The organism is Sphingomonas sp. SP5 (genome assembly GCF_058313455.1).
In genome coordinates this window covers 279,262-335,758 of sequence record NZ_JBZFLF010000002.1, presented here as the reverse complement: position 1 = coordinate 335,758, position 56,497 = coordinate 279,262, and the positions used below count along the sequence as shown (strand labels likewise).

Genomic DNA, 56,497 nt, shown 5'->3' with positions numbered 1-56,497 from the left:
GGCCGCCACCACCTCGCCGCCCGTGTCGCCGGCACCGGCGTCCTCGGTCTCGATCACCACCAGGGCCGATCCGATCGCGATCTGGTCGCCGACTTCGCCGGCCAGTTCGACCACGGTGCCGGAGACAGGAGATTCCATTTCGACGGTCGCCTTGTCGGTCATCATGTCGGCGATGTTCTGGTCTTCCTCGACGCGGTCGCCGAGCTTGACGTGCCAGGCGACGATCTCGGCCTCGGCGATGCCTTCGCCGATGTCGGGCAGGCGGAAGGTGAAGCGGCTCATCTTACGCGTCCTTCATGATCTTCTTGAGGGCCTGGCCGATGCGGACCGGACCCGGGAAATATGCCCATTCGAGGCTGTGCGGATAGGGCGTGTCGAAGCCGGTGACGCGCTCGATCGGCGCTTCGAGGTGGTAGAAGCAGCGTTCCTGCACCAGTGCCGACAGTTCGGCGCCGAAGCCGCCGGTGCGCGTCGCCTCGTGCACGATCATGCAGCGGCCGGTCTTCCTCACCGATGCCTCGATCGTCTCGATATCGAGGGGGACGAGCGTGCGCAGGTCGATGATTTCCGCATCGACGCCCTCGTCCTGGGCGACGCGGGTGCAGACGTGGACCATCGTGCCGTAGGCGAGGATCGTCAGCGCCTCGCCCTCGCGCACCACCGCCGCCTTGCCGAGCGGGACCTTGTAATAGCCGGTCGGCACCTCGCCGCCGGGATGCTTGGACCAATTCTCGGCGGGCTTGTCCCAATGGCCGTTGAAGGGGCCGTTGTAGATGCGCTTGGGTTCGAAGAAGAGGACGGGATCATTGTCCTCGATCGCGGCGATCAGCAGTCCCTTGGCGTCATAGGGCGTCGCGGGGATCACCGTCTTGATGCCGGAGACGTGGGTGAAGATGCCTTCGGGCGACTGGCTATGCGTCTGCCCGCCGAAGATGCCGCCGCCGAACGGCGAGCGCACGGTGATCGGCGAGATGAACTCGCCCGCCGACCGGTAGCGCAGCCGCGCCGCCTCGCTGACCAATTGGTCGAGCGCGGGGTAGATATAATCGGCGAACTGGATCTCGGGGACGGGCCGGAGGCCATAGGCGCCCATGCCGATCGCGACGCCGATGATGCCGGTTTCGGTGATCGGCGTGTCGAAGACACGGGTCTTGCCGTATTTGCTCTGCAGGCCAGCGGTGGCGCGGAAGACGCCGCCGAAATAGCCGACGTCCTCGCCCATCACCAGCACGTCCGGATCGCGGGCCATGCAGATGTCGAGCGCGGAATTGATCGCCTGGATCATGTTCATGCGGGTGGTGGGTTCAGTCATCGGTATGTCTTCCAAATCCTCCCCGCTCGCGGGGAGGGGGACCGGCCGCAGGCTGGTGGAGGGGGCTCTCCACCAGTCGAGACACGCGTGGAGAGCCCCCTCCACCACCGGATGCGCCGGCGGCCCCCCCCCCCGTGCCGGGGAGGATCTGCATCACTTCCTCGCCCACGGCCGTCCGCTCGCTTCTTCCTCGGCGATCATCTGCGCCTGTTGCTCCTTGAGGTGCCAGGGCATTTCCTCGAACACGCCGTCGAACAGCGAATCGAGTGGCTGGTGCAGGCCGTGGCCGAGGATGCCGTTCTTTTCGGCCTCCTTCTGCTGGCCGCGCACATATTCGGCGAGTTCCTTGTCCTGCGCGGCGTGGCGCTCCTCGTCCCATTCGCCCAAGCCGATGAGGTGCTGCTTCAGCCGGGCGACGGGATCGCCGAGCGGCCAGGCGGTCGGTTCGCCGGCGCTGCGGTATTGCGAGGGATCGTCCGAGGTGGAGTGGCCTTCGGCGCGGTAGGTGAAATGTTCGATCAGCGTCGGGCCGGCGTTGGTTCGGGCGCGTTCGGCGGCCCAGAGCGTCGCGGCATAGACGGCGAGCGCGTCATTGCCGTCGACGCGCAGGCCGGCGATGCCATAGCCGATCGCGCGGGCGGCGAAGGTGGTCGCCTCCGCACCGGCGAACCCCGAGAAGCTGCTGATCGCCCATTGGTTGTTGACGACGTTGAAGATCACCGGCGCGCGATAGACGCTGGCGAAGGTGCAGGCGGAGTGGAAGTCGCCCTCCGCGGTCGATCCCTCGCCGCACCAGACCGCGGCGATGCGCGTGTCGCCCTTCGCCGCCGAGGCCATCGCCCAGCCCACGGCCTGGGGATATTGCGTGGTGAGATTGCCCGAGATCGAGAAGAAGCCGTGGTCGCGCGCCGAATACATGATCGGCAGCTGCTTGCCCTGGAGCTTGTCGCCGCTGTTCGAGTAGATCTGGTTCATCATCTCGACCAACGGATAGCCGCGCGCGATGAGCAGCCCCTGCTGGCGATAGGAGGGGAAGCACATGTCCTCGAAGTCGAGCGCCTGTGCAGCGGCGACCGACACCGCCTCCTCGCCCGTCGCCTTCATGTAGAAGCTGGTCTTGCCCTGCCGCTGGGCGCGGAACATGCGTTCGTCGAAGGCCCGCAGCAGCGCCATGTTGCGCAGCATGCGGCGCAGCATGTCGGGCGACAGCTTCGGATCCCAGGGGCCGACGGCGCGCCCCTCCTCGTCGAGGACGCGGACCATGGTATAGGCGAGGTCGGTGAAATCATGCGCGGACTGCGCGGTGTCCGGGCGCCGTGCGGAGCCGGCCGGCGGCACGTCGACACCGACGAAATCGACCGCATCGCCGGGCCGGAACTTGGGTTCCGGCACGTGCAGTTGCAGCGGTGGCAGGTTGGCGTGCGGGTGCTCGCTGGCCACATGTCTCTCCTTGGGCGGGCCGCGTCGAGTCGCGGCGGGCGTTGATCGATCCTGTTGCGCTGTTGTAATTAAATTTCAAGCGGGATTTCGGTGATCTGAAGTCCTCCCCCGCCAGGGGGAGGTGGCAGCGAAGCTGACGGAGGGGGAGGTGAGCCATGAACGCAGTGCTTGCGGAAACGCCCCCTCCACCACTCGCCTGCGGCGAGCGGTCCCCCTCCCCCGGCTGCGCCGGGGGAGGACTTCGGGTCACTCCACCGTCTGTTCGATGACGCCGAAGATCGGGTGGTGGCGGTCGTCTTCCGCCCAGATGCGGACGGTGTCGCCGCTCTTGAGGAACGGCGTGGTCGGCTTGCCGTCGGCGATGGTTTCCACCGTGCGCAGTTCGGCGAGGCAGGAATAGCCGACGCCGCCGGCCGCGATCGTCCGGCCCGGCCCGCCATCGGCGCCGCGGTTGGAGACGGTGCCGGAGCCGACGATCGTCCCCGCCCCCAGCTTGCGCGTCCTGGCGGCGTGCGCGACGAGCGTGCCGAAGTCGAAGGTCATGTCCTCGCCCGCGTCGGCACGGCCGAAGGGCTGGCCGTTGAGGTCGACGTGGAGCTTGCGGTGGAGCTTGCCGTCCCGCCACCAGTCGCCGAGCGCGTCGGGGGTGACGAACACCGGCGAGAAGGCGCTTGCCGGCTTCGACTGGAAGAAGCCGAAGCCCTTGCCGAGTTCGCCGGGGATGAGGTTGCGCAAGCTGACGTCGTTGGTGAGGCCGACGAGGCGGATCGCGGCAAGCGCCTCGTCGCGGCTGGCGCCCAAGGCCACGTCGCCGGTGACGACCACCACCTCCGCCTCGAGATCGCAGCCCCAGCTGTCATCGGCGAGCGGGATCGGATCGCGGGGGGCGAGGAAGCCGTCGGAGCCGCCCTGGTACATCAAGGGATCGTGCCAGAAGCTGTCGGGCATCTCCGCGCCGCGCGCCTGGCGGACCAGTGCGACGTGGTTCACATAGGCCGAACCATCCGCCCATTGATAGGCGCGCGGCAGTGGCGAGGCGGCGTCGTGTTCGTGGAAACGCTCGCGCGGGATCACCGCATGATCGAGGTCGGTGGCGAGATTGGCGAGGTCGGGCAGCAGCCGGTCCCAATCGTCGAGCGCCGCCTGGAGGGTCGGCACGATATGGCCGGCATCGGCATACCAGGCGAGGTCGGTGGAGACGACGACGAGCTTGCCGTCGCGCCCGTGCTTCAGACTGGCCAGTTTCATCGCGCGCATCCTCCTATCGTTGGAGGCACTGTGTATCGGCTGGCGCGCGGCCATGCACCCCTCAAAGTATCCACCGATACCATCGGTACCGTAACTTTTGTTACTCTCAAGCTTGACGTGTCCGGAGCGTCGCCGCAGCCTGCCGAAAAAGGAGAGGGTCATGACGCTGGACGATGTGGCGGGCCGAACCGCCTATGATGCGGATCATGAGGCGTTCCGGCAGACGGTGCGGCAATTCCTGCGCAAGGAGGGCGTGCCGCACGTCGCCGCATGGGAGGCGGACCGGCTGGTGCCGCCGGCGTTCTGGCAGGCGGCGGGGGCGGTGGGGCTGCTGTGCCCGACCGTGCCCGAGGCCTATGGCGGGCTGGGCCTCGACTTCGGCTATAATGCGATCGTCAACGAGGAATTGACCTATAACGGCGTGCCGGCGGGCTTCACGCTGCAATCGGACATCGTCGCCGGCTATCTGGAGCATTACGGATCGGAGGAGCAGAAGCGCCACTGGCTGCCGCGCATGGTGTCGGGCGAGACGATCAGCGCGATCGCGATGACCGAGCCGGGCACGGGCAGCGACTTGCAGTCGATCCGCACCACGGCGCGCCGCGACGGCAACCATTATGTGCTGAACGGGTCCAAGACCTATATCACCAACGGCCAGAACGCCGATCTGGTGCTGGTGGTCGCCAAGACCGATCCCGCCGCGCAGCCGGCGTGGCGCGGCATGTCGATCATCCTGGTCGAGGCAGACCGCGAAGGCTTCCGCCGCGGCCGCAAGCTCGACAAGATCGGCCAGGAGGCGGCGGACACGTCGGAGCTGTTCTTCGACGACGTGCGCGTGCCGATCACCAATTGCCTGGGCGAGGAGGGCAAGGGCTTCGGCTATCTGATGAGCCAGCTGCCGCAGGAGCGCCTGTCGATCGCGATCGGCGCGCAGGCCTCGGCGCAGAAGGCGTTCGACGAAACGGTCGCCTTCACCAAGGATCGCAAGGCGTTCGCCGGCGTGGTGTTCGATTTCCAGAACACCCGCTTCGTGCTGGCGGGGCTGAAGACCAAGTTGCAGGTCGGCTGGGCGCATCTCGACTGGGCGATCCGGCGGCATCTGGCGGGCGCGTTGACCAACGAGGAAGGCGCGGCGGCGAAGCTGTGGCACACCGAGGTGCAATGGGAGGTGCTGGACGCCTGCCTGCAGCTGCATGGCGGTGCGGGCTATATGAACGAATATCCGATCGCCCGCGCGTGGCGATCGGCGCGGGTGACGCGGATCTACGGCGGGACGAGCGAGATCATGAAGGAGGTCATCGGGCGGCGGCTTTAGTCCCCTTTCCCCCCTTACGTCATCCCGGCGAAGGCCGGGATCCATGGATTGCGATGCATTCAGCGTTTTTGTGCCAGCCTCACCACCTGCGCGTCCATGGGTCCCGGCGTTCGCCGGGATGACGAAGATGCGGGGACGGGCGGCGGCAGTATCCGGTGTCGCCCACGCCCATCTTGACTTTTGCCGCAGTGCAGCGCACATGGCGGGGCATCGAGGCGTCATGCAGCGTGAACGGGTTTGCTTGCAGCGAACCCCGGCTCCGCCCCGGTCGTTAGCGCAAGGCTTCCCTATTCACGCGGGGTGTCGGTTTTCCCCCGCCCCTCGCATGTCGGCCGTTAGCCGACGTGCGGGTCAGGCCTGTTCGAAGGTTCTATTCCCATGTCATTCGCTCATCTCGGCCTCGCCGATCCGCTCGTCCGTGCGCTCGAGGCCAAGGGCTATGCCACCCCGACGCCGATCCAGGCGCAGTCGATCCCCATCCTGCTGGAAGGCGGCGACCTGCTCGGCATCGCGCAGACCGGCACCGGCAAGACCGCTGCATTCGTGCTGCCGTCGATCCAGCGCCTGGCCGCGGCGCAGAAGCGCGTCTTGCCGACGCACGTGCGCATGCTGGTGCTCGCCCCGACGCGCGAGCTGGCCAGCCAGATCGCCGACAATGCGCGCGGCTATGGCCAGTTCAGCAAGCTGTCGGTCGCGACCGTGTTCGGCGGCACCAGCATCAACAAGAACCGGCAGGACCTGAGCCGTGGCGTCGACATCCTGGTGGCGACGCCGGGCCGCCTGATCGACCTGGTCGAGCAGGGCATGTGCAACCTGTCGATGATCGAGATCCTGGTGCTCGACGAAGCCGACCAGATGATGGACCTGGGCTTCATCCACGCGCTCAAGAAGATCGTGCGGATGATCCCGTGCAAGCGCCAGACGCTGTTCTTCTCGGCGACGATGCCGACCGCGATCCGCGAGCTGGCCAACCAGTTCCTGCACGAACCCAAGACGGTGTCGGTCGTGCCAGCCTCGACCACCGCGGAGCGCGTCGACCAGTATGTCACCTTCGTCAACCAGACGGAGAAGCAGGCGCTGCTGACGCTGGTGCTGCGCGATCCGACGATCGACCGGGCGCTGGTCTTCACCCGCACCAAACATGGTGCCGACCGCGTCGTGAAGCTGCTCGCCGGCAACGGCATCGCGGCGAATGCGATCCACGGCAACAAGAGCCAGGGCCAGCGCGAGCGCGCCTTGGGCGAGTTCAAGGACGGCCGCACCAAGGTGCTGGTCGCGACCGACATCGCCGCGCGCGGCATCGACGTGTCGGGCGTCAGCCATGTCGTCAATTTCGAGCTGCCCAACGTCGCCGAGCAATATGTCCACCGCATCGGCCGGACGGCGCGCGCGGGCAACAGCGGCATCGCCATCGCCTTCTGCGCCGACGACGAGCGGCCGTACCTGAAGGATATCGAGAAGCTGACCCGCCAGAAGGTGACGGTCCGCCCGCTGCCCGACAACTTCACCGCGCAGTCGAACGAGATCAAGGCGGCCCGCGTCAAGGCGATCGGCGCCGATCCCGCTCCGCGCGCCGACCTGCCCCGCCAGCGCCAGCAGCCGCGCCCGCGCGCGACGCATGCGCCGACCGCGACGCGCAACTACGCCAACGCCAGCCGCCGCGGCGGCGGGGGTGGCCGCGGCCGTTCCGGCGGTGGTGGCCGTGGCCAGGGCGCCGGCGCCGCGCGCTGAGCCCTTTCCGATCGGGTTCTGAACGGCCCCGCAGGATCATCCTGCGGGGCCGTTTCTTTTGGGTCGCAACCCCGCGCTCCCTTCGCGCATTTCCGTTGGCGAAGGAGAGCAGCCATGGACGTATCGACCACCCCCGTCGCCGAACGGATCGCCCGCGTGCTGGCCGGGCAGCGGATCAGCGCCAATGCGGGCGGCGATGCCGAAAGCGCGGGCGACCGGGTCGATAGCGCCTGGCGCGACTATCTGCCCGATGCGCTGGCCGTGCTGCGCACGCTGCGCGAGCCGGACCGCGCCATGGCCGCCGCCGGCGATCCGGCGGTGTGGGAGCGGATGGTGCTGGCCGCGATCGAGGAATCCAAGCCCGAGCGCGTCGTGCTTTAGGCGCTTGCGCTCCGCCGGACTTTGCGCGACACCGCTCGCATAACAAGAGTTATGGAGAGGCGCGGAATGGCGGAATCCTATATCGTCGCGGCGGTGCGGACCGCCGGGGGCCGGCGCGGCGGGCGGCTGGCGGGGTGGCACCCTGCCGACATGGCGGCGGCGGTGCTCGACGCGATCGTGGAGCGCAGCGGCATCGATCCCGCCGCGGTCGAGGACGTCATCATGGGCTGCGTCAGCCAGGGCGGCGAGCAGAGCTTCCAGGTCGGGCGTGGCGCGGTGCTCGCTTCGCGCCTGCCGACCAGCGTGCCCGCCGTCACCATCGACCGCCAGTGCGGATCGTCGCAACAGGCGATCCAGTTCGCCGCCCAGGCGGTGATGAGCGGCACGCAGGACGTGGTGATCGCCGCCGGCGTGGAGAGCATGACGCGCGTGCCGATGGGATCGACGGGTGCGCTGTTCGCCAAGGCCGGGCTCGGCACGGCGAAGAGCCCGCGGCAGGAGGCGCGCTTTCCTGATATCCAGTTCAGCCAGTTCACCGGCGCCGAGATGCTGTCGCGCAAGTACGGCTTCGATCGCGGCGACCTGGATGCCTATGCGCTGGAGAGTCACCGGCGCGCGGCGGCGGCGACCGAGGCGGGGGCGTTCGCCGACGAGATCGTGCCGCTGGCCGTGGAGACACCCGACGGCCCCGCGTTGCACGTGGCCGACGAGGGCATCCGCTATGACGCGAGCGCGGAGACGATCGGCGCGGTGAAGCTGTTGCAGGAGGGCGGCACGATCACCGCCGCCAATGCCAGCCAGATCTGCGACGGGGCGAGTGCCGTGCTGGTGGTGAGCGAGGCGGCGCTGAAGGCGCACGGGCTGACGCCGCTGGCGCGGGTGCATGCGCTGGCGGTGACCGCGGGCGACCCGGTCATCATGCTGGAGGAGCCATTGTTCGCCACCGACCGGGCGCTGGCGCGCACGGGGATGCGGATCGCGGATATCGACCTGTACGAGGTGAACGAGGCGTTCGCGCCGGTGCCGCTCGCCTGGCTGCGGCATACCGGCGGCGACCCGGCGCGGCTGAATGTCAACGGCGGCGCGATCGCGCTGGGCCATCCGCTGGGCGCGAGCGGGACGAAGCTGATGGCGACGCTGGTCCATGCGCTGCATGCGCGCGGCGGGCGCTACGGGTTGCAGACGATGTGCGAGGGCGGCGGCATCGCCAACGTGACGATCGTCGAACGCCTGTAAGGTCTTCCCCCCGCCGGGGGGAGGTAGCCGCCAAAGGCGGTCGGAGGGGGAGGCAAGCTCAGGACGTCGTGCTTGCGGCACCGCCCCCTCCACCACTCGCTTCGCGAGCGGTCCCCTCCCCCGCTGAAGCGAGGGAGGAACGATAGATCAGACGTTTAAGGAGGGATCATGCACATCACCGACACCATGGCTGCCGTTGTCACCGGTGGCGCCTCCGGGCTGGGCGCGGCGACGGCGCGGGCGCTGGCCGCCAAGGGCGCGCGGGTCGCGATCTTCGACTTGCAGCGGGACAGGGGCGAAGCGCTCGCCGCAGAGATCGGCGGCCTGTTCTGCGAGGTGGACGTGACGGGCGATGCGAGCGTCGATGCGGGCTTCGCGCGCGCCCGCGCCGCGCACGGGCAGGAGGCGGTGCTGGTCTGCTGCGCGGGCACCGGCAATGCGGTAAAGACGGCGAGCCGCTCGAAGGAAGACGGCAGCATCAAGCATTTCCCGCTCCCCGCGTTCGACCGGCTGGTGCAGATCAACCTCGTCGGCACCTTTCGCTGCGTCGCCAAGTCCGCCGCGGGCATGCTGACGCTGGACCCCCGTGCGGACGGCGAGCGCGGTGCGATCGTGATGACCGCGAGCGTCGCCGCGGAGGACGGGCAGATCGGCCAGGCGGCCTATTCCGCCTCCAAGGGCGGCGTCGTCGGCATGACGCTGCCGATCGCGCGCGACCTGATGGGCGAGGGCATCAGGGTCAACACGATCCTGCCCGGCATCTTCGACACGCCGCTGCTTCAGGGCGCGCCGCAGCCGGTGAAGGATGCGCTCGCGGCGAGCGTGCCGTTCCCCAAGCGGCTGGGCGACCCGGCGGAATATGCGCAGCTGGCGCTGACGCTGATCGAGAATGGCTATTTCAACGGCGAGGACATCCGGCTGGACGGCGGCATCCGGATGGCGCCACGCTGATCGCAGGCGCGCGGCGGCGCCTGGCTCAATCCGCGAACACCGGCGGCCGCCTGGCCATGTTCGCCGCCACCGCCTCCATCATGTTGGGGCTGCCGATCACCTTCAGCTGCTCCTCCGTCTCGGCGGCCAGCATGGTGCGCGGATCGGCGTCGTGTGCCATGTTGAGCAGCCGCTTGGCGCCCCGGATCGCGTGCGGGTTGCGGGCCGCGATCGTAGCGGCGAGCGCCAGCGCCTCGCCGAGCGGATCGTCGGCGAGGCGCGTGACGAAGCCGTGGTGCAGCGCCTCCGCCGCGTCGAATTCGCGCGCGGTGTAGACGAGCTCGCGCAGCACGTCGTCGCGCACCAGCCCGCGCCAGATCGGAAAGCCCGCCATGTCGGGAACGATCCCCCAATGCATTTCGCGGATGGCGAAGCGGGTGTCGGGCGCGGCGATGCGGATGTCCGCGCCCGACATGATCTGGAGGCCGCCGCCGAAGGCGACGCCGTGCACCGCGGCGATCACCGGCATCGGCAGCTGCCGCCAGCCCCAGGTGACATGCTGGGGCAGGATGCTGCCCTGGTCGTTGCGCTCGGTCGACATGCCCGATCCGCCCTGCGCCATGCTCGCCATGTCGAGGCCGGCGCAAAAGCCCCTGCCCTCGCCCGACAGCACGACGCAGCGCACGTCGGTGCGGGCCGCCAGCGCGTCGATGGCGCCGCCGATCCCTGCGAACATTGCCGGGTCGATCGCGTTCATCTTGTCCGCGCGGGCGAGGCGGACGTCGGCAACGCCGTTCGTGACGGTGAGGGTGACGCGATCCATGGCTCTCTCCTTTGGTGCGCCCACGCTAACCGTACCGCCCGCGTTGCGCCACCGGCGATGGCGTGTAGAGACGCGCGGCATGAGCGGTTTCAACATCGACGCATTCATGGCGCATCGGTTCGGCGGCCATGGCGGCACGCTGGGCATCGTCTTCCACGACAAGGGAGACGGCTGGGTGGAACTCGGCCTGCCTTATTCCGAGGCGCTGGTCGGCGACCCCGCCAGCGGCGTCATCGCCTCCGGCCCGATCATCGCGCTGATGGACATGGCGACCAGCGTCGCGGTGTGGATGAAGCGCGACAGGTTCGCGCCACAGGCGACGCTGGACCTGCGCGTCGACTATCTGCGGCCCGCCGTGCCGGGGCGCACCGTGATCGGGCGCGGCGAATGCCTGAAGCTGACCCGCTCGATCGCCTTCGTCCGCGGCATCGCCTATGATGCGACGCCGGACGATCCGCTGGCGCATGTCGCCGGCACCTTCATGCTGATGGACCAGATGGCATGAGCCCGATGTGTACCCTGCCGCCCTATGCCGAGGTGCTGGGCGTGACGCTGGAACCACGCGAGGGCGAGGCGCCGCTGCTGGTGATGCCGTTCCGCGACGACGTGCTGGGGCGTCCCGGCTTCCTGCACGGTGGCGCGATCTCCGGGCTGCTGGAGGTGGCGGCGATCGTCTCGCTGCAACACGCGCTGGCCGAGGACGGCGGCGGGCGGATCAAGCCGGTCAACGTCACGGTCGACTTCATGCGCGGCGGCCGTGACAAGCCGACGCGGGCGGAGGGGATCGTGACGCGGCTGGGCAACCGCGTCGCCAATGTCGAGGCGATCGCCTGGCAGGACGACCGGGACAAGCCGATCGCGCATGCGCGGATGAACTATCTGGTGGCGCGGGATTAGGTTCTCGCGGCGGGTGGGTGGCTTTCCGCGGGCGCTTGGCCTGCGGAGAGCCCCCTCCACCACCGCTACGCGGCGGTCCCCCTCCCCGTGCCGGGGAGGATTTTACCGCGGCGTCAGGCGGATGAGGCGGCCTTGGGACTTGCCGCCGTCCTCGATGACCCAGATCGCGCCGTCCGGTCCCTGCGCGACGTCGCGGATGCGGGCGCCCATCGGCCATTGGTCGCCCTTGCGCGCAGTCTGACCGTCAAGGCCGACCCGAACCAGCGACTGCGACGACAGGCCGCCGATGAAGGCATCGCCCTTCCACTGCGGGAACAGGTTGCCCGAATAGATCATCAGGCCGCCGGGCGAGATCACCGGGTTCCACCATACCTTGGGCGGTTCATAGCCGTCACCCGGCGCATGATCGGGGATGTCGCGGCCGTCGTAATGGCTGCCGTTCGACACATTCGGCCAGCCGTAGTTGCGGCCGGGCATGATGAGGTTGAGCTCGTCGCCGCCCTTCGGCCCCATCTCCTGTTCCCACAGGCGCCCCTGCGCGTCGAAGGCGATCCCCAGCAGGTTGCGGTGGCCGTAGCTCCAAATCTCTGGTGCGAAGCCCTTGGCGACCAGCGGATTGCCCGGCGCGGGCTTGCCGTCGAGGGTCAGGCGCAGCACCTTGCCGAGCGTCGCCTGCGGATCCTGCGCGGGCGTGAACTTCTGCCGTTCGCCATTGGTGAAGAACAGCGACTGGCCATCGGGCGCGAAGGCGATGCGGCCCGAATAATGGCCATCGCCCGAGACGAAGGGACGCGCGGTGAACAGCGTCTCGATCTCGCCGAGCCGTTCGCCCGCGCCCTCGCCACGCAGCCGCCCGCGCGCGAGCACGACGCCCTTGCCGCCCTGCCCGGCGGTGGAATAGCTGAAGTAGATGCGCTTGCTGGCCGCGAAGTCGGGTGCGGGCACGACGTCCATCAGCCCGCCCTGCCCCGCCGAATCGACGGTGATATTGGCGATGGTCTGCCGCCGCTTGCCGTCGGCGGACAGCAGGATCATCTGCCCCGCCTTTTCCGTCACCACGATGCGATCGTCGGGCAGGAAGGCGAACGCCCAGGGCGACACGAAGTCGGCGACCACCGTCTCGCGGAACGGCTTGGCCGACGGCGGCGTCTCGCCCGCCTGCGGCGCGCCCTCCCCGGTGGCGGGGGCATTGCCCGAACAGGCGATCAGGGCCACGGGCAAGGCGGCCAACAAACTGAAGCGCATCGATATCTCCCTGTGGTTTTGCGGCGAACGCATGAGCCGGCGCGATGGATGCTTGTTTCCAGTCATGGGCACGCGTATATGACGCCTGCCTTCTCTTACATCGTCAGGTGAAAGAGGCTGCGGGGGACCCCCTTCGCGGCGGCGAACACGCATATCTGTTCTGGAGCCCCGATGGCGGACATCGCCCTTCTCACTGCCCTGATCGAACCCGAAGCCCGCGCGCTGGGTTTCGACCTGGTGCGCGTGAAGATGTTCGGCGGCAAGTCCGACCCCACGCTCCAGGTGATGGCCGAGCGGCCCGACACGGGGCAGCTGACGATCGACGATTGCGCCGACCTGTCGCGCCGCATTTCGGACGCGCTCGATGCGCTGGAGGCCGAGGGGCGCGATCCGATTCCGGATGCGTACCGGCTGGAAGTCTCGTCGCCGGGCATCGACCGCCCACTCACCCGGCCGCAGGATTATGCGAACTGGGCCGGGCACGAGGCGAAGATCACGCTCGCCGAAAAGGTCGACAACCGCAAGATCCTGACCGGCGACCTCGTCGGCATCGAAGGCGAGGACGTGACGATCGACGTGCGCGGCCACACCCGCATGACGGTGTCGCTGGCGCAGATCCACGATGCCAAGCTGACGATCACCGACCGGCTGCTCGCCGCCACCGCGCCGCTGTCTTCGGAAGGCGCGGACGAATTCGAAGACGACCCAGATACCGATACCGACAACGACGCACCTAGCGAAGGACAGAAGTAAGATGGCCACCGTCGCCACCGCCAACCGCGCGGAACTGATCGCGATCGCCAATTCGGTCGCGTCCGAGAAGATGATCGACAAGAGCATCGTCATCGAGGCTCTGGAAGAGGCGATCCAGCGCGCGGCCAAGACCCGCTACGGCATCGAGAACGACATTCGTGCAAAGCTCGACCCGCAGACCGGCGACCTGCGCCTGTGGCGCGTCGTCGAGGTGGTCGAGGCGGTCGACGATTATTTCAAGCAGGTCGACGTCAATCAGGCGCAGAAGCTGCAAAAGGGTGCGGTCGTCGGCGACTATATCGTCGATCCCCTGCCCCCGATCGAATTCGGCCGCATCCAGGCGCAGGCATCGAAGCAGATCATCTTCCAGAAGGTGCGCGATGCCGAGCGCGAGCGGCAGTATGAAGAGTTCAAGGACCGCCAGGGCGAGATCATCACCGGCGTCGTCAAGCGCGTCGAGTTCGGCCATATCGTCGTCGACCTGGGCCGCGCCGAGGGCGTCATCCGCCGCGACGCGCAGATCCCGCGCGAGGTGGTGCGCGTCAACGACCGCATCCGCTCGCTGATCCTCAACGTCCGCCGCGAGAACCGGGGGCCGCAGATCTTCCTCAGCCGCGCGCATCCCGATTTCATGAAGAAGCTGTTCGCGCAGGAAGTGCCGGAGATCTACGACGGCATCATCACCATCCAGGCCGCCGCGCGCGATCCGGGCAGCCGCGCCAAGATCGGCGTCATCAGCCGCGATTCGTCGATCGACCCGGTCGGCGCCTGCGTCGGCATGAAGGGCAGCCGCGTGCAGGCCGTCGTGCAGGAGATGCAGGGCGAGAAGATCGACATCATCCCCTGGTCGCCCGACACCGCGACCTTCGTCGTCAACGCATTGCAGCCCGCCAGCGTCAGCCGCGTCGTGATCGACGAGGAAGAGGACCGGATCGAGGTGGTGGTGCCCGACGACCAGCTCAGCCTCGCGATCGGCCGCCGCGGCCAGAACGTGCGGCTCGCCAGCCAGCTGACCGGCAAGGCGATCGACATCCTGACCGAGGCCGACGCCTCCGAAAAGCGCCAGAAGGAATTCGTGCAGAATTCCGAGATGTTCCAGAACGAGCTGGACGTCGACGAGACGCTCGCGCAACTGCTGGTCGCCGAAGGCTTCGGCGCGCTGGAAGAGGTCGCCTATGTCGAGATCGACGAGCTTGCCAGCATCGAGGGCTTCGACGAGGACCTGGCGCAGGAGCTGCAGAGCCGTGCGCAGGAAGCGCTCGATCGTCGCGAGGCCGCGGCACGCGACGAGCGACGCGCGCTGGGCGTCGAGGATGCGCTGGCTGATATTCCGTACCTGACCGAAGCGATGCTGGTCACGCTGGGCAAGGCGGGGATCAAGACGCTGGACGATCTCGCCGACCTCGCCACCGACGAGCTGGTCGAGAAGAAGCGCGCCGAGCCGCGCCGCCGCAACGAGGACGCACCCAAGCGCCCCGAGCCGAAGGGCGGCATCCTGAGCGAGTACGGCCTGTCCGACGAGCAGGGCAACGAGATCATCATGGCTGCGCGCCAGCATTGGTTCGCCGATGAAGAGCCGGCGGCGGACGCCGATACGGCGGGGTCCGAGGCGGAGGGCGAGGACGCCTGATGCCGTTCGTCTCGATCCGATTGGCCGGCTCCGCAAGCCGGGAGCAGAAGGCGGGGGTCGTCGCGGACGTGACGGCCTCGCTGGTCGCGCGCCTCGGCAAGAACCCCGCAGCGGTGCAGATCGTGATCGAGGAAGTGCCTACGGAGAATTATGCGGCCGGCGGGCAGTTGCTCGCCGACCGCGATGCGCCCCAAATGAGGGAGGACGCTGATGCGGTTCCCTCGCAATGAGACGCTGAGGTTTCAGCACCGTAGCGACAGGCATAGCGACTCGCGGGCGACCGCGGGGGTGTCGCCATGCGTCTCGCCTAACTTCCCCCGTCACCCCGGACTTGTTCCGGGGTCCACAGTGCCGCGACGAAAACAGCGAGCGAGCTTGGCAGAGCGCTTGCACCTATCGCAAGTGCATCCTTCCCCTGCCCCGTGGACCCCGGAACGGGTCCGGGGTGACGGTGTACGTGTGGCGGAGGTCGCCGCATGAGCGATCCCATCCGCAAATGCATCCTGAGCCAGGAGCGCGACGGGCGCGACCGGCTGGTGCGACTCGCGCTAGCGCCGGACGGCCAGGTGCTGCCCGACGTGCGCGCCAAGGCGCCGGGGCGCGGCGCGTGGATCGGCGTGACGCGGGACGAGCTGGAGCAGGCGATCGCCAAGAAGCGGCTGCGCGGGGCGCTGGCGCGGGCGTTCAAGGGCGCGGAATTCATCATCCCCGACGATCTGCCCGCCCGCATCGCCGCGGCGCTGGAGCGCAATGCGCTCGACCGGCTGGGCCTTGAATCGCGGTCGGGCATGCTGCTGACCGGTTCCGAGAAGATCGAGACGGCGGCGCGATCCGGGCAGTTGCACGCGCTCTATCATGCCGCCGATGCCGGCACCGACGGCAACCGCAAGCTGGACCAGGCGTGGCGTGTCGGATCGGATCGCGAAGGATCGGACGTGCGGGGCTTGGTATTGCCGATGCCCCGCCCCATATTGTCGTTGGCGCTGGGCCGCGAGAATGTGGTACACATCGGCCTGACCGACCGCGCTGCCGCCGCGCGGGTGAGCGATGCGCTCGACCGCTGGCTGCATTTTATCGGACCTGAACCTACTCCCGTGCCTTGCGAAACGGCCTCGCAAGGCGCATCGACGCCCGGACTTTCCGGGACGGTCGCCAGCGGGCATCGACCGGTCGTAGACGTAAACGAGGATTTTGAGTGAGCGACACCGACAACGATAAGCCGAAACTTGGCATGCGCGCGCCCCTGGGGCTGAAGCGCACGGTCGAGACCGGCCAGGTGAAGCAGAGCTTCAGCCACGGCCGGTCCAATACGGTGATCGTGGAAACCAAGCGCCGCCGCGTGCTCGGCCGTCCGGGCGAGGCGCAGGCTGCGCCCGAGCCGCAGGTGCAGGCGCCCGTCGCCGCGCCTGCCCCGGCACCGGCGCCCGCCCCCGCACCGCGTCCGGCGCCGTCAAACGAGACGCCGCAGGAGCGCCAGGCGCGCATGCTGCGCGAGGCCGAGGACCAGCGCATGCACGCGCTGGAAGACGCGCGTCGCCGCGACGAGGCCGCCCGCGTGCAGGCCGCCGAGGACGAGCGCCAGCGCGCCGCCGAAAAGGCGGCAGCGGCAGCAGCAGCCGCCGCTGCGCCGCCCCCCGCTCCGGAACCCGAGCCGACGCCGGCGCCTGCCCCGGCACAGCCTGCGCCGCAGGTCGCCGCACCGAGCGTGCCGACGCCTGCCGGCCGTGGCTTCCGCCCGGTCGAGCGGCCGGTGCCGCCGGCGCCGGTGGAAGCACCGGCAGAGCCCGTCGCGGCACCTGCCCCGGCTCCGACGCCTGCTCCTGCGCCGGCACCGGAACCGGTCGCTGCCGCTCCGGCGCCCGCGCCGCGTGCCGCTGCACCCGCGCCCGCTCCGGCGCCGACGATCGAGCTCGGTCGCGATCCGTCGCTGCCGGCGCCGCGCCGCTTCTCGCCGGTCGCCCGGCCGGAAATCCCGAAGCCGCAGCCCAAGCCCGCTCCTGCCCCGACGCCTGCGCCGACCCCGGCCGCAGCATCGACGGGTGCCGCCGGCGGTGCCAACCGCAGCCTGCCTTCGGGTCAGGCGACGCCGCGCAACGCGCCGCCGAGCCGGCCGACGCAGCGCGACCGCAAGGGCGACGAGCGTCGTGGCGGCAAGCTGACCGTCAACCGCGCGCTGGGCGACGATGGTGCGCGCAGCCGCAGCCTCGCCGCGCTGAAGCGGGCGCGCGAGAAGGAAAAGCGCCACTTCGGCGGCCCGCGCGAGGCGCAGCCCAAGCAGGTCCGCGACGTGCAGGTGCCCGAGGCGATCACCGTCCAGGAACTCGCCAACCGTATGGCGGAAAAGGGCGCCGATCTGGTCAAGACGCTGTTCAAGATGGGCATGCCCGTCACGATGACGCAGACGATCGACCAGGACACGGCCGAGCTGCTGGTGACCGAATTCGGCCACAACATCGTCCGCGTCAGCGACAGCGACATCGACCTGGCCATCGACACGGTCGAGGATGCGCCCGAATCGCTGAAGGCGCGTCCCCCGGTCGTGACGATCATGGGTCACGTCGACCACGGCAAGACCAGCCTGCTCGACGCGCTGCGCGGCACCGACGTGGTGCGCGGCGAGGCGGGTGGCATCACCCAGCATATCGGCGCCTATCAGGTCACGCTGAAGGACAAGTCGAAGGTCACGTTCCTCGACACGCCGGGCCACGAGGCGTTCACGCAGATGCGTGCGCGCGGCGCCGATGTCACCGATATCGTGGTGCTGGTGGTCGCGGCCGACGACGGGCTGATGCCGCAGACGATCGAGGCGATCAACCATACCAAGGCGGCCGGCGTGCCGATGATCGTGGCGATCAACAAGATCGACAAGTATGAGGCCAATGCCCAGCGCGTGCGCGAGCGCCTGCTGGAGCATGAGGTGGTGGTCGAGGAAATGGGCGGCGACGTCCAGGACGTCGAAGTCTCCGCGCTCAAGAAGACCGGCCTCGACGAGCTGATCGAGAAGATCCAGCTGCAGGCCGAACTGCTCGAACTGCGCGCCAACCCCGATCGTCCGGCCGAAGGCACGGTGATCGAGGCGAAGCTCGACAAGGGTCGTGGCCCCGTCGCGACGGTGCTGGTCAATCGCGGCACGCTGAAGGTCGGCGACGTGTTCGTCATCGGTGCGGAGAGCGGCAAGGTGCGCGCGCTGGTCGACGACAAGGGCCGGCAGGTGAAGCAGGCCGATCCGGCGATGCCGGTCGAGGTGCTCGGCATCTCGGGCGTGCCGTCGGCGGGCGATCCGCTGCAGGTGGTCGAGAACGAGGCACGTGCCCGCGAGGTCGCCGAATATCGCCAGAGCGTGCTGACGCAGAAGCGCACCACCTCGGCACCGGCGAGCCTGGAGAGCATGTTCTCGGCGCTGAAGGCCAATGCGGCGATCGAATATCCGCTCGTCGTGAAGGCCGATACGCAGGGGACGGTCGAGGCGATCGTCGCGTCGATCAACAAGATCTCGACCGACCTCATCAAGGCGCGCGTGCTGCATGCGGGGGTCGGCGGCATCACCGAGAGCGACGTGACGCTGGCGGGCGCCAGCGGCGCGCCGATCGTCGGCTTCAACGTCCGTGCCAATGCCAAGGCACGCGAGATCGCCGAGCGGCAGAAGGTGGCGTTGAAATATTACGACGTCATCTACGATCTGATCGACGAGATCCGCGCCGGCATGGCGGGCGAGCTCGGGCCGGAGGCGTTCGAGACCGTGGTCGGCCGTGCGGAAATCCGCGAGGTCTTCTCGGCCGGCAAGCATGGCCGGGCGGCCGGTCTGCTGGTGGTCGAGGGTGTCATCCGCAAGGCGCTGAAAGCCCGCATCACGCGCAACGACGTCATCATCTACCAGGGCGAGATCGCCAGCTTGCGCCGCTTCAAGGACGATGTGCCCGAAGTGCGTGCCGGCCTGGAATGCGGCGTGACGTTCACGCAGAACTTCACGGACATCAAGGCAGGCGACTATCTTGAGACGTTCGAAGTCGAGATGCGCGAACGGACCCTCTAGGACATGCTCCCCTCCCGCTTGCGGGAGGGGCTGGGGGTGGGCCCGGCAAGACACAGCTTCGGTCGGGCCCACCCCCGACCCCTCCCGCAAGCGGGAGGGGAGTTCAGATGAACAAAGATCCTCAGGAAAAATCCGTCCGCACGCTGCGCGTCGGCGAGCAGGTCCGGCACGTGCTGTCGGAGATCCTCGCGCGCGGCGACGTGCATGACGACGTGCTGGCGAAGCACATGGTCTCGATCACCGAAGTGCGCATGTCCCCCGACCTGCGCCATGCGACGGTGTTCGTGAAGCCGCTGCTCGGCAAGGACGAGGAGGCGGTGCTGAAGGCGCTGCGTACCAACACGGCCTATCTGCAGCGCGAGGTCGCGCATCGCGTGCAGAACAAATACGCCGCGAAGCTGAAGTTCCTGGCGGACGAAAGCTTCGACGAGGGCAGCCATATCGACCAGCTGCTCCGCCGGCCGGAGGTGGCGCGGGATCTGGGTGACGATTGATCTCTAGATGGCGATACTGGTCAGCAACGCGACAGATGCATCGCTGACGGTCTGGCTTGAGCCGTGGTGTGACGAATTGGAGCTGCCAGTCCGAGGGGTGATGACGCTGGGGGCGCTCCCAGGAGATGGCGATGTGGCCGAGCTGGAGGTTGTGGACGATCGGCTGGTCGTTTGGGCGACGGCACCCGGAACGCTCGTCGTCTCGATCAATGGCGTTGAACAGGATACCGGCAGTCGCACAATCGCGCTTCCCGCTGAAATGCTGAGCCTCCCTGTAAAGAGCTTTGTAAATCTGGTCTTCGAAGGCCAATCCGGAGCACGCCCGGCAGGTGCGCCATCTCACCATCGTCTCCCGGGATTAGGGTTAAGAATGATGCGATGGACGAAAGCTCTCGCGCCAACGTGGGTCCGCCTCGATTGGCGGCGGTGACCATTCGTCACTGTCGGCTCCGTCTTGCGCTTCCAGATTTGCGACCGCAGCATCCGGAGTATTGCCCGCCGCGATCCATGGCGGCGCGAGACCCCAGAACACGCTTGCGGTGACATCATCGCTCCCGGGACCATATTCGTTAAGCCATGCAAGTCGGCTCATGCCCCTCAATAGCGCATCGGATTGGGCGACGGCCCACCAACGTCCCTTCGAATAAACCCCTTGATAGCGGTCCTCGATGACCGCGATGGGATACAGATCGGGGCTCACTGCGCTGGACATGACATCGATCCTGCGGTCTGAAGCGGCGATGGCCAAGCTCTACTTCTACTACGCCTCGATGAATGCGGGGAAGTCGACGACGCTGTTGCAGGCGGACTTCAACTATCGCGAGCGGGGGATGGAGACGATGCTGTTCACCGCGGCGGTGGACGATCGCTTCGCCGCGGGCACGATCACCAGCCGGATCGGGCTGGAGGCGCCGGCGACGCCGTTCGAGGCGACGACCGATCTGGCCGCCTGCGTCGCCGATCGGCTCGCTGCCGGCCCCCTCGCCTGCGTGCTGGTCGACGAGGCGCAATTCCTGTCCGCCGGGCAGGTGGCGCAGCTGGCGCATATCTGCGACGTGCTGAACGTGCCGGTGCTGGCATACGGGCTGCGCACGGATTTCCAGGGGCGGTTGTTCGAAGGCGCGGCGCGGCTGCTGGCGATCGCGGATGCGCTCATCGAGATCAAGTCGGTGTGCGTGTGCGGGCGCAAGGCGACGATGAACCTGCGCGTCGATGCCGAGGGCCGCGCCATCGCCGAGGGTGCGCAGACCGAGATCGGCGGCAACGACCGCTATGTCGCGCTGTGCCGGCGGCATTTCAGCGAGGCGCTGGGCGGCTGATCCCTGCCGTCGCCCCGGCGCACGCGGGGACGATGACGATGGGATGTTCGTAACGCTGGCGCTCTCCCCTCCCCCGCGCCATATCGCGGCCATGAACCCCGACAATATCGTCTATCGCACCGCGATCTGGATCATCCCGCTGGTCATCGCCATCGTCTTTCACGAGGTCGCGCATGGCTGGATGGCGAAGTGGCTGGGCGATCCCACCGCCGAGGAGCAGAAGCGGCTGAGCTTCAATCCCGTACGCCACGTCGATCCCGTCGGCACGGTCATCCTGCCGCTCGGCCTCGCCATCGCGGGTGCGCCGGTGTTCGGCTGGGCGAAGCCGGTGCCGGTGATCGCGCAGCGGCTGCACAATCCGCGCTGGGGGATGGTGGCGGTGGCGCTCGCCGGGCCGGGAATGAACCTGATCCTGGCGACGATCGCTGCGATCCTGATCGGTGCCGCCGCGGCGCTGTCCCACGGAGTGCAGCCGACCGGCATCGCCGCCTTCGTGCTCGCCAACCTGTTCAACTTCCTGCTGGTCAACGTCTTCCTGGCGCTGTTCAACCTGCTGCCGATGCCGCCGTTCGACGGTGGCCATGTCGTGGAAGGGCTGCTGCCGCGGCCGCTCGCGGCGCAATGGGCGAGGATCGGGCGGTTCGGTTTCCTGTTGCTGATCCTGATGCTGGTGGTGCTGCCGATGATCGTGCCGGGCGCCAATCTGGTCGGGCGGATCGTCGCGCCGCCGGCCGAGGCGCTGGTCGGCTGGTTCCTCGCGCTGGCGCAGGCGATCGCCTGATGCACGGCTGGGTGATCGTCGACAAACCGCTGGGTCTGGGCAGCACGCAGGTCGTTTCGGCGGTCAAGCGTGCGTTGCGGCAGGGCGGCTATGGCAAGTTCAAGGTCGGCCATGGCGGCACGCTCGATCCGCTGGCGACCGGCGTGCTGCCGGTGGCGGTCGGCGAGGCGACGAAGCTCGCCGGGCGGATGCTCGACAGCGACAAGGTGTACGACTTCACGATCCGCTTCGGCGAGCAGACCGACACGCTGGATGCGGAAGGTGCGGTGATCGCAACGTCGGACGTGCGGCCGACGCTGGGCGAGGTGGAGGCGGTGCTGCCGCGCTTCACCGGACCGATCAGCCAGGTGCCGCCGGCCTATTCGGCGCTGAAGGTGGATGGCGAGCGGGCGTATGATCTGGCGCGTGCGGGCGAAGAGGTGGTGCTGGCGAGCCGCGAGGTGACGGTGCATGCCCTCCATTCCTCCCCGGCACGGGGAGGAATGGAGGGCATCACCCTCACCGCGCATGTTTCCAAGGGCACGTATATCCGCTCCCTCGCCCGCGACATCGCGCTGGCGCTGGGCACCGTCGGCCACGTCACCATGCTGCGACGGACCAAGGCGGGGCCGTTCAACTTGGCGCCGGCGATATCGCTGGACAAATTGGCTGAGGCCGGTATGGGGCGCACCCTTGAACAGTTACTCCTGCCGTTGAGGGCGGGGCTGGACGACATCCCGGCTCTCTCCCTCTCCCCGGATCAGGCAGGGGCGCTCCGCCAGGGGCGTGTGCTGACCGGGATCGCCAAGGACGATGGCCAATACTTCGCATGCGCCGGCGACACGCCGGTCGCGCTGGTAGCGGTGGAGGGCGAGGAAGCCCGCGTCGTCCGTGGCTTCAACCTATGATGTCGAGGACGAACACATGACCATTACCGCCGAGCGCAAGACCGAACTCGTCAAGGAACATGCCCGCCAGGAAGGCGACACGGGTTCGCCCGAGGTGCAGGTCGCGATCCTGTCGGAGCGCATCAAGAACCTGACCGAGCATTTCAAGGGTCACAAGAAGGACAACCATTCGCGCCGCGGGCTGCTGATGATGGTCAACAAGCGGCGTTCGCTGCTCGACTATCTGCGCAAGACCGATGGCCAGCGCTATCTGGACCTGATCGCGAAGCTCGGGCTTCGCAAGTAACGCAGATCCGGGACAAAGGGGCGGCCTTCGGGTCGCCCTTTTCATATCGGCGTGCTATGGGCGCGCCACACGAATACCGGCACGACGCCGGGACATGCGGAAGCCGGCAATTCGGCTGCGCTTCCCCGGAGCGACAAGACGCTCCACACCGCCGCGGGCCGGTTTAGCCCGCGAGACAGGCCCCCCGCAGCATCTGGCTCGGGGAGTGAAGGAAAATACATGTTCAATGCCAAGAAGGTATCGATCGAGTGGGGCGGCCAGACGCTGACCCTCGAAACGGGCAAGGTCGCCCGCCAGGCCGACGGCGCGGTGATCGCGACGCTCGGCGAGACGGTGGTGCTCTGCGCCGTGACCGCCGCCAAGTCGGTGAAGGAGGGGCAGGATTTCTTCCCGCTCACGGTCCACTACCAGGAAAAGTTTTCGGCTAGCGGCCGCATTCCCGGCGGCTTCTTCAAGCGCGAGCGTGGCGCGACCGAGCGTGAGACGCTGGTCAGCCGCCTGATCGACCGTCCGATCCGCCCGCTGTTCCCCGAAGGCTTCTATAACGAGATCAACTGCATCGCGCAGGTGCTCAGCTATGACGGCGAGAACGAGCCCGACCTCTTGGCGATGATCGCGGCGTCGGCGGCGATGACGCTGTCGGGCGTCCCCTTCATGGGCCCGATCGGCGCGGCGCGCGTCGGCTACAAGGACGGCGAATATCAGCTGAACCCGTCGGACGCCGAAGTGCTGACCGGCGAGCTCGACCTGATGGTCGCGGCGACGCACGACGCGGTGATGATGGTCGAATCCGAAGCCAAGGAGCTGTCGGAAGAGGTCATGCTGGGCGCCGTGATGTTCGCGCACAAGGCGTCGCAGGACATCATCAAGGCGATCATCCGCCTGGCCGAACAGGCCGCCAAGGAGCCCTGGGAGCTGAAGGTCCAGGACGACAAGGCCGGGGTGAAGGCGAAGCTGAAGGCGCTGATCGGCAAGGATCTGGAAGCCGCCTACAAGCTGACCGACAAGCAGGCCCGCCAGACCGCGGTCAACGAGGCGCGCGCCAAGGCCCGCGACGGCATGGCCGACCTGAAGGACAGCGATCCGCAGGCGTATCTCGCCAGCCTGAAGCTGGTGAAGAAGCTGGAGGCGGATATCGTCCGCACCGCGATCCTCAAAACCGGCATCCGCATCGACGGCCGCGACACCAAGACGGTGCGTCCGATCGAGGCCGAGGTCCACTTCCTGCCGCGTGCGCACGGTTCGGCGCTGTTCACCCGCGGCGAGACGCAGACGATCGCGACCACCACGCTCGGCACCCGCGACGCAGAGCAGATGATCGACGGCCTCAACGGCCTGTCGTACCAGAACTTCATGCTGCACTATAACTTCCCGCCCTATTCGGTCGGCGAAGTCGGCCGCTTCGGTGCGCCGGGCCGTCGCGAAGTCGGCCACGGCAAGCTCGCCTGGCGCGCGCTGCACCCGGTGCTGCCGACCAAGGAAGAGTTCCCCTACACGATCCGCGTCACCAGCGACATCACCGAGTCCAACGGCTCGTCCTCGATGGCCACCGTTTGCGGCGGTTCGCTGTCGATGATGGATGCGGGCGTGCCGCTGAAGCGCCCGGTGTCGGGCATCGCGATGGGCCTGATCCTGGAAGGCAAGGACTATGCGGTCCTGTCCGACATCCTGGGCGACGAGGATCATCTCGGCGACATGGACTTCAAGGTGGCCGGCACCAGCGAGGGCATCACCTCGCTGCAGATGGACATCAAGATCGCCGGCATCACTGAAGAGATCATGAAGGTCGCGCTGGCGCAGGCGCATGAGGGCCGCGCGCACATCCTGGGCGAGATGGCCAAGGCGCTGGGCGAAACCCGCTCGGAGCTGTCGGCGCATGCGCCGCGCATCGAGACCTTCACGATCGACAAGTCGAAGATCCGCGAAGTCATCGGTACGGGCGGCAAGGTGATCCGCGAGATCGTCGCCCAGACTGGCGCCAAGGTCGACATCGACGACGAAGGCGTCATCAAGGTGTCGTCGTCCGACAGCGCGCAGATCGACGCCGCGATCAAGTGGATCAAGGGCCTGGTCGAAGAGGCCGAGGTCGGCAAGGTCTATGACGGCAAGGTCGTCAACCTGGTCGATTTCGGGGCGTTCGTGAACTTCATGGGCGGCAAGGACGGCCTGGTCCACGTCAGCGAGATCAAGAACGAGCGTGTTGAGAAGGTGTCGGACGTGCTGTCCGAAGGCCAGCAGGTGAAGGTGAAGGTCCTCGAGATCGATCCGCGCGGCAAGGTGCGCCTGTCGATGCGCGTCGTCGACCAGGAAACCGGTGCCGAGCTGGAGGACACCCGTCCGGCGCGCGAACCGCGTGAGGGCGGCGACCGTGGCCGTGGCCCGCGTGGCGACCGCGGTGATCGCGGCGATCGTGGTCCGCGCCGCGATGGCGGTGATCGCGGTGGTGATCGTGACGTGGGCCGTGGCCCGCGCCGCGACCGTGGTCCGCGCGGCGAAGGCGGCGAGCGCGGCGGCGACCGTGACGGGGGCCGTGGCCCGCGCAACGGCGGCGGCAACGATGACGGCCCCGCGCCGGAATTCGCGCCTGCCTTCCTGACCGGCGATCGCGACTGATCCCAACGGGTTGCACCTGAATGACGAAGGGGCCCGGCAGCGATGCCGGGCCCTTTTTCGTTGTGCGTGGTGTCGGGGGTTCCGGCGTCGCCGATTTCGGAAGCGAGGAGCGGACGATCCCCCCCGCCCGTTCGCCCTGAGCCTGCCGAAGCCTGTCCTGAGCGACGCCGCAGGCGGCGTCGAAGGGCGCATGAGTCTCACCTGTGCTTCGACAGGCTCAGCACGAACGGGTGTGGGACCCGATCCTCTCGATACGTTGGGGGCGCCGGACGGTGGAGGGGGCGCCGCCGCCGTTCCTCACCCTTGGGGAAGAGCCGGCGGGCCGACCGATAGCTCCGTTCCGGTACCGGATCGGATGCGGTTCAGTGCGGGCGGGCGCTTCCGATCCGCGGCAGGGGTGCCCCACGCTGCCACAGGTCTTCTGCCGCCAGCCGCAGCTTCAGCGGCGACACCGGCTTTTCGCACCGCGGCAGGTGGCGGTAGCGTTCGGGGATCATCGCTTCGTCATAGCCGCTGTAGATCAGCAACCGCACATCCGTGGCGAGCAGATAGTCGATCAGCGGAAAGGCCAGGGTTTCGCGCAGGTTGATGTCGAGCACCGCCGCGTCCAGCGCCATCGTCTGTTCGGCAAGGCGCATCGCCTGCGGCAGCGAGGCCGCCGGTCCGATCACCCGTGCACCCGCTCGGGCAAGCTCGCAGGCAAGATCGTCGGCGATCATATATTCGTCCTCGACGATGAGCACACGCTTGCCCCCCAATGGCGACGCCACCAAAGTCATTGCCTTTCTCCCTGTAAAACAACGGGATAAAGAATTAGTCGCAAAAGGCGCTAACATGGGTGAGCGAGGTTCAGGATGGATTACTGTCTGATCGTGCCATGTCTTCGATCCCTTCTGCCCCGCGCCTGATCTCCCGGTTGCAGCATTATGTGCTGTTTTCCGACGACGAACGCGCCGCGATCGAGGGGGCGTGCGCAGGCCCGTCGCTGACCGTGCGCCAGCGGCGCGACCTGATCCGCGAGGGCGACCGGCCGCGCAACGTCAACCTGATCGTCGAAGGCTGGGCGTTCCGCTACAAGACGCTGGAGGACGGGCGGCGGCAGATCATCGCCTTCTACCTGCCCGGCGACCTGTGCGACCCCAATGGCTATATCCTGAAGGAGATGGATCATTCCGTCGGAGCGCTGACGGCGGTACGCTACGTCGAAATCGCGCGTGAACGGATCGAGGCGCTGACTGCCATGGGACCGCGGCTGGATCAGGCGCTGCGCTGGGACGTGCTGGTGTCAGCGGCGATCCAGCGCGAATGGACGGTCAATCTGGGCCAGCGTGACGCGATCGAGCGCTTGTCGCACCTGTTCTGCGAATTGTTCTTTCGCCTGCGCGCCGTGGGGCTGGTCGACGGCCATCGCTGCGAGATCCCGCTGACCCAGACCGATCTGGCCGAAGCGACGGGCATGACGCCGGTGCACGTCAATCGCATGGTGCAGGAATTGCGCGCCCGCGGCCTGGTTCGCTGGAAAGGGCGCGAGTTCGAAGCGCTCGACCTCGACGGGCTGTGCGAGGTCGCGATGTTCAATCCGACCTATCTCCACCTCGACCATGAAGGACAGCGTCTGGATGCCAATGGGTAGTCCGTCGCGATCCGCGGACGGCCGCACCGAGGATCGGCAAGCGCTCCATCCCCCGGTCAGCTGGCGTTCGACGCCGGAGGGCGACAGCCTGTGGTTTTCGCCAGAATGGGCGACGCTGACCGGGCAGCAGGCCGCCGACAGCGCGGGGATCGGCTGGATGGATTGCGTCCACCCGGAGGATCGCGGCCATATCCTGGCGGGCTGGCATCGGGCGCGGACGACGCGGCTGTTCTGCGCCGACGTGCGGGTGCTGGCGCAGCCCGGCGGCACGTATCGCTGGTACCGCGCGCAGGCGCTGCCGGCGGCGGGCGACGAGCCCGGCTGGTCCGGCACCGCCGTCGATATCACCGACCTGCGCAGCCGGATCGAGGGCGAGGGCCGCCTGCGCGCATCGATCTATCACCGGGTCCGCAACACGCTGGCCGTCATCCGTTCGATCGCGCGGCGCACCGCGGAGAACAGCGACACGGTGGAGGAATATCGCAACCATTTCGACGGCCGCCTTGCCGCCTTCGCGCGCACGCAGAGCCACATCATGCGCACCGGCGACGAAGGCGTCGACCTGGAGGCGCTGCTCGCCGACGAACTGCTGGCGAGCCGGATCGGCGGGCGGGTCGGCTATGGCGGCCCGGAAGTGCGACTGCCGCCGCGCATCGCCGAGCAGATCGGCATCGCGCTGTACGAACTGACCGCCAATGCGCTGCAATATGGCGCGCTGAGCCGTCCGACGGGGACGTTGCGGATCGACTGGACGGTAGCGGCGACGCCGCGCCCCGAGACGCTGCGCGTCGATTGGCAGGAACATGTGCCGGAGGGTGGCGTGGTCGAGCCGGACGCGGAGGGGTTCGGAATCGAGCTGCTGACGCGCAGCCTGCGCTACGAACTGGATGCCGATGTCGGGATCGACTTCGCCGACACCGGGCTGCACTGCACGATCGCGGTGCCGCTGGATTGATAGCGCGCGAGTAAAAGTGAACCGCCGCGCAGAGTTAATCCATTTAGTCGACAACTGTAAGAAATTCCGTCATATTGCAGAGGCTTGCAAGGCGTAGCCCGTTGGCGGCAAGCATCTCTCGCGTGGGGGACCTTCTATGCAGCCACATGCCGACATCGAATATTACATGCGCCGGGAACGGCAGGAGCGCGCGCTGGCGGACAATGCCCGCCACCTGGAGGGACGCAACGTCCATCTGGAGATGGCGAAGCGCTACGCCCGGCTGATCGCCGAAGCGCAGGACGAACCGCGGCCGACGTTACGGATGCGCGTGAAGCACTGATCGCGGGAGGGGGCGGCGCTACAGGAACCCGATCTGGCGCAACCAGGCCTCGCACAGCTGCGGCCATAGCGACACCGGGAGCCCCGGCGTGTCGAGCGCGAAGCCGTGCGGCGCATCGGCGAAGACATGGCATTCCGCGCTGCCCCCCGCCGCCGTCCAGGCGGCATGCAGCCGGCGCGCATTCTCGACCGGCACGACGGGGTCGTTGCCGGCATAGACGATGAAGGCCGGCGGCGGCGCGGGGCACAGCTGCGCATCGGGCTGCAAGGCGTCGTACAGCGCCTGCTTCTGGGGCGGTGCCAGCGGCGGCTTGTCCGCGACGACCGTGCGCCCCGCGGCATTGGTGGAGATGGGCGCATAGCCGATCACCATCGCATCGGGCGGCGGTGGTGCCTCGCCCGGCCAGTCTGCCGGGCGTGCGGCGGCGAGGCAGGCGGCGAGATGGCCGCCGGACGACAGGCCGACGACGCCGACCGCGGCAAAGCCCTCCGCCCGGATCGCGCGCAGGGCCGCGCCGGCATCGTCGAGCGGCGCTGCCGGGCCATGATCCGCATCGGGAAAGCGGTGGATCAGCACGAAGGCATGGTAGCCGAGGCCGGTCAGCCAGCGCGCGACCTGCACGCCCTCGCGCCCCGCCATCAGCGCGACATAGCCGCCGCCGCCGATCACCAGCATCGCCCGGCCGTTGGACATCGCCGGCGCATAGGCGAGCAGCACGGGCCGCGCGACCGCGGTGACCTCCGCTGCATCGTCGGCGCGATCGGCGACGAACGCGACGGCATCGCCGCGCAGTGCCGCGCCGTCGAGCGGCAGGACCCGATCCGCACCGAGCATCAGGCGGGGCCGGCCAGGCTGTTGCCGTAGCCGATCACCACCGTGGCGATCAGCAGCAGCGCGACGCCGCCCCATACGATCCCCTTGATGCGGGCGCCGACATCCTTCCATTCGCGGAACGCAAAGCCCCAGAGCGTGCCGAAGATGATGATCGAGGCCATATGCAGCGTCCAGCTGGAGAAGCCCAGGCGCCCCATCTGGCTTTCGCCCATCGTGTAGAAGAAGAATTGGAAATACCAGGTGACGCCGGCAAGTGCGCTCAGCACATAGTTGCGCAGCAGTGGCGGGCGCTCGACGCCGGGCCTGGTCCGCCCGGCCCATTCGGCACCGCTGCGGTTGCGCGCGATCAGGTACGAACACCAGACGCCGTTGGTGATGAGCCCGCCGAACATGACGAGGCACAGCACCGGCAGGCCGGTCCACAAGGGGCCGGTGCCGGCGGCGGCGGACAGGCCCTTGATCGGCTCGCCCGCGGCAAGGCCGAAGGCGAAGCAGGCCGACATGATGCCGGCGAAGATCGCGACCGCGATGCCCTTCTTGAAATCGAATTCGGCGACCACCGCCGCCTTTTGCTCGGGCGTCAGCAGCGCATCCTTGCGTGCGCCGGCGATGGCGACGACGACGATGCCGAGCACCGTCAGGCCGATGCCGGCGAGGACGATGTTGCCCGAGGTGGTGGCGAGCAGCTTCTCATGGAATTCGCCGGTGAACAGCGGCGGGATCAGCGTGCCGAAGACGGTACACAGCCCCAGTACCACCGCCATGCCGAGGCTGAGGCCCAGGTAGCGCATGACCAGCCCGTAACCGAGGCCGCCGAAGCCCCACAGCAACCCGAAAAGGATCGGCCACCAGAACGCCCCCGACGGCGCGCTGCCCAGCACGCCGAGAAGGTCGTTGGTTTGCAGCGAGGCGAAGAACCAGGGCGCGAAGACCCAGCTGAAAATGCCGCCGGTGAGCCAGTAGATCTCCCAGGACCAGCGCTTCACGCCACGATAGGGGACGTAGAAGCTCGCCGAGGCGAGCCCGCCCAGCCAATGGTAGAAGACGCCGAGCAGCGGATTGGGGGTCATGAAGGCTTCCTCGGTGTCATAGGAGGGGCGGGTACACGCTGGCGCTCCAGACGCGGTACATCGTCGTGCTTCGTCATCCCGGCGTTCGCCGGGATGACGGATGAGGGGCGGATGGTGGAGCCCTCACACCCCCAGCCCCAGCCGGTAGATGCGGTCGGCATTGCGGCCGAACATGGCGCGGCGTTCGTCTTCGCCGAAATCCTCGGCCAGCGCGTGATAGGCTTCCATGTAGTGGTCGATCGGCGCGAACAGCATGTCGGTCGGCGCGTCGCTGGCAAACATCGCGCGGGACGGTCCGAACAGGTCGATCGCCTCCAGCAGGTACGGGCGCACGCGCTCCGCGGTCCAGTCGCGATGGATGAAGCCGAGGCCCGACAGCTTGACCGAGACGTGCGGAAGCCGGCTCAGGGCGCACATGCCGTGGCGCCAGCGGGTCAATCCCTCGGCATCGTCGGTCACCGGCATGCCGAGGTGGTTGATGATGACCGGCACGTCGGGATGCCGCTCGAACAGCGGCACCAGCGCCGGCATCTGGCCGGGATAGCATTGCAGGTCAAAGGACAGGCCGTAGCGGCCGAGCAGACCGAAGCCCGCCCACCACCGGTCGTCCTGCGTCACGTCGGCGGCGGAATAGGTGCGCGCGGGGCGGGGATGCCAGTTGACGATATGGCGGATGCCGCGGACGCGCGGGTGCGCGGCATGGGCGGCCAGCGTCGCTTCCACGTCGGGATCGTTCAGCGCGGCGAAGGCGACGATGGCGGTCGGCAGGCCGGATGCCTCCGCCTGGGCCTCCAGCCATTCGGTTTCGCGCAAGGCATCGGCGGGATCGGCGCCGGCATCGATATGCACCGCGCCGACGACGTTCCAGCGCGCGAGCGCCGCGCGATACTCGGCGACGCCGAAGTCCTTCGCGATGGCCTCCGCGCTGCCGTTCGGCCCCTCGCCGTCGAACGGCGGGGTCAGCCAGGGGTAGCGGATGAGCGCCAAGTCCCACAGGTGGATGTGCGCATCGACGAACGGGATCGCGGTCACGAGGGGCTCTCCTGTTTACGCGCGTCCAGATTCCTCCGTTCGCCCTGAGCTTGTCGAAGGGCATGAGACCCAATGTGCTTCGACAAGCTCAGCACGAACGGAGGAACAGGAGCGTCCTTAGTAGGTCGTCCGCCCGCCCGACGTGTCGAACACCGAGGCGGTGGTGAAGCTGCATTCCTCGCTCGCCATGAAGCAGACCATGGCAGTTGATTCATGCACTTCGCCGAGGCGCCCCATCGGGATCTTGGAGCGCATATAGTCGACTTGGCTCTGCGGCAGCTGGTCGAGGATCGGGCTCTCGAACGTCGCCGGCGTCAGCGCATTGGCGATGACGCCCTTGCCTGCCAGTTCCTTGCCGAGCGACTTGGTGAAGCCGATCACGCCCGCCTTGGTCGCCGAATAGGCCGAGGCGTTGGGATTGCCCTCCTTGCCGGCGACCGAGGCGACGTTGACGATCCGGCCATAGCCGTTGGCGAGCATCGCCGGCACGATCGCGCGGTTGCAGTAGAACAGGCCGTTGAGATTGACGCCGACGACCTTCAGCCAGCTGTCGATGGGGAATTCGTGCACCGGCACGGTCGCGCCGGTGATCCCGGCCGAGCAGACCAGCACGTCGACGGTGCCGAGCGCGGCGAGCGTCGATTCCGCCGCCGCGGCGACCGCATCGGCATCGGACACGTCGAGCGCGACGACATGCGCCGCGCCGATCGCCTCCTTGGCTTCCGCCAGCGCCTCGGCATTGAGGTCCCACAGCGCGACCGTGCCGCCCTCGGCGACGATGCGGGTGGCGACGTCCTTGCCCAGGCCCGACGCGCCGCCGGTGATGATCGCGTTGCGGCCCGCGAACCGTCCTGCGAAGCTCATGCCAGCACGCCCTCGCCGAGGTGGCGCCATGCGACGACGTTCTGCCGCTGCGTGCCGAGCTTGGCGATGCCGACCTCCATCATGTCGCCCGCCTTGAGGTAGATGGCGTCGGGCTTCTTGCCCTCGCCGACGCCCGGCGGGGTGCCGGTGATGACGAGGTCGCCCGGCTGCAGCGTCACATATTCGCTGACGTAGCTGATGAGCTGCTTGAGGTCGAAGATCATCGTCTTGGTGTTGCCGGTCTGCATGCGCGTCCCATTCACGTCGAGATGCATGTCGAGGTCCTGCGCGTCGCCGACCTCGTCCGGCGTCACCAGCCACGGCCCGACGGGACAGAAGGTGTCATGCCCCTTCCCCTTCGACCATTGCGTGCCACGCTGCTTCTGGTTGAAGCGTTCCGACACGTCGTTGGCGAGGACATAGCCGGCGACCTTGTCCAGCGCCTCGTCCTCCGAAACGTAGCGGCAGGTCTTGCCGATGATGACGCCCAGCTCGACTTCCCAGTCGCCGTGGGTCGAGCCCTTCGGCAGCACCACATCGTCGTTGGGGCCCGACAGGCTGGACAGCGCCTTCATGAACATGACCGGCTCGGTCGGGATCGGCAGGTTGGATTCGATCGCATGGTCGCGATAGTTGAGGCCGATCGCGACGATCTTGCCGATGCCCTTCACCGGCACGCCGTAGCGGGGCGTGCCCTCGACCACCGGCAGCGACGCGACATCGGCGGCGCGGATCGCATCCAGGCCATCGACGGTGATGTCGGCGACGACGCCCGACAGGTCGCGGATCGCGCCATCGTCGTCGACGAGGCCGGGCTTTTCCTGGCCGGGCTGGCCAAAGCGGCAGAGCTTCATGGGGAGGCGTTCTTTCCGTATCAGTGGGTGTAGGGACGGTGCATCGCGATGTCGCGGTTGAGCTCGACGCCGAAGCCCGGCGCGTCGAGCGCGCTCGCCTTCAGCCGCCCGTTTTCGGGCACCGGCTCGCCGATCAGCTGCGGATGGAACATCGGCACCACCTCGGTCGGGCCGGGGTGCATCATCAGATATTCCGCGAAGGGCGAATTGTGGCGGGTGATGACGAAGTGATAGCTGTAGACCGACGATCCGTGCGGCACGACCATCTTGCCGTGCGCATCGGCAAGCGCGCTGATCTTGAGGAGTTCGGTGACGCCGCCGCACCAGCCCACGTCCGGCTGGATGATGTCGCAGCAGTCCATCTCCATCAGCATGCGGAAGCCCCAGCGCGTCGCCTCGTGCTCGCCGGTGGTCACCAGCATGCCCTTGGGAACGTTGCGCTTGAGCTGCGCATAGCCCCAGTAATCGTCGGGGCTGATCGCCTCCTCGATCCATTTCAGGCCATATTCGTGCGCGGCGATGGCAAGGCGGGTCGCATAGTCGACGTCCAGCGCCATCCAGCAGTCCCACATCAGCCAGAAATCGTCGCCGCACTTCGCGCGCATGTCGGCCAGTTCGGCGATGTTCTTCTTGAGGCCCTCGACCCCTTCGGCGGGGCCGTGATGGAGCGGCATCTTGCCGCCGATGAAGCCGAATTCCTTCGCCTTGTCCGGCCGTGCGCCGGTGGCGTAGAATTGCAGCTCGTCGCGCACGGCGCCGCCGAGCAGGTGGTAGACCGGCTCCTGCCGCAGCTTGCCGATGAGGTCCCACAAGGCGAGGTCGACGCCGGAAATTGCGTTGATGACCAGTCCCTTGCGCCCGTAATATTGGGTCGAGAAGTACATCTGGTCCCAAATCTTCTCATAGTCCGTCGGACTGCGCCCCTCGAGGAAACGGGCGAGGTGCTTTTCGACGATATAGCAGGCAGGCTCGCCGCCGGTGGTCACCGCAAAGCCGATCGTGCCGTCCTCCGCCTCGATCTCCACCACCAGGGTGCCGAGCACGTTGATGCCGAAGCTCTGCCGCGACTGACGGTATTCGGGGTAGCGCGACATCGGCGTGGCGATATGGTTGTCGATCCAGTGGCCCTCACCCTGATCGTGATAATCGGCACCGCCGCCGCGCACGGTGAAGGCGCGGACATGCTTGATCTTGGGCAAGGACACGGTTCCCATGGCGCGGCAGCTCCCGTCATCAAGGCCGGAAGGACCGCTGCCGCCGCCGAGTGCGGTGAAGAGCATCCTCCCGAGCTTGTCAGTTTTTCCACTTTATGAGATAGCTCGTTACGACATGAGATATGCTGCGTCAAACGGCAGGATGAGGAAATCTGACATGGCTCACCCGCCGCTCTCTTCGGCCCTGTTCGGGACTGGGGCATGACCCCCCCGCCCCGCGTCGGCCTGTTCGTCACCTGCCTGGTCGACCTCATCCGGCCGCGCATCGGCTTCGCCGCGATCGCCGCACTGGAAGCGGCGGGATGCGAGGTGATCGTGCCGGAAGCGCAGACCTGCTGCGGCCAGCCCGCGCTCAACTCGGGCGATCGCGCGACGGCGCAGGACCTCGCCCGCCGGACCATCGCGGCGCTGGAACCGTTCGACCATGTCGTGATCCCCTCGGGATCCTGCGCGGCGACGGTGCGCGTCCATTACCCCGAGATCCTGGAGCACGACGCGGCATGGGGGCCGCGCGCACGCGCGCTTGCGGCGAAGACGTGGGAGATCATGGCCTATCTGGACGAGGTGCGCGGCTGGCGGCCGGAGGGCGTCGCGCTGCCGGCGACGGCGACCTATCACGACAGCTGTTCGGGCCTGCGCGAACTCGGCATCAAGCGCCAGCCGCGCCGGCTGCTGTCGGCGATCGACGGCCTCACGCTGACGCCACTGGCCGGCGCGGAGACGTGTTGCGGCTTCGGCGGCACCTTCTGCGTCAAATATCCGGCCATCTCCAACGCGATCGTGGGGGAAAAGGCGAAGGCGATCGACGCGACCGGCGCCGATCTGCTGCTGGCCGGGGACCTCGGTTGCCTGATGAACATGGCGGGCAAGCTGCACCGCGACGGTTTGCCGGTACGTGCCTTCCACGCCATCGAACTGGTCGCCGGCATGGGCGACGGGCCGGCGATCGGAGAAGAGGCATGAGCTTCGATTCGCGGGTCGCCGAGGCGCTGGCCGACCGCAACCTCAAGACCGGCGTGGAGCGCACCGCGACCACCGCGGAAACCAAGCGCGCGATGGCGGTAGACGCCTTCCCCGACTTCGAGCGCGCCCGCGATCGGGCGGCGGCGATCAAGGACCATGTCGTCGCCAACCTCGGCTTCTACCTCGAACGGTTCGAGGCGAATGCCACCGCCGCCGGCGCCACCGTGCATTGGGCGGCGACCGCGCAGGAGGCGTGCGACATCGTCATTCGCCTCTGCAAGCAGGCGGGTGCGAAGAGCGTCGCGCGATCCAAATCGATGCTGGGCGAGGAGATCGGCCTCCCCCATGCGCTCGCCGAGGCGGGGATCGGCCGCGTCGAGACCGACCTCGCCGAACATATCATCCAGCTCAGCGGCGAGCGGCCGTCGCACATCATCTGGCCGGCGATGCACAAGACGCGCGAGCAGGTGTCCGAACTGTTCAAGGCGAGCCACCGCGATCCGCATACCGAGGAGACGATCGCGGCAATGGCGGAAAGCGCGCGGCGTCACCTGCGCGAAGGCATGCTGGCCGCGGACGTCGGCATTTCGGGCGCCAACTTCCTCGTCGCCGATACCGGCGCGGTGTGCACCGTCACCAACGAGGGCAATGCCGAGCTGTCGCTGGTGCCGCCACGGATGCACATCGTCACCGCGGGGATCGAGAAGATCGTGCCGTCGACCGCGCACGCCGTGCACATGCTGCGCATGCTGGTGCGCTCGGCGACCGGGGCGGCGCTGACCCAATATACCACCTTCTACGCCGGGCCGAAGCGTGTGGGCGACCGCGACGGGCCGGAGGAGATGCACATCGTACTGGTCGACAACGGCCGGTCGCGCATGCGCGAGGAAGGCCTGGCCGAGATGCTGCGCTGCATCCGCTGCGGCGCGTGCATGAACCATTGCGTGGTCTTCCGCCAGATCGGCGGCCATGCCTATGGCGGCACCTATCCGGGACCGATGGGCGCGGTGCTGACGCCGGCGCTCGACGGGTTGAAGGCCAATCGCGACCTGCCCAACGCCTGCACGCTCAACGGCAAGTGCCAGGAGGTGTGCCCGGTGCGCATTCCCCTCCCCACGCTGCTGCGCGGCTGGCGGGAGAAGAGCTGGCGCGAGGGGCTGGAGCCGACCTCGCTGCGGTCGGGGCTGGGCACCTGGGCGTGGTTCGCGCGGCGACCGCGGCTGTATCGCGCGGCGACGGCGGCGGCGCTCCGCTCGATGCGGCTGATGGGCCGCGGCGGCTGGCTGTCGAAGCTGCCGTTCGCCGGGGGCTGGACCCGCTATCGCGACATGCCCAAACCGGCGGAGGAGAGCTTCATGGCGCAATACAGGAAGGCTCAAACCAGGAAGGGGCCGCGGGCGTGAGCGCGCGCGATGCCATCCTGTCGCGACTGGGCGGCACGGCGACGCCCGCCGCGATCGATGCCGAGGCCGCGGCGCTGCTGATCGCACCGGAGCGCCCGATGGTGGATGCCGATGCGCTGGAGGACACGTTTCTCGCCAGGCTCGCGTTGCCCAGCGTCGCCGCCACCGTCGATCGCATCGCTCGGATCGACGACCTGCCCGACGCCATCGCCCGCTATTGCGCCGATCAAGGGTTGCAACGCACGTTGTGCGTGCCGCCCGATCCGCGCCTGAACGCTTGCGACTGGTCGGGCTTCACGCTTCACGAGACCGCCGCGCCCGACAAGCCTGCCGCGCTCGCCATCGCCCGCTGCGGAATCGCAGAAACCGGCAGCCTGGTGTTCGAAACGGCGCCAGAGGCGCCGATGCTGCCCAACTTCCTGGCGCTCCACCATATCGTGCTGGTGCCGGCAGTGGTCGCGCATCTGGAGGATGCGGCGCTGACCGGAACGCATCCGCGCGCGCATTACTGGGTCACCGGCGTATCCGGCACCACGGATATCGAGGGCACCTATGTCCGCGGCGCGCATGGCCCCCGTTTTCTGCACGTGATCCGGCTGGCGGCGTGATATCGCCCATGCTGCCGTTTGCGGCCGTTGTGAGTTATCCATGCTCCCCGGCCGATTCGGCCAATCGCGGAGAGAAACCGGAGTGACCACGACCGCCAGCCTGCGCGCCGCCGCGACGGAGGATGCCGCCGAGGAGCAGGGGCGTGCCGCCAAGGCCGGGACGCAGACGCTCGACCGCGGGCTCGACCTCCTTGAAATGGCGGTGAACGAATCGGCCACGGTCATCCAGCTTGCCGAGCGCAGCGGGCTGTCGCGGGCGATCGCCTATCGCCTGGTCGGATCGCTCGCCGCGCGCGGTTTCCTGGCGATGGGACCCAACGGGCAGGTCCGCGGCGGCCGCCAGCTGCTGCGGTTGCGCAACCTGGTGCAGGACCAGACCGACCTCGTCGCGCTTGCCCGCCCGCAGCTCGAATGGCTGGCGCAGGAGACCGGCATGAGCGCCTTCATGGGCCGGCGCGAGGGCGACGAATCGGTGCACATGCTGCGCGTGCCGGGGCGCGAGCGCGTCGCCGTCACCACCCAGCCGGGCACACGGCGGCGGCTGGCAGAAACCGGCCTCGGCAAGGCGCTGCTGCTCGACGATGGCGAACGGTCGTGGCAGCGGCTATTCGGGCTCGCCGATCCCGCGCACCGGCGCAGCGATGCGGTGGCCGACATGCAGGCGGCGGTGACCCGCGGCGTGATCCTGCAATGCGGCCCGGCGCCCGATCACATCCATTCGGTCGCAGCCCCCGTGCGCGACGCCGCCGGGCGGATCGTCGCCGCGATCAACGTCGCCGCCGCCGCGCCCTATCTCGATGCCGATCGCATGCAGCAGCTGGTGCCGTTGCTGCGCACCGCCGCGGCGGAGATCGGCGCGGCGCTGGGCCGGGATGCTGCGGGCGCGTCCGCCGCGTGAACCGCCTGTCGCCGGACGCCGACGACGCGCGCTTCATCCGCCGCGTCCTCTACATCCTCGTCATCGCCGCCGTCGCCGCCGCGCTGTTCCGCGCCGGCGACCTGCTGATCCTCGCCTTCGGATCGATGCTCGGCGCGATCGCCATCCATGCGCTCGCCGATCTCTATCGCGATCACCTGCGCGTGCCCGAAAAGGCGGCGCTCGGCTGCGGACTCGCCACCGCTTATGGGGTCGTCGGCTTCCTCGTCTGGTTGTTCGGCGTCCAGTTCCGCGAACAGGTCAACGTGCTCGTCACGCAATTACCGTCGTTGCTCGACCAGCTCGCCGCCTGGGCCTCGCAAAGCCCGGTCGGTGCCAAGATCGTCGATGCCGTGCAACAGGCCTATGCCGGATCGAAGGCGGCGCGCGATGTCGGTGGCCTCGTCCAGGGCGGCGGCGAACTGATCCTCAACGCGCTGCTGCTGCTGGTCGGCGCGGCCTTCTTCGCCGCCGATCCCGGCATCTACCAGCGCGGTTTCCTGTTCCTCATCCCACCCTCCAAGCGGCCGGCGATCGAGGATGCGCTGTTCGACGTCGGATCGACGCTGCGGCTGTGGCTGCGTTCGTCGCTGATCCTGATGACCAGCATGGGCGTGCTGGTCGGCATCGGCCTGTGGGTGTCGGGCGTGCCGTCCGCCGCGGCGCTGGGGCTGCTCGCCGGCCTGTCGGAATTCATCCCCTATGTCGGACCGACCGCGGCGATGGTGCCCGCGCTGGGGCTGGCGGCGACGCAGGGGACCGGGCCGGTGCTCGGCGCGCTCGCCACCTATGCCGGCGTGCGGCTGATCCAGACCAATTTCATCACCCCCTATGTGCAGGCGCGCGTCATTTCGATCCCGCCGGCGATCACGGTGTTCGCGATCATCGGCATCGGCGTGATCTTCGGCATCTTTGGCCTGTTCTTCTCCGCCGCCCTGCTCGTCGTCATCTTCACGCTGGTGCGCAGCCTGTACCTGCGCGAGGTGCTGGGCGAGGATATTCCGCGCAGCCGCCACCAGACGCTGCTCGGCCCCGACCTGACGCCCACGGACCCCGACGAGGAACCGGCACCGGCACCGGACGATCGCCGCTAATCCCCAAGCGTCGCGTGCGCTTAAGCTCGAATTAACCTTTTGCCTTCAGATGTTCTTTGGTTAATGAATCGGATCGAGCCGTGCAGCAGGGGTGCGCAGGGGTCTGGCCAGCAGGGGACGACGCGATGCGGGTGTTGTTGATCGAGGACGAGCCGACCACGGCCAAGGCGATCGAGCTTATGCTCGGGACCGAAGGCTTCAACGTCTATACCACCGATCTTGGCGAAGAAGGCCTCGATCTGGGCAAGCTGTATGATTACGACATCATCCTGCTGGATCTCAACCTGCCGGACATGCACGGCTATGACGTGCTGAAGAAGCTGCGCGTCGCCCGCGTGTCGACGCCGGTGCTGATCCTCAGCGGCATCAACGAGATGGATTCGAAGGTGCGCAGCTTCGGCTTCGGCGCCGACGATTACGTCACCAAGCCATTCCATCGCGAAGAGCTGATCGCCCGCATCCACGCCGTGGTGCGCCGGTCGAAGGGGCATAGCCAGTCGGTGATCCGCACCGGCAAGCTGGCGGTGAACCTGGATGCCAAGACGGTGGAGGTCGACGGCGCGCGCGTCCACCTGACCGGCAAGGAATATGCGATGCTGGAGCTGCTGTCGCTGCGCAAGGGGACGACGCTGACCAAGGAGATGTTCCTCAATCATCTCTACGGCGGCATGGACGAGCCCGAACTGAAGATCATCGACGTGTTCATCTGCAAGCTGCGCAAGAAGCTCAGCCTGGCATGCGAAGGCGAGAATTACATCGAGACGGTGTGGGGCCGCGGCTATGTGCTGCGCGAACCCGAAGAGGTCGTCGCGGTCGCCTGACCGCTACATTTTCCCTCCCAAGTCATCGGGAGCCAGGGCCGCGGCATCGGGGGGTGCCGCGGCCTTTTTGGTATGCGTGTGATACGGCGCACATGCGGTTGCCGTTGCCGGCATCCGCCTGTTCGGCAACACCCGGTCGAGCGGACCATTTGCAGCGATGGCGCGGGCGTCACATCGGCTGATGATCCTTGGTAATGCTATCCCGATGCAGCGCGTCCGCCCGAGCCGCACCGTTCGGACGCAATCCGAATACCCTTCGGGCGCGGTGAAACAGAGCGGTCCGGGATGGCCCCCAGCGCATTGCGCATGAGGCTGCGCCAAGCCCCGTCGTGCTGGCTTAGTGCGACGCACTGCACCACGTCCTTGAACCTGTCGAAGGGCATGAGTCTCACCTATGCTTTGACAGGCTCAGCACGAACGGGCTTTTGGAAATCGAGAGCTTCTCAACGTTGGAAGGCGCCGTCATCCATCCGCTGCCGGCACCCTATTTCCGCTCCCAGACTTTCCGGCCGCCGACCCACGTCTCCTCGACCTTCGTCGCGCGCAGGTCGGTGGGGGATGCGAGCAGCGGGTCGCGGTCGACCATGATGAAGTCGGCTTGCAGGCCCGGCGATAACCGACCCATGCGGTCTTCGGCGAAACCGGCATAGGCCGCGCCGCCGGTAAAGGCCCACCACGCCTGTTCGCGGCTGACCGCTTCCTCCGGATGCCAGCCGCCGAAGGGCTGGCCCGCGGCGTCCTGACGGGTGAAGGCGGCGGCCCAGCCGGCCCAGGGATCGGGCTTTTCGACTGGATAGTCAGAGCCGAAGGCGAGCTTGGCCCCGTTCTTCAGCATCGACGCCCAGGCATAGGCGCCCGCCAGGCGTTGCGGCCCCAGCCGCGCTTCGGCCATCATGCGGTCGCCGGTCTGGTGCGTCGGCTGCATCGAGGCGATGATGCCGTTGCGGCCGAAGCGGGGCAGGTCGACGGGATCGACGATCTGCGCATGTTCGATGCGCCAGCGACGATCGCCCTTGTAGGTCTGCGCCATCTCGTCGATCGCATCCAGCGCCTCGGCATTGGCACGGTCGCCGATCGCGTGCACGGCGACCTGATAGCCGTCCATCGCGGCGCGGCTCATCAGGTTGCGCATCACCGTGTCGTTCATGAAGCCCGCGCCCGACTGGCCCGGCGCGTCGGCATAGGGCGCCTTCAGCCACGCCCCGCGCGACCCCAGCGCGCCATCGGCATAGAGCTTGACGCCGACCAGCTTCAGCCGGTCGCCATACAGCCACGGCGTCGGGCCGGTGCCGCCGATCTGGATCGCGGTATCGACGCCCATGCCATAGCTCATGATGCGCACGCGCAGGCCGCCCAGGTCACCGATCCGGCGATAGGTCAGCCAATCGTCGATGGTCGTGCCCATGTCCGCGGTGGCGGTGACGCCATAGCTCAGCAGGATCGCCTGCGCTTTCAGGAAGGCGGCGTTGCGGTCCTTGCCGAGCGGCTGCGGCAGCACCTTGGCGACGAGGCCCTGCGCGGCATCGACGAAGACGCCCGCGGGCTGGCCGCCCGCCCCCTTTTCGATCCGCCCACCGGCCGGCGACACGCTCTTGGCGGTGACCCCCGCCGCCTTCAGCGCCGCGCTGTTGCCCCAGCTGGCATGGCCATCGGCGCGGGCGAGCCACACCGGACGATCGGCGACCGCCGAATCGAGGTCCGCGGCTGTCGGGAAGCGGCCGAGCCCCCAGGCCTCCTGGTTCCAGCCGCCGCCGATGATCCACGCCTTTTCGGGATTTGCGCGGGCATATTCGGCGATCTTCTGCTGCGCCTCGGCCAGGCTCTTCGTGTCGGACAGGTCGAGTTCGATCGCGCGGAAGCCCAGCTCCATGACATGGCCATGCGCATCGATCATGCCGGGCAGCAGCACGCGCCCCTTCATGTCCGCGCGCCAATCAAGCTTCTCGGGCCGCTTATCCTTCGTGGACAATAGTTTGGCGACCTTGCCCTCCGGCGTCACCAGCAATGCCTGGAAGCGCACGACGCGGCCATCCTTGTCCAGCGTGATGCCGTTGACGTTGTCGACCAGACCGTCGGCGGATGCTGCGGCCGGAACGACCGTCGCTGCCATCGCCAGCAGCCGCGCTGCTTTCAAAACCCTCTTCACCATGGCTGCCGCGCATAAGCGGTGTTTCCCCGCCGCACCAGATGGTCTAGCGGCTCGCCATGGCTACCCAACGCGCCGCAGCAACCGCCCTGCCCGTCTCGATCGACGATGTCCGTGCCGCCCATGACCGCATCCGCGATGCGATCGTGCGGACGCCGACGCTGGTCAGCAAGACGCTGAGCGAGATGACCGGCGCAACCGTCTATCTCAAGTTCGAGAACCTGCAGTTCACCGCCGCCTACAAGGAGCGTGGCGCGCTCAACACGCTGCTGCAGCTGTCGCCGGAGGCGCGGGCGAAGGGGGTGATCGCCGCATCGGCGGGCAATCACGCCCAGGGCCTCGCCTATCATGCCAACCGGCTCGGCATCCCGGCGACAATCGTGATGCCGCGGACCACGCCGACGGTGAAGGTGACCCAGACCGAAGGCCACAAGGCGACCGTGGTGCTGGAGGGCGAGACGTTCGACGCCGCTTATGCCCACGCCCGCGTGCTGGAGGCGCAGTGCGGCTATACCTTCGTCCACCCGTTCGACGATCCGCGCGTCATCGCCGGCCAGGGGACGGCGGTGGTCGAGATGCTGGAAGACGTGCCGGGGATCGACACGCTTCTGATCCCGATCGGCGGCGGCGGGCTGATCTCCGGATCGGCGATCGTCGCACGCGCCGCTGGCCATCCGATCGAGGTGGTCGGCGTGCAGGCGGAGCTGTTCCCCTCCATGTACAATCGCATCCGCGGCACCACCCTCCCCTGCGCCGGAGATACGCTGGCCGAGGGCATCGCGGTGAAGGAGCCGGGCGGCATCACGTCCGGCCTCGTCGCCGAACTGGTCGACGACATCGTGCTGGTCGGCGAGCGCAACCTGGAGGAGGCGGTGAGCCTGCTGCTCCAGATCGAGAAGACGGTGGTGGAGGGCGCCGGCGCCGCCGGGCTCGCCGCGCTGATGGCCTATCCCGAACGCTTCAAGGGCCGCACCGTCGGCATCGTGCTGTGCGGCGGCAATATCGACACCCGCCTGCTCGCCAACGTCCTGCTGCGCGACCTGGCGCGCTCCGGGCGGCTCGCCCGCCTGCGCGTGCGGTTGCAGGACCAACCGGGCGCATTGTTCAACGTCGCGCGTATCTTCGATGCGCAGCGGGTCAACATCATCGAGGTTTACCATCAGCGCATCTTCACCTCGCTGCCTGCCAAGGGGCTGGTGACCGATATCGAATGCGAGGCGCGCGACCGCGACCACCTCAACCGCCTGATCGCCGCGCTACGCGAAGGCGGGTACGAGACGAGCCTGGTCGAACAGGCGTAATCTCCGGGCCGGGGACCGCAGGGCCGGCGGAATGGCGCCGCACACGAAAACGGGCGCCGTGCTTTCGCACGACGCCCGTCTTACGATGACAGCGGATCAGTTGCTGTCGGAGTCGCCGTCGTTGACGATCGCGACCACGCCGATCGCAACCACGCCGGCTGCGATCAGGGCGGCGAGCAGACCGCCACCGGCGAGCTTGCTCTTGCCGTCGGTCGGCGCGCTGGCGCGCACGGACTTGGCAACCGAGAGCGACGCGGCCGGGTTGGTCGGCGCGGCGAAGGCGGGGGTGGCGGCGATCGGGGCGGCGATCATCGCCATGGCAGCCAGCGAGCCGGCAAACGTCTTGGGCATAGGTACACTCCACGCTAAAGGAACGGCCGAAACGATTGATCCGACCCTTGGTTCCCGCAGCGCAACATCGTCCCGGAACGATACTGTCGTCAATCCAGGAAAGACTTTCCTTCAGCAATTAACGTTCTTTCGCTGCAATGACGCTTTCCAGATGGCATGCGGTGATTCATAGGTGAAATCCGCGGCGCGGCGTCGTGGATCGCATTCAATGGGGATTTGCCGGCGGTGACTGCGCCCTTCCGTTTTCCGCGCTTCTTCGTCACCACGCCCGCGCCCTGCCCGTATCTGCCCGGCCGGCAGGAGCGGAAGGTCTTCACCGAGCTGAGCGGCCCGCATGCCGCCGAGCTAAACGACGCGCTGGGCCGAATCGGCTTTCGCCGGTCGCAGGGCGTCGCCTATCGTCCCTCCTGCGCGGGCTGCACCGCCTGCGTGTCGGTGCGCGTCGTGACGCAGGACTTCGTTCCCAATGCGACGCAACGCAAATTGCTGCGCCGGAACGAGGATCTGGAGGTGACGGCCTGTCGTCCCTGGGCGACGGACGAACAGTTCCAGCTGCTGCGCCGCTACCTCGCCGCGCGCCACCCCGGCGGCGGCATGGCCGGCATGGACGAGGACGATTACGCCGACATGATCGAGCATTCGCCGGTCAATTCGCTCATCATCGAATATCGCACCCCGTCGATCAACGGCGAGCGCGGGCGGCTGGTCGGCGCCTGCCTGACCGATCGGCAGGCGGACGGATTGTCGATGATCTACAGCTTCTTCGCCGCGGATGACGACGCGCCGGGCGGCGGCCGGCCGGGGTTGGGCAACGTCATCATCATGGACCATATCACCCGCGCCCGCGACGCCGGCCTGCCCTATGTCTATCTCGGCTATTGGGTGAAGGGCTCGGCGCGGATGGCATACAAGACCCGCTATCGCCCGCTGGAAGTGCTCGGGCCGAACGGCTGGCGCCTGCTGGAGGACGAGGCCGCCGTGTCGGCGCCGACGCTCATCCCCGCCTGAGCCGCTTTCAGATCGGGTCGGATTCCTCGCCCACGGTGGCGCCGTCGGTAACGATCGTCTGCGTCGCTTCGCGACCGAGGTGAACGCGGACGCCGCCCGCCATCATCATGCGGGGCGCACGCGCCACAGGAGCGGCGGCCGGTGCGGACGCCAGTGCGGCGGCGGTGCCGCCCGTGCCAGCGTCCAGCCGGCCGCGATGGACGGTCACGCCGGCCACATCCGCGCTGTCGCGGTAGACGGCGGCGGTCTGCGCGCCCTCCCCGGCCCAGGCCGTCGCCCCCGGCTCGATCCCGGCATAAGCGGCGCGGAAGCTCAACGCCCCCTGCATCGCGCCGCGCCAGCGATAGAAGATATGCGCACCGACCGCGCCGATCCGCGTCATGCTGGACGCCCACCACGGCAGGATCGCATTGGTGTGAAAGAATGTCGCCGGCCCCACCGGTGCATAGACGCTGCCGGCGAGCGCCGCCTCCGCCACCGTGCGCGCCCGCGCCCAGGACAAGGGATCGCGGCGGCGCATCATCGATCCGTCGCAGGTAAAGGAGAATTGGCAGCCGGTGCGGCGGTTCGCGCCCTGGAACACCACGCCGCAGACGCTGTGCGGAAAGGCACGGTCGCGGACGCGGTTGAGCACCACCTGCGCAACGGCGCGCTGGCCCTCGATCGGCTCCGAGCGCGCCTCGTAATAGACGGCGGCTGTCAGGCAATCGGCGGCGCGGGCACCGTCGTCGGCGCTCTGCGCCTGTGCGAGGAAAGGCGGCGCCGCGGTGAGGTCCGTAGGAGCGGCCTCGTCGGCGAGCGAGGCGCGCAGCGACGACGGCAATCCCGCCAGCCCGGGCAGGTCGCCCGGCACGTCGAGCGCCAGATCGCGCAGCAGCTGCCGCGGTGTCGGCGGCGGCACCGCCTGGGTGATATGCGAGCCGGCGCTGCCCTGCGGCGCACAGGATGACGCGCCGAGCAAGGCGAGGCCGAGCGTCATGCTGGCGATCAGGTTTGTGCGATGATGCCTCACACCGCCGGATTTAGGGCGGACGGCTTATAATCTGGTTAACCGCAGTCCGGCGGAGGCACCCCGTTCAACGCGCCGCCGACACCTTGACCGCGACGTCCAGTTCCTCCTCGCCCTCGCCCAGTCGCGATCCCGCCACCGGCGCAGCGCCTGACGCATCGAGGGCGGCGGCGACGCGGACGCTTTCCTCCTGCGGCGAACGGCCGGTGCAAGGATCGAAGCCGACCCAGCCGAGTCCGTCGACATGCGCCTCCGCCCAGCCGTGCGGCGTCGGGCGCAAGGATCCCTCGACGATACTGTAGCCAGACACGTAGCGGGCGGGCACGCCGAGCGAGCGCGCGGCCACCGCGAAGATCTGCGCCAGATCGCGCGACGTCGCGGCGGGACGGTGGAACGCGTCGGCAGCGGACAGGCCGGGCTGCGGCCGCGCGCGATCGAGGGTGAAGCGGCCGTTGAGCGCCTGGTTGAGCCGATGGAGCGCACCGATCGTGCCGTCCGCGCCCGCCGCGACCTCGTGCGCGAACGCGGCGATGGCGGCATCGCGCGGCGTCGCGTCGGTCGCGCGGAGGAACACCGCGGGCGGCAGCGCCTCGTTCACGCCGCGCACCACGCCGTCCGAATGGCTGGTCAGCACCTCGCCGCGGACGGCGATCTCGATGTCGTGGATCGGCCCTTCGGCATAGAGCATGGTGACCGCATTGCCGAAGCCGTCGCGGCCGCGGCGCATCGTCGCGTCGCAATCCACGTCGATCCGCCAGCGCGCCACCGTCTGGTCGTGGCTGTTCTCCGGCGTCATGCGCAGCATCTGGACGAGCCGGCTCTGCGCCTCGCTGAAGCGGTAGACGGTGCGGTGATCGATCGAAAGGCGCATCAGCTGAACCGGAACTGGCGGCCGATCGCATCGTGCAACTGGCCGTTTTCGCGGATGAAGGCTTGCAGATACTGGTGAAGGCCGCCGGCGATCACCTCGCCGGAGCGGGTGCGCGCCAGGCGGGCGGCACGCATGCGGGCCATCCGATCCGCCTCGCCATGGCTGCCGGTCCGCTCGGCGAGCAGGCCGAGCACGTCCACCGTCGTCTCCGCCGAGGCGACGAGGCTGCGCGGCAGCTCGCGGCTGGCGGTGAGCAGGTCGATGACGTTCGCCGGGGTCAGCCCGTCCGAATAGAGCCAGCGATAGGCGGTGACCGCCGACACGGTCTGCAGGATCGTCGTCCACTGGTCGCGATCGACGACGCCGCCGACCGCTTCGCCGGCGGGCAGCAGGATGTGGTATTTGACGTCGAGCAGCCGCGCGGTGTTGTCGGCGCGCTCCACCGCCTGGCCGAGGCGGATGAACCAATGCGCCTGGTTGCGCAGCATCTGGTGGACGGCGCCCTCGAAGCCGCGCGTCTCGTTCTTCACCGCCTCGACCAGGCGGAGGGTCTGCGCGGTGTCGCCGACATGGGCGCGCCGTTCGAACACCAGCCAGGCGCGGTTGATCGCCGTCCACGCCTCGCGGCTCAGCGCGGTGCGCACCGCCTTGGCATTGTCGCGCGCGCGGTCGAGGCAGCGGATCACCGAGCCGGGATGGCTGGTGTCGAGGGTGAGGAAGCGGACGACGTCGGCCTGGGTCAGCGCGCCACCGCTCAGCGCGAAATCCGCCTCGGTATCGGTGACCGCGATCGCCGAGGACCAGGCGACCTCCCCCGCCGGCCGCGCGGACATGACGTCGAGGCGGACGGTCGCCTCGATCAGCCGCGCGAAGAAATCGGCCCGCTCCAGATAACGGCCGAGCCAGTAGAGCGACGACGCGGTACGCGAGAGCATCATGCGAAATCCTCCCCGGCACGGGGAGGGGGACCAGCGAAGCTGGTGGAGGGGAGCTTCCGCATGGGATATCGCTGGTGGAGAGCCCCCTCCACCAGCCTGCGGCTGGTCCCCCTCCCCGTGCCGGGGAGGATCAAGAACGCCCTCATGCCGCACCTCCCTGGCTCTGGGTCATGCCGCCGAGGCTCTGGCTCTGCCGCATCCCCTCCGCGCGGAGCACGAAGCTGTCCTTGGTGCCGCCGCCCTGGCTGGAATTGACGACCAGCGATCCTTCCTTCAGCGCGACGCGGGTGAGGCCGCCGGGCACCACCTCCACGCCCTTCGATCCGGTGAGTACGAAGGGGCGGAAATCGACGTGGCGTGGCGCAAGGCCGCTGTCCGCCAGCGTCGGCACGGTGGATAGCGCCAGCGTCGGCTGGGCGATATAGCGATGGGGTTCGGCGACCAGCGCGGCGCGAAATGCCTCGATCTCCGCCTTGCTCGCGGTGGGGCCGACCAGCATGCCGTAGCCACCCGATCCGTCGACCAGCTTCACCACCACTTCGTCGAGATGATCGAGCACGTAGCGGAGCGCCTCCGGCTCACGGCAGCGCCACGTTTCGACGTTGGGCAACTTCGCCTCGCCGCCCGAATAGAAGCGGACGATTTCGGGCATGTAGCTGTAGATCGCCTTGTCGTCGGCGATGCCATTACCCGGCGCGTTGATGATCGCGACGTTGCCGGCGGCATAGGCAGCGATCAGGCCGGGCACGCCGAGCATCGAATCTGGGCGGAAGACGAGCGGATCGAGGAAATCGTCGTCGACGCGGCGGTAGATCACGTCCACCCGAACGCGGCCCGCGATGGTGCGCATCCACACCTGATCGTCGTCGACCACCAGATCGGCCGCCTCGACCAGTTCGATCCCCATCGAATCGGCGAGGAAGCTGTGTTCGTAATAGGCGGAATTGTAATGGCCCGGCGTCAGCACGACGCAGGTCGGCTGCGCGCCCCGGCCGTGCGGCGCCACCGACTTCATCGTCGCGAGCAGCCGGTCGGGATAGCTGTCCACCGGCTCGACGCTGTAAGCGCGGAACAGTTCGGGGCAGAGCCGCACCATCGCCTCGCGGTTCTCCAGCATGTAGCTGACGCCGGAGGGCGTGCGGGCGTTGTCCTCCAGCACGAAGAACTGGTCGGGACCTGTGCGTACCAGGTCGATTCCGCAGATATGCGCCCAGATTCCGTGCGGCGGGCGCATGCCGGCGATCTCCGGCCGGAACTGCGGATTGCCGAGGATCAGATCCTCCGGCAGCACGCCCTCCTTGAGGATGCGGCGGTCGCCGTAGATGTCGTCGAGGAAGGCGTTGATCGCCTCGACCCGCTGCACCAGTCCTTCCGACAGGCGCGACCATTCGTCGGCGAGGAAGACGCGCGGCACGATGTCGAACGGGATGATCCGTTCCCGCGCGTCGGTATCACCGTAGACGGCGAAGGTGATGCCGAGCTGGCGAAAGGTCGCTTCGGCCGCTTCCTGGCGACGGCGGAGTTCGGCGTCGGGCGTGTCTTCGAGCCATTTGCCCAAGGCCGCCAGTGCGGGACGCGGCGGTATATCGCCCGTCATGCCCATGATCTCGTCGAACGCCGGTCGTTTCCCCATCGGAACGGTTAAAGCCCCCCGCATGATGCAAGTTCCATGCTGCGGGCAATCGCTGCACTGCACAAGGGATCATTTTGGGACAGCGTCGGGAGCAGGTCCCCGCCAGGGACCTATTTCAGACCCGCCAGCATCCCCGGTGTCAGCACCTGCGGCAGCACCTGCGGTTCCGCGGCCCCCGGCGCATAATAGAGGTACAGCGGGACGCCGGCACGATTGTGCGCCTGGATGAACCGGCCGAGGACGGGATCGCCATCGGTCCAGTCGCCGACCAGCACCGCCACCTTGTGCTTCGCGAACGCCGCGCGCGTCGCCGCGGTGTCGATCGAAGAGGCTTCGTTGACCTTGCACGACAGGCACCAGTCGGCGGTGAAATAGGCGAACACCGGCCGCCCTTCCTTGCGCAGCGCGGCGAGTCGCGCTTCGCTGAACGCGGTGCCGTCTACCTTGGCGGGGCGGGCGGCGGCGCCGGTCAGGGTTGCGGCAAGCGCCGCCGGCGCCAGCAGCACGGCCAGCGCCACCGCCCAGCCGAAGCCGCTCCCACGCCGCTGGCGACGGCCGCCGAGGCTCAGCAGCAGGCCGGTCGCGACCAGCGTCAGCAGCCCGACGATCAGGCCGGTCGTCCCTGCTTGCCGCCACGCCAGCCACAGCAGCGCCAGCACGGTCAGCGCCATCGGCACGGCGAGGATGCGGCGGAACCGCTCCATCCACAGCCCCGGCCTGGGCAGACGCCGCCGCAGCGCCGGCACGAAGCCGATGGCGATGAACGGCAGCGCGAGCCCCAGCCCCAGTCCGGCGAACACCGCCAGCGCCGCCGGCCACGGCAGCACCAGCGCCGCCCCCAGGGCCGCGCCCATGAACGGGCCGCTGCATGGCGTCGCGACGAAGGCGGCGAGTGCGCCGGTCGCCACCGATCCCGCCGCACCGCCGTGGCTGGCGAAGGCCGGCACCGGCACCTCGAACCGCCCGGCGAGGTTGAGCGTGATCGCGAACGTCAGCGCGATCAGCAGCACGACGATGCGCGGGTCCTGCAACTGGAACGCCCAGCCGACCGCCGATCCGCCCGCCCGCAACGCCAGGATCAGCGCGCCGAGCCCGACGCACATCAGCACCGCGCCCAGCGCGTAACCGAGGGCATCGATCCGCGCGGTCCGTTCGCTGTCGCCGCCACCACGCGCGAGGTGCAATGCCTTCAGGCTGAGGATCGGAAAGACGCAGGGCATGATGTTGAGGATCAACCCGCCGAGCACCGCCCCCGCGAAGGCGAGCAGCGCCGCCTGCCAGCCACTGCGATCGGTCGGCAGCGTCACGGCGCCGGCCGTGGCCTTGATCGTCAGGCCGAGATCGGGGCCGATGCGCAGCACGCCGGCGATCGGCCCTTTCGGCGTGCCATCGGTGGCGATCAGCAGGCGGTCGCCGTCGCGGGTCACCGTCTGCGGCGCGGCATAGCGGACCATATCGGGGCCGAACGGGAAGAAGGCCGGGTTGTCGACCTTTGCCGCCGCCGGCAGCGGCACGGCGATGACGAGCTTGCCATCCTTCACCTGATAGGTGCCGGCCGCATCGAGCGGTTTGGGAATGGCCGCACGCCAGCGATCGAAATCGGCACGATGCGCGGGCGTACCGTCGCCGATCGTCAGGTCGAGGCTGAGATCCTGCGTTTCGGGCACGCAGATCGTGTCGGTGCAGACCAGATAGTTGATCGCCAGCCGGACCGGCAGCGGCATGCCCTTGGCCAGTCCATCGGGCACGTGCAGCGTCACCAGCGGCGCATAAGGCGCCTCGTAGACGTAGTTCATCAGGCCGGCGACGAGCAATGTCGTCGGTACGGGCCATTGCGGCTCGGCATCGACGCGCGCGCCCTTGGGCAGCGTCCAGGCGAAGGACGGCGCGAAGCCGGCATCGCCGGGATTGCGCCAATAGCCGTGCCAGCCCTGTTCCGGCCGGGTATCGATCGCCAGCGTCACCGCCTGCCCCGGGCGCGGCGCATCGGTGTCGGCGACCAGCCGCATGGCGAGGTGCTTGGGGCCATTCGCCGGCGCAAGGTCGGCCGCCGCCGCCTGTGCCCACAGCGCCGCGACCAGCGTCATCACCACGCAACACAGCGCGCGCATCGCCCCGATCGTCCGATACGCCATCCGATTTGCCGTCCTTGCCCGTTCCATCGCCCGCCGTCATAGCGACCCCGGCCCCGCAACACGAGTGTCCCCGATGAAAGCGCTGATCGCCGCCCTCCTGCTCGCCTCCGCCGCATCAGCAGTATCCGCACAACAGGCCCCGGCTCCGGCTCCCGCCGCCCCCGCCCCGGCCCCGACCACGCCGCCCAGGCTGATCGTCGTCATCTCGGTGGACCAGTTCTCCGCCGATCTGTTCCAGCAATATCGCAACCGCTTCACCGGCGGCTTCACCCGCCTGCTGGGCGGCGCCGTGTTCCCCTCGGGCTATCAGAGCCATGCGGCGACCGAAACCTGCCCCGGCCACTCGACCATCCTCACCGGCATGCGTCCGGCGCATACCGGCATCGTCGCCAACAACTGGATCGACCAATCGGTCGCGCGGGCCGACAAGACGGTCTATTGCAGCGAGGACGAAACCGTTCCGGGCACCGACCACGAACATTACGTGGTCAGCGACAAGCATCTGAAGGTGCCGACGCTGGGCGAGATGATGAAGACCGCGCGGCCCGCGACGCGCGTCGTTTCGGTGGCGGGCAAGGATCGCGCCGCGGTGATGATGGGTGGCCACAAGGTCGACGAACTGTGGTGGTGGGATGGCAAGACCTATTCGTCCTACGCCGGCCGGGCCGTGCCACGCGCGGTGCAGCGCGGGCGCGACGCGGTCGCCGCGTTGATCGCCCGCCCGCAGGAGCCGCTGCCGCTGCCCGCCTATTGCCAGGCGCTCGACCGGCCGATCACGGTGGCGGGCAAGGTGTTCGGCCAGGGCCGCTTCGCGCGCGAGGCCGGCGACCTCAAGGGCTTCCGCGCCTCGCCGGCGAGCGACGCCGCGGTGTTCGCGATCGCCGCCGGGCTGATCCAGGACATGAAGCTGGGCCGGGGGCCGGAAACCGATATCATCGATATCGGTGCGTCGGCGACCGACTACATCGGCCATTCGCTCGGTACGCAGGGCGCCGAGATGTGCATCCAGATGGACCAGCTCGACCAGACGCTCGGCAGCTTCTTCGCGACGCTCGACAGCTGGGGCCTCGACTACGAGGTGGTGCTGACCGCCGATCATGGCGCGCACGACATGACCGAACGGCAGCAGCAGCGCGCCATGCCGATGGAGGAACACGTCCACGCCGACACGTCGATCACGGCGATCGACGCGCAGATCACCGCGGCACTCGGCATCAAGGGGCCGGCGCTGATCGGTGCCGAGGGCGACGTCTATCTGGCGAAGGACCTGCCGGCGCGCTTGCGCCCGCGCGTGCTCGCCGAGGCGCAGAAGCGCTTCGCCGCCATGCCGCAGGTCGCCGCCGCCTTCACCAAGGCGCAGATCGCCGCGCAGCCGATCGCCACCACGCCGCCGGAAACCTGGACGCTGCTGGAACGCGCCCGCGCCTCGTTCAACCCGCAGGTGTCGGGCGACCTGCTCGTCCTGCTGAAACCGCGGGTAACGACGATCGAGACGCCGAAGCCCGGCTATGTCGAGACGCACGGCTCGCCGTGGGATTACGACCGCCGCGTGCCGATCCTGTTCTGGCGCAAGGGGATGGCGGGGTTCGAACAGCCGCTGTCGGTGGAGACGGTCGACATCGCACCGACGCTCGCCGCGCAGATCGGGCTGCCGGTGAAGGGGCTGGACGGCCGCTGTCTCGACCTCGATCCCGGTGCGGGCGACACGTGCGCGGCAACGCGGTGAGAACCGCGCGGACCTTTCTGTCTTGCGTCCTCGCCGTGTCGTTCACCGCCGGTGTCCCTGCACTCGCGCAAAGGCCTGCGGCAGTCGTCACGTCCGAGTTCGTCGATCCCGCCCCGCCCTATCCGCAGGCGCATGCCTCGACGCTGGTCGAACTCGGCAACGGCACGCTGGCGGCGGCATGGTTCGGCGGCAGCGGCGAAAGCCGGCCCGATGTTCGCATCTGGTTCGCCCGGCGCGGCAAGGCCGGCTGGGACAGGCCGGTGCCGGTCGCCGACGGGCGCAGCCCCGACGGCAAGGTCTACCCGACGTGGAACCCGGTGTTGTTCGCGCCGCCGGGCGCGCCGCTGCAGCTGTTCTACAAGGTCGGTCCGTCTCCGCGCGACTGGTGGGGCATGGTCATCACGTCTACCGACGACGGCCGGCACTGGAGCCCACCGCGCCGTCTGCCCGACGGCATCCTCGGCCCGATCAAGAACAAGCCGGTGGTGACGCCCGGCGGCACCTGGCTGTCACCGTCGAGCCGTGAGGAAGGGACGCCGGAGCGCAACCACTGGTTCCTGCGGATGGAACGCTCCACGGACCGCGGCGCGACCTGGCAGGCGGGCGCCCCCATCGCCTCGCCGATGGGGATCGAGGCGATCCAGCCGAGCGTGCTGACCTTTCCCGACGGCCGCCTCGAACTCGTCGCGCGGACGCGGCAGGGCGCACTGGCGATGAGCTGGTCGCGCGACGATGGGCGGACATGGTCGCCGCTCGCCGCGATCGACCTGCCCAATCCCAACAGCGGCACCGACGCGGTGACGCTGAAGGACGGACGGCAGCTGATCGTCTACAACCATAGCGCGCATCGACCGGATACGCCCGGCAACGGCCCGCGCTATCCACTCAACGTCGGGCTTTCCGATGACGGCATCCGCTGGCGCAACGTGCTGACGCTGGAGGCCAGGCCGATGCCGGACGGCTATGCCTATCCCGCCGTGATCCAGACGCGAGACGGGCTGGTCCACGTCACCTACACCTGGAACCGCACGCGCATCCGCCACGCGGTGATCGACCCGCGGCGGCTGCGCTAGGCCGTTCTTCGCACCGCCCCGGGAAGCCTAAGTGACGAGCAAGGCTCGTCCCTACCGCGTCTCGAACATCCGGATGCCCGGCCCCAGCCGGTTCGCGCCGACCGCCAGGCGCTGGTGGCTGAGGTCGGCGACGAAGGCGGGGTTGCCGGGGGCGCCGGGGGCCATGCGCGCGTCATTGTCCTCAATGCGCAGGCCTGCCGAGGGAAAGGTGCGGTTCTCGGCAGCGACGACGATCAGGCCGCTGGCGTTCTCCTTGCCCTTGCCTTGCACGAAGGTGTTGCGCGCGATCAGGCCGCGGGCGCCGTCGGGCAGGTCGATCATGTAATTGGTCTTGCGACCGGCGGTATCGTCGAAGCTGTTGTCGGTGATCGTCACGTTGGGGACGCGCAGCTTGACGTAATGGCCGCCGGTGCCGCGCTCGAAGCGGCAATTGGTGATCGTCACCTGCCCCTTGTTGCCGAGGTAGACGGCGTGGGAGCAGTTCACCGCCTCGTCGCACTGGCCGAGGCCCGAGAAGGTCGAATGGTCGATGGTGATCCGCTGGCCGGTCGGCTCGCCGCCGAGGATGCCTTCCTGGCTGTCGAGGAACATCGCGTTGGTGACGGTGAGGTCGCCCATCTCGGCGCGAATGCCGGCGCCGTTGCCGTCGGAGACGCTGTAGCCGCGGAAGACGAGGCCATCGACCGCCGATCCCTGGCCGCGCAGCACCAGTGCCGCTTTGTCCTCGCACGTTTCCTTCTCGAAGATCGCGGTGCCCGGCTGCACGGCCTTGAAGGTGATGCGGCCGCCCTGCTGCACCGCGCACTGGCGATAGACGCCGGGCGCGATCAGGATCGTCGCCGTCCCCATCCTGACCGACGACACCGCCTCCTGCAGGTCGGAAAAGCCCTGCCCGGTTTCGGCGACGGTGAAGGGCATGCCGCTTTGCGCAAAGGCAGGAGCGGCGATAAGGGCAAGGGCGAGGAGCGCGCGGGTCATGGCCCGTCCTGCCCCTGCCCGCCGCCGCCGGGCCAGCCGGATTCGCGGTTAATGCGACCTGGTCCGGCGCCAAGGCCTTACCGTCCCTGCCCTTTGTCCCGGTATGAGCCATTCCGCCGATTGCGCGCCCGCCCGACGCTCGGCTAGGCTCGGCCCCGAAACGCCCGGGGGGGATCGACACACGATGCACGCCATGTCCGCGACGGAGGTGTTCCTCCTCGCCATTCTCATCATCTTCACCGTTCCCTGGCTGATCTGGCGGGTCGGGCGGACCGATTACTGGGCGCCGCTGGTCGTCGTGCAGATCATGGGCGGCATCCTGCTCGGGCCGGGGGTGCTCGGCGCCGTCTTCCCCGATTACTACGCCTTCGTCTTCGCACCGGCGACGCTCTCCGCGTTGAACGGCATCGCCTGGTGGGCGGTGATGCTGTTCGTGTGGGTGGCCGGGCTGGAGCTCGACGTGGGCGAGGCATGGAAGCGGCGGCGCGAGACGGGGGTCACCGCCGGCCTCGCGCTCGGCGTGCCGCTGCTCGCCGGCAGCCTCGCGGCGCTGTTCATGCTCCGCTATCCCGGCTGGCGCGGGCCGGAGGGCGCGGGGTGGCAGGTGGTGCTCGGCATCGGCATGGCCTGCGCGGTGACCGCGCTTCCCATCCTCGTGCTGCTGATGGAAAAGCTTGCCATCCTGCGCGCGCCGCTCGGCCAGCGCGTGCTGCGCTACGCCAGCCTCGACGATATCGCGATCTGGGGCGTGCTGGCACTGATCCTGCTCGATTGGGAACGCGTCAGCCGGCAGGGCGGCTTCCTGGTCGGCTTCGCCATCGCCACCTGGGCGATCCGCAAGCTGATGCGCATGCTGGCCGAGAACGACCGCTGGTACGTCGGGCTGATCTGGCTGGCGCTGTGCGGCTTCGCGGCGGACTGGGCCGGGCTGCACTTCATGGTCGGCGCGTTCCTGGCGGGCGCAGTGCTCGATGCGCATTGGTTCGGCGAAGACCGCATGGACCGGTTCCGGCAGATGCTGCTGCTGGCCGTGATGCCGGTCTATTTCCTGTCGACCGGCCTGAAGACGCAATGGGGCGTCGGCGGCGCCACGGTGTTCGCCGCCGCCGCGCTGCTGCTCGCCGCCTCGGTCGGCGGCAAGCTCGCCGGGATCGGCATCGCCGGCCGCATCCTCAAATGGCCCAGGAGCGACATCAAGGCGATCGGCTGGCTGCTCCAGACCAAGGCGCTCATCATGATTATCTTCGTCAACATCCTGTTGGACAAGAAGATCATCACCAACGAGACGTTCACCGCGCTGCTGCTGATGGCGATCGCTAGCACGATGATGACGATCCCCGTCGTCGCGCCGATCCTCCGGCGCGATCCGGGGCTGGCGAAGCGGGGGTTCT

At 68.3% G+C, this 56,497-nt stretch carries 54 protein-coding genes (2 of these 54 running past the window's edge); 32 read left to right on the top strand and 22 right to left on the bottom strand.

Features of this window, described 5'->3' with window-relative positions:
* The 4 genes from AC4GY7_RS05370 to AC4GY7_RS05355 form a co-directional block, all read right to left on the bottom strand.
* Positions 1-282: the beginning of a dihydrolipoamide acetyltransferase family protein gene (locus AC4GY7_RS05370; RefSeq protein WP_491112366.1), read on the bottom strand. Its footprint begins 1,125 nt before the window's first position; only the first 282 of its 1,407 coding nucleotides appear in the window; the start codon lies at positions 280-282; its stop codon lies beyond the left edge, outside the window.
* 1 nt (position 283) lies between these two features.
* Positions 284-1,291, bottom strand: coding sequence for an alpha-ketoacid dehydrogenase subunit beta (locus AC4GY7_RS05365; RefSeq protein WP_491112803.1), 1,008 nt, complete (start codon positions 1,289-1,291; stop codon positions 284-286).
* A 174-nt stretch (positions 1,292-1,465) separates the two neighbouring features.
* Positions 1,466-2,752: a thiamine pyrophosphate-dependent enzyme gene (locus AC4GY7_RS05360; RefSeq protein WP_491112364.1), complete on the bottom strand. Its 1,287-nt coding sequence runs from the start codon at positions 2,750-2,752 to the stop codon at positions 1,466-1,468.
* Between the two features lie 246 nt (positions 2,753-2,998).
* Positions 2,999-4,000, bottom strand: coding sequence for a fumarylacetoacetate hydrolase family protein (locus AC4GY7_RS05355; RefSeq protein WP_491112362.1), 1,002 nt, complete (start codon positions 3,998-4,000; stop codon positions 2,999-3,001).
* A gap of 160 nt (positions 4,001-4,160) precedes the next feature.
* Between AC4GY7_RS05355 and AC4GY7_RS05350 the strand changes: the two genes are divergently transcribed.
* From AC4GY7_RS05350 to AC4GY7_RS05330, 5 genes are all read left to right on the top strand, one after another.
* A complete protein-coding gene (locus AC4GY7_RS05350) occupies positions 4,161-5,315 on the top strand; it encodes an acyl-CoA dehydrogenase family protein (RefSeq protein ID WP_491112360.1) in 1,155 nt (384 codons plus the stop codon).
* A gap of 378 nt (positions 5,316-5,693) precedes the next feature.
* Positions 5,694-7,046, top strand: coding sequence for a DEAD/DEAH box helicase (locus AC4GY7_RS05345; protein WP_491112359.1), 1,353 nt, complete (start codon positions 5,694-5,696; stop codon positions 7,044-7,046).
* A gap of 114 nt (positions 7,047-7,160) precedes the next feature.
* Complete coding sequence (locus AC4GY7_RS05340) at positions 7,161-7,427, top strand: hypothetical protein (RefSeq protein ID WP_443585166.1); 267 nt, start codon at positions 7,161-7,163, stop codon at positions 7,425-7,427.
* A 66-nt stretch (positions 7,428-7,493) separates the two neighbouring features.
* Positions 7,494-8,663 (top strand): acetyl-CoA C-acetyltransferase, encoded by a 1,170-nt coding sequence (locus tag AC4GY7_RS05335; RefSeq protein WP_491112358.1) that lies wholly within the window; start codon positions 7,494-7,496, stop codon positions 8,661-8,663.
* A gap of 168 nt (positions 8,664-8,831) precedes the next feature.
* Positions 8,832-9,614 (top strand): SDR family NAD(P)-dependent oxidoreductase, encoded by a 783-nt coding sequence (locus AC4GY7_RS05330; protein WP_491112356.1) that lies wholly within the window; start codon positions 8,832-8,834, stop codon positions 9,612-9,614.
* Positions 9,615-9,639: 25 nt separating this feature from the next.
* Here the strand turns inward: AC4GY7_RS05330 and AC4GY7_RS05325 are convergent, their stop codons facing one another.
* Positions 9,640-10,416, bottom strand: coding sequence for a crotonase/enoyl-CoA hydratase family protein (locus AC4GY7_RS05325; RefSeq protein ID WP_491112354.1), 777 nt, complete (start codon positions 10,414-10,416; stop codon positions 9,640-9,642).
* 79 nt (positions 10,417-10,495) lie between these two features.
* Between AC4GY7_RS05325 and AC4GY7_RS05320 the strand changes: the two genes are divergently transcribed.
* Both AC4GY7_RS05320 and AC4GY7_RS05315 read left to right on the top strand, forming a co-directional pair.
* Positions 10,496-10,921, top strand: coding sequence for a PaaI family thioesterase (locus AC4GY7_RS05320; protein ID WP_491112351.1), 426 nt, complete (start codon positions 10,496-10,498; stop codon positions 10,919-10,921).
* Positions 10,922-10,926: 5 nt separating this feature from the next.
* Positions 10,927-11,313 (top strand): PaaI family thioesterase, encoded by a 387-nt coding sequence (locus AC4GY7_RS05315; protein WP_491112350.1) that lies wholly within the window; start codon positions 10,927-10,929, stop codon positions 11,311-11,313.
* 102 nt (positions 11,314-11,415) lie between these two features.
* On the opposite strand, the gene AC4GY7_RS05310 is transcribed toward AC4GY7_RS05315, so the two are convergent.
* Entirely contained in the window at positions 11,416-12,558 is a 1,143-nt protein-coding gene (locus AC4GY7_RS05310) for a PQQ-dependent sugar dehydrogenase (RefSeq protein ID WP_491112348.1), read from the bottom strand.
* Positions 12,559-12,729: 171 nt separating this feature from the next.
* On the opposite strand from AC4GY7_RS05310, the gene rimP reads away from it, so the two are divergent.
* From rimP to rbfA, 6 genes are all read left to right on the top strand, one after another.
* Entirely contained in the window at positions 12,730-13,311 is a 582-nt protein-coding gene (rimP, locus tag AC4GY7_RS05305) for a ribosome maturation protein RimP (RefSeq protein ID WP_491112346.1), read from the top strand.
* A gap of 1 nt (position 13,312) precedes the next feature.
* Positions 13,313-14,941 carry a transcription termination factor NusA gene (gene nusA, locus AC4GY7_RS05300; protein WP_491112345.1) on the top strand — a complete coding sequence of 543 codons (1,629 nt, stop codon included), beginning with the start codon at positions 13,313-13,315 and terminating at the stop codon, positions 14,939-14,941.
* Positions 14,941-15,171 (top strand): tautomerase family protein, encoded by a 231-nt coding sequence (locus tag AC4GY7_RS05295; RefSeq protein ID WP_491112344.1) that lies wholly within the window; start codon positions 14,941-14,943, stop codon positions 15,169-15,171. The genes nusA and AC4GY7_RS05295 overlap by 1 nt, the downstream gene beginning before the upstream one ends.
* Before the next feature lie 246 nt (positions 15,172-15,417).
* Entirely contained in the window at positions 15,418-16,140 is a 723-nt protein-coding gene (locus AC4GY7_RS05290) for a DUF448 domain-containing protein (RefSeq protein WP_491112343.1), read from the top strand.
* Positions 16,137-18,974: a translation initiation factor IF-2 gene (infB, locus tag AC4GY7_RS05285; RefSeq protein ID WP_491112341.1), complete on the top strand. Its 2,838-nt coding sequence runs from the start codon at positions 16,137-16,139 to the stop codon at positions 18,972-18,974. The genes AC4GY7_RS05290 and infB overlap by 4 nt, the downstream gene beginning before the upstream one ends.
* Before the next feature lie 107 nt (positions 18,975-19,081).
* On the top strand, positions 19,082-19,468 hold the full coding sequence (gene rbfA / locus AC4GY7_RS05280) for a 30S ribosome-binding factor RbfA (protein WP_491112339.1): 387 nt from the start codon (positions 19,082-19,084) through the stop codon (positions 19,466-19,468).
* Between the two features lie 364 nt (positions 19,469-19,832).
* Here rbfA and AC4GY7_RS05275 read toward each other — a convergent pair whose 3' ends face one another.
* Positions 19,833-20,216: a hypothetical protein gene (locus tag AC4GY7_RS05275; protein WP_491112338.1), complete on the bottom strand. Its 384-nt coding sequence runs from the start codon at positions 20,214-20,216 to the stop codon at positions 19,833-19,835.
* On the opposite strand from AC4GY7_RS05275, the gene AC4GY7_RS05270 reads away from it, so the two are divergent.
* From AC4GY7_RS05270 to pnp, 5 genes are all read left to right on the top strand, one after another.
* Entirely contained in the window at positions 20,209-20,787 is a 579-nt protein-coding gene (locus AC4GY7_RS05270) for a thymidine kinase (RefSeq protein ID WP_491112337.1), read from the top strand. The genes AC4GY7_RS05275 and AC4GY7_RS05270 overlap by 8 nt on opposite strands.
* A gap of 91 nt (positions 20,788-20,878) precedes the next feature.
* Positions 20,879-21,568: a site-2 protease family protein gene (locus tag AC4GY7_RS05265; RefSeq protein WP_491112802.1), complete on the top strand. Its 690-nt coding sequence runs from the start codon at positions 20,879-20,881 to the stop codon at positions 21,566-21,568.
* Entirely contained in the window at positions 21,568-22,455 is an 888-nt protein-coding gene (gene truB / locus AC4GY7_RS05260; RefSeq protein WP_491112336.1) for a tRNA pseudouridine(55) synthase TruB, read from the top strand. Before AC4GY7_RS05265 ends, truB begins: the two co-directional genes overlap by 1 nt.
* Positions 22,456-22,471: 16 nt before the next feature.
* Positions 22,472-22,741, top strand: a complete 270-nt coding sequence (gene rpsO / locus AC4GY7_RS05255; RefSeq protein ID WP_037533902.1) for a 30S ribosomal protein S15 — start codon at positions 22,472-22,474, stop codon at positions 22,739-22,741.
* A 219-nt stretch (positions 22,742-22,960) separates the two neighbouring features.
* Positions 22,961-25,354 (top strand): polyribonucleotide nucleotidyltransferase, encoded by a 2,394-nt coding sequence (gene pnp / locus AC4GY7_RS05250; protein ID WP_491112335.1) that lies wholly within the window; start codon positions 22,961-22,963, stop codon positions 25,352-25,354.
* Positions 25,355-25,716: 362 nt separating this feature from the next.
* Here pnp and AC4GY7_RS05245 read toward each other — a convergent pair whose 3' ends face one another.
* Positions 25,717-26,133, bottom strand: a complete 417-nt coding sequence (locus AC4GY7_RS05245) for a response regulator (protein WP_491112334.1) — start codon at positions 26,131-26,133, stop codon at positions 25,717-25,719.
* Between the two features lie 98 nt (positions 26,134-26,231).
* Here AC4GY7_RS05245 and AC4GY7_RS05240 point away from each other — a divergent pair, with 98 nt between their 5' ends.
* From AC4GY7_RS05240 to AC4GY7_RS05230, 3 genes are all read left to right on the top strand, one after another.
* A complete protein-coding gene (locus AC4GY7_RS05240) occupies positions 26,232-26,987 on the top strand; it encodes a Crp/Fnr family transcriptional regulator (protein WP_443585146.1) in 756 nt (251 codons plus the stop codon).
* Positions 26,980-27,942, top strand: a complete 963-nt coding sequence (locus tag AC4GY7_RS05235; protein WP_491112333.1) for a sensor histidine kinase — start codon at positions 26,980-26,982, stop codon at positions 27,940-27,942. The genes AC4GY7_RS05240 and AC4GY7_RS05235 overlap by 8 nt, the downstream gene beginning before the upstream one ends.
* 136 nt (positions 27,943-28,078) lie before the next feature.
* On the top strand, positions 28,079-28,264 hold the full coding sequence (locus AC4GY7_RS05230; protein WP_443585144.1) for a hypothetical protein: 186 nt from the start codon (positions 28,079-28,081) through the stop codon (positions 28,262-28,264).
* 18 nt (positions 28,265-28,282) lie between these two features.
* On the opposite strand, the gene AC4GY7_RS05225 is transcribed toward AC4GY7_RS05230, so the two are convergent.
* The 6 genes from AC4GY7_RS05225 to rhmD all read right to left on the bottom strand — a co-directional run bounded on the left by AC4GY7_RS05225 (position 28,283) and on the right by rhmD (position 34,132).
* A complete protein-coding gene (locus tag AC4GY7_RS05225) occupies positions 28,283-29,098 on the bottom strand; it encodes an alpha/beta hydrolase (RefSeq protein ID WP_491112331.1) in 816 nt (271 codons plus the stop codon).
* Entirely contained in the window at positions 29,098-30,168 is a 1,071-nt protein-coding gene (gene rhaT / locus AC4GY7_RS05220; RefSeq protein ID WP_491112330.1) for an L-rhamnose/proton symporter RhaT, read from the bottom strand. Before rhaT ends, AC4GY7_RS05225 begins: the two co-directional genes overlap by 1 nt.
* A gap of 123 nt (positions 30,169-30,291) precedes the next feature.
* A complete protein-coding gene (locus AC4GY7_RS05215) occupies positions 30,292-31,200 on the bottom strand; it encodes an amidohydrolase family protein (RefSeq protein WP_491112329.1) in 909 nt (302 codons plus the stop codon).
* 117 nt (positions 31,201-31,317) lie between these two features.
* A complete protein-coding gene (locus tag AC4GY7_RS05210) occupies positions 31,318-32,064 on the bottom strand; it encodes an SDR family NAD(P)-dependent oxidoreductase (protein ID WP_491112327.1) in 747 nt (248 codons plus the stop codon).
* Complete coding sequence (locus tag AC4GY7_RS05205) at positions 32,061-32,918, bottom strand: 2,4-didehydro-3-deoxy-L-rhamnonate hydrolase (RefSeq protein ID WP_491112325.1); 858 nt, start codon at positions 32,916-32,918, stop codon at positions 32,061-32,063. The genes AC4GY7_RS05210 and AC4GY7_RS05205 overlap by 4 nt, the downstream gene beginning before the upstream one ends.
* Before the next feature lie 20 nt (positions 32,919-32,938).
* Positions 32,939-34,132, bottom strand: coding sequence for an L-rhamnonate dehydratase (gene rhmD / locus AC4GY7_RS05200; RefSeq protein WP_491112324.1), 1,194 nt, complete (start codon positions 34,130-34,132; stop codon positions 32,939-32,941).
* Positions 34,133-34,333: 201 nt separating this feature from the next.
* Between rhmD and AC4GY7_RS05195 the strand changes: the two genes are divergently transcribed.
* From AC4GY7_RS05195 to ctrA, 6 genes are all read left to right on the top strand, one after another.
* A complete protein-coding gene (locus tag AC4GY7_RS05195; RefSeq protein WP_491112323.1) occupies positions 34,334-35,095 on the top strand; it encodes a (Fe-S)-binding protein in 762 nt (253 codons plus the stop codon).
* Entirely contained in the window at positions 35,092-36,498 is a 1,407-nt protein-coding gene (locus tag AC4GY7_RS05190; RefSeq protein WP_491112321.1) for a lactate utilization protein B, read from the top strand. The genes AC4GY7_RS05195 and AC4GY7_RS05190 overlap by 4 nt, the downstream gene beginning before the upstream one ends.
* The gene (locus tag AC4GY7_RS05185; RefSeq protein WP_491112319.1) at positions 36,495-37,106 is read left to right on the top strand and encodes a LutC/YkgG family protein; all 612 of its coding nucleotides are present in this window, start codon (positions 36,495-36,497) and stop codon (positions 37,104-37,106) included. Before AC4GY7_RS05190 ends, AC4GY7_RS05185 begins: the two co-directional genes overlap by 4 nt.
* A gap of 82 nt (positions 37,107-37,188) precedes the next feature.
* Positions 37,189-38,004 (top strand): IclR family transcriptional regulator, encoded by an 816-nt coding sequence (locus AC4GY7_RS05180; protein ID WP_491112318.1) that lies wholly within the window; start codon positions 37,189-37,191, stop codon positions 38,002-38,004.
* A complete protein-coding gene (locus AC4GY7_RS05175; RefSeq protein ID WP_491112317.1) occupies positions 38,001-39,116 on the top strand; it encodes an AI-2E family transporter in 1,116 nt (371 codons plus the stop codon). Before AC4GY7_RS05180 ends, AC4GY7_RS05175 begins: the two co-directional genes overlap by 4 nt.
* Positions 39,117-39,241: 125 nt before the next feature.
* Positions 39,242-39,937, top strand: a complete 696-nt coding sequence (gene ctrA, locus AC4GY7_RS05170) for a response regulator transcription factor CtrA (RefSeq protein WP_443585133.1) — start codon at positions 39,242-39,244, stop codon at positions 39,935-39,937.
* Positions 39,938-40,421: 484 nt separating this feature from the next.
* On the opposite strand, the gene AC4GY7_RS05165 is transcribed toward ctrA, so the two are convergent.
* Positions 40,422-42,086 (bottom strand): amidohydrolase, encoded by a 1,665-nt coding sequence (locus AC4GY7_RS05165; protein WP_491112316.1) that lies wholly within the window; start codon positions 42,084-42,086, stop codon positions 40,422-40,424.
* 56 nt (positions 42,087-42,142) lie between these two features.
* On the opposite strand from AC4GY7_RS05165, the gene AC4GY7_RS05160 reads away from it, so the two are divergent.
* Positions 42,143-43,384, top strand: a complete 1,242-nt coding sequence (locus tag AC4GY7_RS05160) for a threonine ammonia-lyase (RefSeq protein ID WP_491112315.1) — start codon at positions 42,143-42,145, stop codon at positions 43,382-43,384.
* A gap of 96 nt (positions 43,385-43,480) precedes the next feature.
* Here AC4GY7_RS05160 and AC4GY7_RS05155 read toward each other — a convergent pair whose 3' ends face one another.
* Positions 43,481-43,735: a hypothetical protein gene (locus AC4GY7_RS05155; protein ID WP_443585129.1), complete on the bottom strand. Its 255-nt coding sequence runs from the start codon at positions 43,733-43,735 to the stop codon at positions 43,481-43,483.
* A gap of 225 nt (positions 43,736-43,960) precedes the next feature.
* On the opposite strand from AC4GY7_RS05155, the gene AC4GY7_RS05150 reads away from it, so the two are divergent.
* Positions 43,961-44,743 carry an arginyltransferase gene (locus tag AC4GY7_RS05150; RefSeq protein WP_491112313.1) on the top strand — a complete coding sequence of 261 codons (783 nt, stop codon included), beginning with the start codon at positions 43,961-43,963 and terminating at the stop codon, positions 44,741-44,743.
* A gap of 7 nt (positions 44,744-44,750) precedes the next feature.
* Here AC4GY7_RS05150 and AC4GY7_RS05145 read toward each other — a convergent pair whose 3' ends face one another.
* The 5 genes from AC4GY7_RS05145 to AC4GY7_RS05125 all read right to left on the bottom strand — a co-directional run bounded on the left by AC4GY7_RS05145 (position 44,751) and on the right by AC4GY7_RS05125 (position 51,356).
* Positions 44,751-45,755, bottom strand: a complete 1,005-nt coding sequence (locus AC4GY7_RS05145; RefSeq protein WP_491112312.1) for a cell wall hydrolase — start codon at positions 45,753-45,755, stop codon at positions 44,751-44,753.
* Positions 45,756-45,819: 64 nt separating this feature from the next.
* Positions 45,820-46,623, bottom strand: coding sequence for a transglutaminase family protein (locus tag AC4GY7_RS05140; protein ID WP_491112311.1), 804 nt, complete (start codon positions 46,621-46,623; stop codon positions 45,820-45,822).
* Complete coding sequence (locus tag AC4GY7_RS05135) at positions 46,623-47,558, bottom strand: alpha-E domain-containing protein (RefSeq protein WP_491112801.1); 936 nt, start codon at positions 47,556-47,558, stop codon at positions 46,623-46,625. Before AC4GY7_RS05135 ends, AC4GY7_RS05140 begins: the two co-directional genes overlap by 1 nt.
* A 145-nt stretch (positions 47,559-47,703) precedes the next feature.
* Positions 47,704-49,194, bottom strand: coding sequence for a circularly permuted type 2 ATP-grasp protein (locus AC4GY7_RS05130; RefSeq protein WP_491112309.1), 1,491 nt, complete (start codon positions 49,192-49,194; stop codon positions 47,704-47,706).
* Between the two features lie 110 nt (positions 49,195-49,304).
* Positions 49,305-51,356: a protein-disulfide reductase DsbD family protein gene (locus AC4GY7_RS05125; protein WP_491112308.1), complete on the bottom strand. Its 2,052-nt coding sequence runs from the start codon at positions 51,354-51,356 to the stop codon at positions 49,305-49,307.
* Between the two features lie 46 nt (positions 51,357-51,402).
* Here AC4GY7_RS05125 and AC4GY7_RS05120 point away from each other — a divergent pair, with 46 nt between their 5' ends.
* Together AC4GY7_RS05120 and AC4GY7_RS05115 are read left to right on the top strand one after the other, a co-directional pair.
* The gene (locus tag AC4GY7_RS05120; protein ID WP_491112306.1) at positions 51,403-53,055 is read left to right on the top strand and encodes an alkaline phosphatase family protein; all 1,653 of its coding nucleotides are present in this window, start codon (positions 51,403-51,405) and stop codon (positions 53,053-53,055) included.
* Entirely contained in the window at positions 53,052-54,128 is a 1,077-nt protein-coding gene (locus AC4GY7_RS05115) for a sialidase family protein (protein ID WP_491112305.1), read from the top strand. The genes AC4GY7_RS05120 and AC4GY7_RS05115 overlap by 4 nt, the downstream gene beginning before the upstream one ends.
* 51 nt (positions 54,129-54,179) lie before the next feature.
* Here AC4GY7_RS05115 and AC4GY7_RS05110 read toward each other — a convergent pair whose 3' ends face one another.
* Positions 54,180-55,106, bottom strand: a complete 927-nt coding sequence (locus tag AC4GY7_RS05110) for a right-handed parallel beta-helix repeat-containing protein (RefSeq protein WP_491112303.1) — start codon at positions 55,104-55,106, stop codon at positions 54,180-54,182.
* A gap of 184 nt (positions 55,107-55,290) precedes the next feature.
* On the opposite strand from AC4GY7_RS05110, the gene AC4GY7_RS05105 reads away from it, so the two are divergent.
* Positions 55,291-56,497: the 5' portion of a cation:proton antiporter gene (locus AC4GY7_RS05105; RefSeq protein WP_491112302.1), read on the top strand. Its footprint extends 2 nt past the window's final position; only the first 1,207 of its 1,209 coding nucleotides appear in the window; its start codon is at positions 55,291-55,293; its stop codon straddles the right edge of the window (only 1 of its three bases is visible, at position 56,497).

Coding starts and splice junctions, on each gene's coding strand:
- AC4GY7_RS05365 (WP_491112803.1), bottom strand. CDS start 1,291: ATGAACATGATCCAGGCGATCAATTCCGCGCTCGACATCTGCATGGCC.
- AC4GY7_RS05355 (WP_491112362.1), bottom strand. CDS start 4,000: ATGAAACTGGCCAGTCTGAAGCACGGGCGCGACGGCAAGCTCGTCGTC.
- AC4GY7_RS05350 (WP_491112360.1), top strand. CDS start 4,161: ATGACGCTGGACGATGTGGCGGGCCGAACCGCCTATGATGCGGATCAT.
- AC4GY7_RS05345 (WP_491112359.1), top strand. CDS start 5,694: ATGTCATTCGCTCATCTCGGCCTCGCCGATCCGCTCGTCCGTGCGCTC.
- AC4GY7_RS05340 (WP_443585166.1), top strand. CDS start 7,161: ATGGACGTATCGACCACCCCCGTCGCCGAACGGATCGCCCGCGTGCTG.
- AC4GY7_RS05335 (WP_491112358.1), top strand. CDS start 7,494: ATGGCGGAATCCTATATCGTCGCGGCGGTGCGGACCGCCGGGGGCCGG.
- AC4GY7_RS05330 (WP_491112356.1), top strand. CDS start 8,832: ATGCACATCACCGACACCATGGCTGCCGTTGTCACCGGTGGCGCCTCC.
- AC4GY7_RS05325 (WP_491112354.1), bottom strand. CDS start 10,416: ATGGATCGCGTCACCCTCACCGTCACGAACGGCGTTGCCGACGTCCGC.
- AC4GY7_RS05320 (WP_491112351.1), top strand. CDS start 10,496: ATGAGCGGTTTCAACATCGACGCATTCATGGCGCATCGGTTCGGCGGC.
- AC4GY7_RS05315 (WP_491112350.1), top strand. CDS start 10,927: ATGTGTACCCTGCCGCCCTATGCCGAGGTGCTGGGCGTGACGCTGGAA.
- AC4GY7_RS05310 (WP_491112348.1), bottom strand. CDS start 12,558: ATGCGCTTCAGTTTGTTGGCCGCCTTGCCCGTGGCCCTGATCGCCTGT.
- rimP (WP_491112346.1), top strand. CDS start 12,730: ATGGCGGACATCGCCCTTCTCACTGCCCTGATCGAACCCGAAGCCCGC.
- nusA (WP_491112345.1), top strand. CDS start 13,313: ATGGCCACCGTCGCCACCGCCAACCGCGCGGAACTGATCGCGATCGCC.
- AC4GY7_RS05295 (WP_491112344.1), top strand. CDS start 14,941: ATGCCGTTCGTCTCGATCCGATTGGCCGGCTCCGCAAGCCGGGAGCAG.
- AC4GY7_RS05290 (WP_491112343.1), top strand. CDS start 15,418: ATGAGCGATCCCATCCGCAAATGCATCCTGAGCCAGGAGCGCGACGGG.
- rbfA (WP_491112339.1), top strand. CDS start 19,082: ATGAACAAAGATCCTCAGGAAAAATCCGTCCGCACGCTGCGCGTCGGC.
- AC4GY7_RS05270 (WP_491112337.1), top strand. CDS start 20,209: ATGGCCAAGCTCTACTTCTACTACGCCTCGATGAATGCGGGGAAGTCG.
- AC4GY7_RS05265 (WP_491112802.1), top strand. CDS start 20,879: ATGAACCCCGACAATATCGTCTATCGCACCGCGATCTGGATCATCCCG.
- truB (WP_491112336.1), top strand. CDS start 21,568: ATGCACGGCTGGGTGATCGTCGACAAACCGCTGGGTCTGGGCAGCACG.
- rpsO (WP_037533902.1), top strand. CDS start 22,472: ATGACCATTACCGCCGAGCGCAAGACCGAACTCGTCAAGGAACATGCC.
- pnp (WP_491112335.1), top strand. CDS start 22,961: ATGTTCAATGCCAAGAAGGTATCGATCGAGTGGGGCGGCCAGACGCTG.
- AC4GY7_RS05245 (WP_491112334.1), bottom strand. CDS start 26,133: ATGACTTTGGTGGCGTCGCCATTGGGGGGCAAGCGTGTGCTCATCGTC.
- AC4GY7_RS05240 (WP_443585146.1), top strand. CDS start 26,232: ATGTCTTCGATCCCTTCTGCCCCGCGCCTGATCTCCCGGTTGCAGCAT.
- AC4GY7_RS05235 (WP_491112333.1), top strand. CDS start 26,980: ATGGGTAGTCCGTCGCGATCCGCGGACGGCCGCACCGAGGATCGGCAA.
- AC4GY7_RS05230 (WP_443585144.1), top strand. CDS start 28,079: ATGCAGCCACATGCCGACATCGAATATTACATGCGCCGGGAACGGCAG.
- AC4GY7_RS05225 (WP_491112331.1), bottom strand. CDS start 29,098: ATGCTCGGTGCGGATCGGGTCCTGCCGCTCGACGGCGCGGCACTGCGC.
- rhaT (WP_491112330.1), bottom strand. CDS start 30,168: ATGACCCCCAATCCGCTGCTCGGCGTCTTCTACCATTGGCTGGGCGGG.
- AC4GY7_RS05210 (WP_491112327.1), bottom strand. CDS start 32,064: ATGAGCTTCGCAGGACGGTTCGCGGGCCGCAACGCGATCATCACCGGC.
- AC4GY7_RS05205 (WP_491112325.1), bottom strand. CDS start 32,918: ATGAAGCTCTGCCGCTTTGGCCAGCCCGGCCAGGAAAAGCCCGGCCTC.
- rhmD (WP_491112324.1), bottom strand. CDS start 34,132: ATGGGAACCGTGTCCTTGCCCAAGATCAAGCATGTCCGCGCCTTCACC.
- AC4GY7_RS05195 (WP_491112323.1), top strand. CDS start 34,334: ATGACCCCCCCGCCCCGCGTCGGCCTGTTCGTCACCTGCCTGGTCGAC.
- AC4GY7_RS05190 (WP_491112321.1), top strand. CDS start 35,092: ATGAGCTTCGATTCGCGGGTCGCCGAGGCGCTGGCCGACCGCAACCTC.
- ctrA (WP_443585133.1), top strand. CDS start 39,242: ATGCGGGTGTTGTTGATCGAGGACGAGCCGACCACGGCCAAGGCGATC.
- AC4GY7_RS05165 (WP_491112316.1), bottom strand. CDS start 42,086: ATGGTGAAGAGGGTTTTGAAAGCAGCGCGGCTGCTGGCGATGGCAGCG.
- AC4GY7_RS05160 (WP_491112315.1), top strand. CDS start 42,143: ATGGCTACCCAACGCGCCGCAGCAACCGCCCTGCCCGTCTCGATCGAC.
- AC4GY7_RS05155 (WP_443585129.1), bottom strand. CDS start 43,735: ATGCCCAAGACGTTTGCCGGCTCGCTGGCTGCCATGGCGATGATCGCC.
- AC4GY7_RS05140 (WP_491112311.1), bottom strand. CDS start 46,623: ATGCGCCTTTCGATCGATCACCGCACCGTCTACCGCTTCAGCGAGGCG.
- AC4GY7_RS05135 (WP_491112801.1), bottom strand. CDS start 47,558: ATGCTCTCGCGTACCGCGTCGTCGCTCTACTGGCTCGGCCGTTATCTG.
- AC4GY7_RS05130 (WP_491112309.1), bottom strand. CDS start 49,194: ATGGGGAAACGACCGGCGTTCGACGAGATCATGGGCATGACGGGCGAT.
- AC4GY7_RS05125 (WP_491112308.1), bottom strand. CDS start 51,356: ATGGAACGGGCAAGGACGGCAAATCGGATGGCGTATCGGACGATCGGG.
- AC4GY7_RS05120 (WP_491112306.1), top strand. CDS start 51,403: ATGAAAGCGCTGATCGCCGCCCTCCTGCTCGCCTCCGCCGCATCAGCA.
- AC4GY7_RS05110 (WP_491112303.1), bottom strand. CDS start 55,106: ATGACCCGCGCGCTCCTCGCCCTTGCCCTTATCGCCGCTCCTGCCTTT.